The sequence below is a fragment of the Mycetohabitans endofungorum genome (genome assembly GCF_002927045.1).
Taxonomy (GTDB): Bacteria; Pseudomonadota; Gammaproteobacteria; order Burkholderiales; family Burkholderiaceae; genus Mycetohabitans; species Mycetohabitans endofungorum.
In genome coordinates, this window is the sequence record NZ_PRDW01000003.1 from 230687 (window position 1) to 288357 (window position 57671).

At 63.8% G+C, this 57671-nt stretch carries 52 protein-coding genes, 1 other RNA gene and 2 pseudogenes (2 of these 55 running past the window's edge); 17 read left to right on the forward strand and 38 right to left on the reverse strand.

Annotated elements, in window-relative coordinates:
- The 4 genes from rsmA to B0O95_RS04445 all read right to left on the reverse strand — a co-directional run.
- Positions 1-112: the start of a 16S rRNA (adenine(1518)-N(6)/adenine(1519)-N(6))-dimethyltransferase RsmA gene (gene rsmA, locus B0O95_RS04430; RefSeq protein WP_104076801.1), read on the reverse strand. 749 nt of this gene lie to the left of the window's left edge; only the first 112 of its 861 coding nucleotides appear in the window; its start codon is at positions 110-112; its stop codon lies beyond the left edge, outside the window.
- Between the two features lie 83 nt (positions 113-195).
- Complete coding sequence (gene pdxA, locus B0O95_RS04435; RefSeq protein ID WP_370641790.1) at positions 196-1203, reverse strand: 4-hydroxythreonine-4-phosphate dehydrogenase PdxA; 1008 nt, start codon at positions 1201-1203, stop codon at positions 196-198.
- A 17-nt stretch (positions 1204-1220) separates the two neighbouring features.
- Positions 1221-2579: a peptidylprolyl isomerase gene (locus B0O95_RS04440; protein WP_104076803.1), complete on the reverse strand. Its 1359-nt coding sequence runs from the start codon at positions 2577-2579 to the stop codon at positions 1221-1223.
- Between the two features lie 70 nt (positions 2580-2649).
- Entirely contained in the window at positions 2650-5025 is a 2376-nt protein-coding gene (locus tag B0O95_RS04445; RefSeq protein ID WP_104076804.1) for an LPS-assembly protein LptD, read from the reverse strand.
- Between the two features lie 170 nt (positions 5026-5195).
- Between B0O95_RS04445 and B0O95_RS04450 the strand changes: the two genes are divergently transcribed.
- The 9 genes and pseudogenes from B0O95_RS04450 to B0O95_RS16370 all read left to right on the forward strand — a co-directional run.
- Positions 5196-6776: an aminopeptidase P N-terminal domain-containing protein gene (locus tag B0O95_RS04450; protein ID WP_233203109.1), complete on the forward strand. Its 1581-nt coding sequence runs from the start codon at positions 5196-5198 to the stop codon at positions 6774-6776.
- A 39-nt stretch (positions 6777-6815) separates the two neighbouring features.
- The gene (locus B0O95_RS04460) at positions 6816-8096 is read left to right on the forward strand and encodes a UbiH/UbiF/VisC/COQ6 family ubiquinone biosynthesis hydroxylase (protein WP_104076805.1); all 1281 of its coding nucleotides are present in this window, start codon (positions 6816-6818) and stop codon (positions 8094-8096) included.
- Positions 8097-8243: 147 nt separating this feature from the next.
- Positions 8244-9308: a tRNA dihydrouridine synthase DusB gene (gene dusB, locus B0O95_RS04465; protein WP_104076806.1), complete on the forward strand. Its 1065-nt coding sequence runs from the start codon at positions 8244-8246 to the stop codon at positions 9306-9308.
- Positions 9305-9538, forward strand: a complete 234-nt coding sequence (locus tag B0O95_RS04470; RefSeq protein WP_013436270.1) for a Fis family transcriptional regulator — start codon at positions 9305-9307, stop codon at positions 9536-9538. Before dusB ends, B0O95_RS04470 begins: the two co-directional genes overlap by 4 nt.
- Before the next feature lie 68 nt (positions 9539-9606).
- Entirely contained in the window at positions 9607-11172 is a 1566-nt protein-coding gene (gene purH, locus B0O95_RS04475; RefSeq protein WP_104076807.1) for a bifunctional phosphoribosylaminoimidazolecarboxamide formyltransferase/IMP cyclohydrolase, read from the forward strand.
- A 60-nt stretch (positions 11173-11232) separates the two neighbouring features.
- A complete protein-coding gene (ruvC, locus tag B0O95_RS04480; protein WP_104076808.1) occupies positions 11233-11775 on the forward strand; it encodes a crossover junction endodeoxyribonuclease RuvC in 543 nt (180 codons plus the stop codon).
- Between the two features lie 62 nt (positions 11776-11837).
- Positions 11838-12419, forward strand: a complete 582-nt coding sequence (gene ruvA / locus B0O95_RS04485) for a Holliday junction branch migration protein RuvA (RefSeq protein WP_104076809.1) — start codon at positions 11838-11840, stop codon at positions 12417-12419.
- A gap of 64 nt (positions 12420-12483) precedes the next feature.
- Positions 12484-13545, forward strand: coding sequence for a Holliday junction branch migration DNA helicase RuvB (ruvB, locus tag B0O95_RS04490; protein WP_104076810.1), 1062 nt, complete (start codon positions 12484-12486; stop codon positions 13543-13545).
- A 51-nt stretch (positions 13546-13596) separates the two neighbouring features.
- A pseudogene (locus B0O95_RS16370) lies at positions 13597-13710 on the forward strand (oxygenase MpaB family protein); the annotation flags it as partial.
- On the opposite strand, the gene dtd reads toward B0O95_RS16370, so the two are convergent.
- Both dtd and tyrS read right to left on the reverse strand, forming a co-directional pair.
- The gene (gene dtd / locus B0O95_RS04500; protein WP_104076811.1) at positions 13659-14171 is read right to left on the reverse strand and encodes a D-aminoacyl-tRNA deacylase; all 513 of its coding nucleotides are present in this window, start codon (positions 14169-14171) and stop codon (positions 13659-13661) included. The pseudogene B0O95_RS16370 and the gene dtd sit on opposite strands and share 52 nt — an antisense overlap.
- Positions 14172-14221: 50 nt before the next feature.
- A complete protein-coding gene (gene tyrS, locus B0O95_RS04505) occupies positions 14222-15466 on the reverse strand; it encodes a tyrosine--tRNA ligase (protein ID WP_104076812.1) in 1245 nt (414 codons plus the stop codon).
- A 138-nt stretch (positions 15467-15604) separates the two neighbouring features.
- Here tyrS and B0O95_RS04510 point away from each other — a divergent pair, with 138 nt between their 5' ends.
- Both B0O95_RS04510 and B0O95_RS04515 read left to right on the forward strand, forming a co-directional pair.
- Positions 15605-16858 carry a M23 family metallopeptidase gene (locus B0O95_RS04510; protein WP_104076813.1) on the forward strand — a complete coding sequence of 418 codons (1254 nt, stop codon included), beginning with the start codon at positions 15605-15607 and terminating at the stop codon, positions 16856-16858.
- Positions 16859-17043: 185 nt separating this feature from the next.
- Positions 17044-17338, forward strand: a pseudogene (locus B0O95_RS04515) (anhydro-N-acetylmuramic acid kinase); the annotation flags it as partial.
- Positions 17339-17348: 10 nt separating this feature from the next.
- On the opposite strand, the gene erpA reads toward B0O95_RS04515, so the two are convergent.
- From erpA to rplM, 3 genes are all read right to left on the reverse strand, one after another.
- Positions 17349-17714, reverse strand: a complete 366-nt coding sequence (gene erpA / locus B0O95_RS04520) for an iron-sulfur cluster insertion protein ErpA (RefSeq protein ID WP_104076814.1) — start codon at positions 17712-17714, stop codon at positions 17349-17351.
- Between the two features lie 239 nt (positions 17715-17953).
- On the reverse strand, positions 17954-18346 hold the full coding sequence (gene rpsI, locus B0O95_RS04525; RefSeq protein ID WP_076786090.1) for a 30S ribosomal protein S9: 393 nt from the start codon (positions 18344-18346) through the stop codon (positions 17954-17956).
- Positions 18347-18358: 12 nt separating this feature from the next.
- Entirely contained in the window at positions 18359-18787 is a 429-nt protein-coding gene (gene rplM / locus B0O95_RS04530; protein ID WP_013436283.1) for a 50S ribosomal protein L13, read from the reverse strand.
- Positions 18788-19394: 607 nt separating this feature from the next.
- Here rplM and B0O95_RS04535 point away from each other — a divergent pair.
- Positions 19395-19817, forward strand: coding sequence for an OsmC family protein (locus B0O95_RS04535; protein ID WP_104076815.1), 423 nt, complete (start codon positions 19395-19397; stop codon positions 19815-19817).
- A gap of 19 nt (positions 19818-19836) precedes the next feature.
- On the opposite strand, the gene rnpB is transcribed toward B0O95_RS04535, so the two are convergent.
- The 3 genes from rnpB to pyrC all read right to left on the reverse strand — a co-directional run bounded on the left by rnpB (position 19837) and on the right by pyrC (position 22269).
- Positions 19837-20244, reverse strand: an RNA gene (rnpB, locus tag B0O95_RS04540) — RNase P RNA component class A.
- A 13-nt stretch (positions 20245-20257) separates the two neighbouring features.
- The gene (locus B0O95_RS04545; RefSeq protein WP_104076816.1) at positions 20258-21154 is read right to left on the reverse strand and encodes a DUF3025 domain-containing protein; all 897 of its coding nucleotides are present in this window, start codon (positions 21152-21154) and stop codon (positions 20258-20260) included.
- Between the two features lie 14 nt (positions 21155-21168).
- Positions 21169-22269: a dihydroorotase gene (pyrC, locus tag B0O95_RS04550; RefSeq protein ID WP_104076817.1), complete on the reverse strand. Its 1101-nt coding sequence runs from the start codon at positions 22267-22269 to the stop codon at positions 21169-21171.
- A 185-nt stretch (positions 22270-22454) separates the two neighbouring features.
- Here pyrC and B0O95_RS04555 point away from each other — a divergent pair, with 185 nt between their 5' ends.
- Together B0O95_RS04555 and B0O95_RS04560 are read left to right on the forward strand one after the other, a co-directional pair.
- Positions 22455-23366, forward strand: a complete 912-nt coding sequence (locus B0O95_RS04555) for a class II glutamine amidotransferase (RefSeq protein WP_104076818.1) — start codon at positions 22455-22457, stop codon at positions 23364-23366.
- 455 nt (positions 23367-23821) lie between these two features.
- Positions 23822-24796: a hypothetical protein gene (locus B0O95_RS04560; RefSeq protein ID WP_146063982.1), complete on the forward strand. Its 975-nt coding sequence runs from the start codon at positions 23822-23824 to the stop codon at positions 24794-24796.
- Between the two features lie 64 nt (positions 24797-24860).
- Here the strand turns inward: B0O95_RS04560 and B0O95_RS04565 are convergent, their stop codons facing one another.
- The 6 genes from B0O95_RS04565 to B0O95_RS04590 all read right to left on the reverse strand — a co-directional run bounded on the left by B0O95_RS04565 (position 24861) and on the right by B0O95_RS04590 (position 30740).
- Positions 24861-25586: an amino acid ABC transporter ATP-binding protein gene (locus B0O95_RS04565; RefSeq protein ID WP_104076820.1), complete on the reverse strand. Its 726-nt coding sequence runs from the start codon at positions 25584-25586 to the stop codon at positions 24861-24863.
- On the reverse strand, positions 25583-26260 hold the full coding sequence (gene gltK / locus B0O95_RS04570) for a glutamate/aspartate ABC transporter permease GltK (protein ID WP_104076877.1): 678 nt from the start codon (positions 26258-26260) through the stop codon (positions 25583-25585). Before gltK ends, B0O95_RS04565 begins: the two co-directional genes overlap by 4 nt.
- The gene (locus B0O95_RS04575; RefSeq protein ID WP_104076821.1) at positions 26260-27000 is read right to left on the reverse strand and encodes an amino acid ABC transporter permease; all 741 of its coding nucleotides are present in this window, start codon (positions 26998-27000) and stop codon (positions 26260-26262) included. Before B0O95_RS04575 ends, gltK begins: the two co-directional genes overlap by 1 nt.
- A gap of 88 nt (positions 27001-27088) precedes the next feature.
- Positions 27089-27982: a glutamate/aspartate ABC transporter substrate-binding protein gene (locus B0O95_RS04580; protein ID WP_104076822.1), complete on the reverse strand. Its 894-nt coding sequence runs from the start codon at positions 27980-27982 to the stop codon at positions 27089-27091.
- A gap of 250 nt (positions 27983-28232) precedes the next feature.
- Positions 28233-29552 (reverse strand): Glu/Leu/Phe/Val family dehydrogenase, encoded by a 1320-nt coding sequence (locus B0O95_RS04585; RefSeq protein ID WP_416171939.1) that lies wholly within the window; start codon positions 29550-29552, stop codon positions 28233-28235.
- A 237-nt stretch (positions 29553-29789) separates the two neighbouring features.
- Positions 29790-30740, reverse strand: a complete 951-nt coding sequence (locus B0O95_RS04590) for a LysR family transcriptional regulator (RefSeq protein ID WP_104076879.1) — start codon at positions 30738-30740, stop codon at positions 29790-29792.
- Between the two features lie 452 nt (positions 30741-31192).
- Here B0O95_RS04590 and B0O95_RS04595 point away from each other — a divergent pair, with 452 nt between their 5' ends.
- A complete protein-coding gene (locus B0O95_RS04595) occupies positions 31193-32518 on the forward strand; it encodes an MFS transporter (RefSeq protein WP_104076880.1) in 1326 nt (441 codons plus the stop codon).
- 120 nt (positions 32519-32638) lie between these two features.
- Here the strand turns inward: B0O95_RS04595 and B0O95_RS04600 are convergent, their stop codons facing one another.
- Complete coding sequence (locus tag B0O95_RS04600; RefSeq protein WP_104076823.1) at positions 32639-32833, reverse strand: hypothetical protein; 195 nt, start codon at positions 32831-32833, stop codon at positions 32639-32641.
- Between the two features lie 139 nt (positions 32834-32972).
- Between B0O95_RS04600 and B0O95_RS04605 the strand changes: the two genes are divergently transcribed.
- Positions 32973-33374, forward strand: a complete 402-nt coding sequence (locus B0O95_RS04605; protein ID WP_104076881.1) for an acyl-CoA thioesterase — start codon at positions 32973-32975, stop codon at positions 33372-33374.
- Positions 33375-33423: 49 nt separating this feature from the next.
- On the opposite strand, the gene B0O95_RS04610 is transcribed toward B0O95_RS04605, so the two are convergent.
- Positions 33424-33897, reverse strand: a complete 474-nt coding sequence (locus B0O95_RS04610) for a nitrate reductase associated protein (protein WP_104076824.1) — start codon at positions 33895-33897, stop codon at positions 33424-33426.
- Between the two features lie 133 nt (positions 33898-34030).
- On the opposite strand from B0O95_RS04610, the gene fdhD reads away from it, so the two are divergent.
- A complete protein-coding gene (gene fdhD, locus B0O95_RS04615; RefSeq protein WP_233203112.1) occupies positions 34031-35017 on the forward strand; it encodes a formate dehydrogenase accessory sulfurtransferase FdhD in 987 nt (328 codons plus the stop codon).
- 75 nt (positions 35018-35092) lie between these two features.
- Here the strand turns inward: fdhD and B0O95_RS04620 are convergent, their stop codons facing one another.
- The 18 genes from B0O95_RS04620 to B0O95_RS04705 form a co-directional block, all read right to left on the reverse strand.
- Positions 35093-35857, reverse strand: coding sequence for an enoyl-CoA hydratase (locus tag B0O95_RS04620; protein ID WP_104076825.1), 765 nt, complete (start codon positions 35855-35857; stop codon positions 35093-35095).
- A gap of 165 nt (positions 35858-36022) precedes the next feature.
- A complete protein-coding gene (locus tag B0O95_RS04625; protein WP_104076826.1) occupies positions 36023-37222 on the reverse strand; it encodes an acetyl-CoA C-acyltransferase in 1200 nt (399 codons plus the stop codon).
- A 24-nt stretch (positions 37223-37246) separates the two neighbouring features.
- Positions 37247-39682, reverse strand: a complete 2436-nt coding sequence (locus B0O95_RS04630) for a 3-hydroxyacyl-CoA dehydrogenase/enoyl-CoA hydratase family protein (protein ID WP_104076827.1) — start codon at positions 39680-39682, stop codon at positions 37247-37249.
- Between the two features lie 32 nt (positions 39683-39714).
- Entirely contained in the window at positions 39715-41436 is a 1722-nt protein-coding gene (locus B0O95_RS04635; RefSeq protein ID WP_104076828.1) for an acyl-CoA dehydrogenase C-terminal domain-containing protein, read from the reverse strand.
- A 54-nt stretch (positions 41437-41490) separates the two neighbouring features.
- A complete protein-coding gene (locus B0O95_RS04640) occupies positions 41491-42093 on the reverse strand; it encodes a TetR/AcrR family transcriptional regulator (protein WP_104076829.1) in 603 nt (200 codons plus the stop codon).
- 278 nt (positions 42094-42371) lie between these two features.
- The gene (locus tag B0O95_RS04645; protein ID WP_104076830.1) at positions 42372-43706 is read right to left on the reverse strand and encodes a phospholipase D-like domain-containing protein; all 1335 of its coding nucleotides are present in this window, start codon (positions 43704-43706) and stop codon (positions 42372-42374) included.
- 13 nt (positions 43707-43719) lie between these two features.
- Positions 43720-44190 carry a dihydroneopterin triphosphate diphosphatase gene (gene nudB, locus B0O95_RS04650; RefSeq protein WP_104076831.1) on the reverse strand — a complete coding sequence of 157 codons (471 nt, stop codon included), beginning with the start codon at positions 44188-44190 and terminating at the stop codon, positions 43720-43722.
- Between the two features lie 25 nt (positions 44191-44215).
- On the reverse strand, positions 44216-46018 hold the full coding sequence (gene aspS, locus B0O95_RS04655) for an aspartate--tRNA ligase (RefSeq protein ID WP_104076883.1): 1803 nt from the start codon (positions 46016-46018) through the stop codon (positions 44216-44218).
- Positions 46019-46099: 81 nt separating this feature from the next.
- Positions 46100-46768, reverse strand: a complete 669-nt coding sequence (locus B0O95_RS04660; protein ID WP_104076832.1) for a DUF502 domain-containing protein — start codon at positions 46766-46768, stop codon at positions 46100-46102.
- Positions 46769-46778: 10 nt separating this feature from the next.
- Positions 46779-47135 carry an FmdB family zinc ribbon protein gene (locus B0O95_RS04665; RefSeq protein ID WP_104076833.1) on the reverse strand — a complete coding sequence of 119 codons (357 nt, stop codon included), beginning with the start codon at positions 47133-47135 and terminating at the stop codon, positions 46779-46781.
- Positions 47136-47222: 87 nt separating this feature from the next.
- Positions 47223-48824: a ubiquinone biosynthesis regulatory protein kinase UbiB gene (ubiB, locus tag B0O95_RS04670; protein ID WP_104076834.1), complete on the reverse strand. Its 1602-nt coding sequence runs from the start codon at positions 48822-48824 to the stop codon at positions 47223-47225.
- 11 nt (positions 48825-48835) lie between these two features.
- Complete coding sequence (locus tag B0O95_RS04675; protein ID WP_104076835.1) at positions 48836-49600, reverse strand: ubiquinone biosynthesis accessory factor UbiJ; 765 nt, start codon at positions 49598-49600, stop codon at positions 48836-48838.
- Between the two features lie 103 nt (positions 49601-49703).
- Complete coding sequence (locus B0O95_RS04680) at positions 49704-50672, reverse strand: Tim44 domain-containing protein (RefSeq protein ID WP_199180431.1); 969 nt, start codon at positions 50670-50672, stop codon at positions 49704-49706.
- Between the two features lie 94 nt (positions 50673-50766).
- Complete coding sequence (gene ubiE, locus B0O95_RS04685; RefSeq protein ID WP_104076884.1) at positions 50767-51498, reverse strand: bifunctional demethylmenaquinone methyltransferase/2-methoxy-6-polyprenyl-1,4-benzoquinol methylase UbiE; 732 nt, start codon at positions 51496-51498, stop codon at positions 50767-50769.
- A 59-nt stretch (positions 51499-51557) separates the two neighbouring features.
- On the reverse strand, positions 51558-51974 hold the full coding sequence (locus B0O95_RS04690; RefSeq protein ID WP_104076885.1) for a gamma-butyrobetaine hydroxylase family protein: 417 nt from the start codon (positions 51972-51974) through the stop codon (positions 51558-51560).
- Positions 51975-51992: 18 nt separating this feature from the next.
- The gene (locus B0O95_RS04695) at positions 51993-52469 is read right to left on the reverse strand and encodes an HIT family protein (RefSeq protein WP_104076837.1); all 477 of its coding nucleotides are present in this window, start codon (positions 52467-52469) and stop codon (positions 51993-51995) included.
- On the reverse strand, positions 52466-56539 hold the full coding sequence (locus B0O95_RS04700; RefSeq protein ID WP_104076838.1) for a DUF3683 domain-containing protein: 4074 nt from the start codon (positions 56537-56539) through the stop codon (positions 52466-52468). Before B0O95_RS04700 ends, B0O95_RS04695 begins: the two co-directional genes overlap by 4 nt.
- Positions 56540-56910: 371 nt before the next feature.
- Positions 56911-57671, reverse strand: partial view of a beta-1,3-glucanase family protein gene (locus tag B0O95_RS04705; RefSeq protein ID WP_104076839.1) — the end only. Its footprint extends 802 nt past the window's final position; the window shows 761 of its 1563 coding nt (coding positions 803-1563); the start codon falls outside the window, past its right edge — the gene reads right to left on this strand; it ends in the stop codon at positions 56911-56913.

The window sequence follows — 57671 nt, forward strand, 5'->3', positions numbered from 1 at the left end:
CGGGTTGCGGACGGATCGCCTCCACGATTGCGTCGATCACGCCCGTGTCGACAAGGAAATTCTGGCCAAAGCGCTTGCGCGCAAAGTGGCCTTGGTGCTGACGATGACTCATGAAGCAGCTCGTTTCGAATCAGATGCATGGCGACGGCCAGCGCGATGCCTGGCGCGCCGCCGCGTTCAGCGGGTTACGCGGCGTTAGCGGCCTGCCGCCGCGTGCCGTCGATGGCAAGCCATCGACACAGCGGTATCGATCGCCGCAATCAAACTGCCGCAATCGGCGCGGCCGGTGCCCGCCAGGTCGAGCGCCGTGCCATGATCGACGGAGGTGCGCACGATCGGCAGTCCCAGCGTGACGTTGATGCCCTCACCGAACGTGGCAAACTTGAGCACCGGCAAGCCCTGGTCGTGGTACATCGCCAACACGCAATCGGCATCGCGCAGGTAGCGCGGCTGGAACAGCGTATCGGCCGGATACGGCCCGCGTGCGTCGATGCCAGATGCGCGCGCGCGCTGCAATGCCGGTGCGATCACGTCAATTTCCTCGCGGCCCAAATAGCCGTTCTCGCCCGCATGCGGATTGAGGCCCGTGACAAGGATACGCGGCGACGCGATGCCGAAACGCGCGCGCAAGTCACGATCGACGATTGCCAACGTGTCGACCAGCCCGTCGATGTTCAACGCGTCGGGCACGTCGCGAAGCGCCAGATGCGTGGTGGCAAGAGCCACGCGCAGCGGCTGCTCGCCGGTGCCGGACAGCATCATCACGACGCGTGGCGTACCGGTACGCTCAGCCAGGTATTCTGTATGGCCGGTGAACGGCACGCCGGCATCGTTGATCGTGCTTTTTTGCAGTGGCGCGGTGACAATGGCATCGAACGTGCCGTCCAGTGCGCCGTCAATCGCCGCATCCAGCAGCGCGAGCACATAGCGACCGTTTGCCGCATCCAGCACGCCGGCCACACTCGGCGCGCCGAGCGGCACATCGCGCAGCATGACAGGGGCGCCCGCCCCGGTCGACCACACGGCAAAATCCACGCCCGCCTGCTTCGCGCGCTCGGCCAGCAGCTGGCGATCGCCGAGCACCGTGAAATGCGCGTCCCCGCGCCAGCGCCCGACCTCGCGCGCAAATGCCTGCGCGGTCAACTCCGGACCGACGCCGGCCGGCTCGCCGGTGGTGATCGCAATGCGAACGGGTGTCGTCACGTTCTGCTCCGCGGGGCTCAGGCCGGTCCGTCCAACTTGTACTGCACATACGAGCTGTCACGCAGCTGCCGCAGCCAGTCTGCGTAGGCCTGCTCGGCTTTGCGCTGGCCGATCGCCTGCCGCGCGATCTCCTGTTGCTGTGCAACAGAGCCTTGCGCTTCGCGGCGGCCGATCACCTGGACCAGGTGATAACCGTACTCGGTCCGGATCGGCTGGCTGATTTCGCCATCCTTCAGGTTGTTCATCGCCCGCTCGAATTCCGGCACGGTCTCGCCCGGGCTGATCCATCCCAGGTCTCCTCCCTGCGATGCGGAACCGTCCTGCGAGTAGGTGCGGGCGAAATTCGCGAAGTCGCCACCTGCGTCGATCTGCGCGCGCAGTTCGACCAGCTTCTGCCGTGCCGCCGGCTCCGACTGCCCTTCGCCGACCCGGATCAGGATGTGTCGCGCATGCGTTTGCACGAGCTTCGGCGCTTCGCTGCCCGTGCCGCTGGACACCCGGCGATCGACGAGCCGCACGATCTCGAAGCCTTCCGGCGTGCGCAGCACCTCTGGATTAACCTGCCCCGGACGCAGCTGCGAGGCCGCCTGCGTCATCGCTTCGGGCAACGCCGACATCGAACGGAATCCAAGGTCGCCGCCGTTGGACGCATCGGGCGCCTGTGAGTTGTCTTTCGCGAGCCGCGCGAATTCCTCGTTCGTCAGGGCGCGCTTGAGCAAATCCGATGCCTTTCGCCGCGCGGCCTCGATTTCAGTCTGCGGCGCGTTCAGCGCGGCCTTGATCAGGATATGTTCAAAGCGCAGGTCCTGCTGCACGCGCTGCGTCGGCCCGCGCTGGCTGGCAATATAGTTGGCCACTTCCGCATCCGACACGGTGATCCGGCTGTCCACTTCCTTCTCGCGCAGCTTCGAGAGCAGCAGCTCGTTGCGCGCATCGGCGCTGAACACCGACCAGGGCACGCCCTCGGCCTCCAGTCGTGCGCGGTACATGTCGAGCGACATGTTGTTCGCCTGCGCGAGCCGGGTCAGCGTGCGTTGCAGCGTCGCATCGTCGATCACGATGCCGTCGTCCTTGGCCCGCTGCAGCTGGATGCGCTCAAGAACCATTTGATTCAGCACCTGCAGCTGCAACTGGTCCGGCGACGGCAACGGCGCGTTCTGCTGCTGCAGGCGGCGTGTGATCAGCTCCATGCGCAAGTCAAGCTCGCGGCGCGTGATCACGTCGTTGTTCACGACCGCGACAATGCGATCCACCTCCTGTCCGGTCTGATGCGACGGCAACGCTTGCGCGTGCGCACCGTTGAGCGGCGCCAGCGCGCCGAGCGCGGATAGCGCAAGCACGTACTGCAAAAGTGCCGAGCGTATCGTCTTCATCATTCCCACAATTACTCCGTTCAGGTAAAAACCGGCGCGGGCCGGACACCGTCCGCCACCCACCGACATTGTCTCATTGATAGTGAGTGAACCGGGCCTGTGGCGCAGGCAGCGGCGGCACCGGCTGGTAACCTGGCACGCTCGCTCGGAATTGCGGCCCCAACCCGTTGTCGATCGTCGCAAAGCCCTTGAGTTGCAGTTGCGCGAGCATCCGTGTCCCGGTGGACGGCTGGTTCGAACTGTTGACGCCGTTTGCGTATTTCTGCAACCCGATGCCGAATGACCAGCATTGCGCATCGTACTCGAAGCCCGCCAACGCGTCGACCAGGCGGTGCCGGACGAGGTCGTAATTCACCCGGCCCACGCCGTACAGGCGTCGCGCAAGCGGCCACTGCGCGGAGATCACCAACTGGTTGATCGGCTCGTAGGACAGCGTCGTGTTCGAGCGCGTATACCGGTACGCCGCGTTCAGCACGCGACGCTCGGCCGGGCTCCATGAAAACCCGAGGTTCGTGCGCACCAGCTGATTGTTGTTCTGGTTGTACTGGAACGCCTGCTCGGTCGCAAAGCCGTCGCCGAGCTTGAACGACGAACCGATGATCACGTCCGAGTGTGCGGCCTGCGACACCGGTTGCGATGGCGTGAATGTCACGCGCTGGTTGCGGAAATAATACTGCTGCGCGATCACGAAGCGCGCCCGCTCGTCGCCGGACGCCGCGTCGATGAAGCGCGACGTGAGCGCCGCAGTCAGCCGGTTTGCATCGGCGACGCGGTCATTGCCGACGAAGCTGTTCGCCGTGAAGATCTCGGCCAGGCCAAAGTCCGCCTCGGCGGTATCGAACAATGGCGCAAACTGCTGGTTCCGGTACGGCGTATACACATAGTACAGGCGCGGTTCCAGCGTCTGGATGTAGTCCTGGCCAAACAGGCGAAGGCTGCGGTCAAACACTAGGCCGGAGTCGAGGCTCAGCGTCGGCACGCTGACGTTGAAACGCTTGGGCTGGCTGCCGGGTGCGTCCGCGCCGATCGTGGATAGGTCGTACGACGTGAAATGCCACTGCACCTTCGGCGTGAAGAAGTAGCCAGGGCGCAGGATCGGATAAGAGACGTACGGGTTGAACACGAAGCGCGTGCCCTCGGTCGCATCGGCCGTGGTGATCGAAAAGCGGGTCGCGTCAACCTCGGCGCCAAAGTCCAGGCCGCCGACGTTATAGCGGCTGTATTTCACGTTCAACTGGGGTTCGCGGCCATACGGCGCCGTCGATGGGGGCAGCGTCTGCCAATGCTGCTCGCGCAGCAGTGCGGCCCACGGACCACTGTTGTAAGTCAAGCCGATTTCCTGCTGGTACAGCATCTGCATGCCGAGCAGGAACGAGTTGCCCGACGCGAGATCCTCCGGATAGGTCTTGTCCGACACTCGGTTGTAGTAGATATATCCGCCGAAGCCGTTGCCGAAGTTCTGGCTGTGGTTGAAAAACACCGCATAGCGCTTGGTGTGCGTGATGCGGTCATACGGCAAGTACTCGACGGTGAGGTTGCCCGAGTACGTCGGCGACAGGTAGCGAAAGCTGGGCGCAATTAGCACGCCACGCCGCGACATAATCCGGGGCGTAAGCGTCAGATCGTAGTTCGGCGCGAGATTGAAATAATACGGCAGCGACATCTCGAAGCCGGTGGTCGAGCTCATCGTGCCGGTCGGCGGCAGCAAGCCGCTCTGGCGCCCGCCCGAGAGAGGAAACGACAGCCACGGGCTGGCAAAGATCGGCACGCGCTGGAAGAACAGCACGCCATTGTGCGCCACGCCCAAGTTGGCGTCGGTATCTATGTCGAACTGCGTGGCACGCACGTACCACGCCGGATCGCTGTCGCATGGGCATCCGGTATACGTGCCGCGGTGCACGACCGAGCGCGCATCGTCGATTATGTCGATCCGCTCGGCGGCACCAGAGCCACCGGTTAGGTTGAAGTGGTACTTCGGCCGCGTGATGTAGCCCTCAGACGCGCCGACCTTCAAGTGCGCGTCCGGTCCCGCAAACGCATTGCCGTTGTTAACAATATGCACATTGCCGAACGCATCGACCAGATCGGTGTCCACGTCGTAGTGAATCGAATCGGCCTTGATCACGGACGTGTAGCGGCGCAACTCGGCACTGCCCTCGAGCGACGCGTCGCGATCCGCAGTGCCGCTGGCCACCTCGCCCAACCCGAACACTGCCGGCGACGCGCCTGATGGCAGCGCATGCTCCTCGAGCTGCGGCGCGACGCGTAGTCCCCACGGCGCATCCAGCCGGGTCGGCTGCGCGGCTACACCGGTCAATTGCGCGTGCGCAAGCGCTGGCAGGAATCCCGGTACCGCAAGCAATGCGGCGGCGACGTGCGTCAGGCGAAGCACGCGTCGCGAATTGGGCACGGGTGGCAAATTCGTTCGATCGAGCTGTGTTGGCGGCATGAATGCAGTAGACGAAGCGACGCCGCCCCGGCATGAGCGGCCGCCCGGGTAACGTCGCGGCAAAGCTGCCCGCCCCGGCCTCGGGGCCTGCGCCGCGCGCCGGTGCGGGTCGCATCAAAAAAGTCGTGGGGTATTATATGGCAAGACGTTTTCGTATCCCCGCAACTTTCATGACGCAGACCTGCGCAAGCCCCTCTTTCGCCGTTGCCGATCCCCGGCTGGACTTGCTGCGCGACCGGCTCGGCTCGCTGTCCGGGCCACCCGCCGGCCCGGCGCTGTATCGCGCCCGCCGCGAACGGGTGATCGATGCGCTGCGCGCCTATGGCGGCGGCGTGGCGATCGTGCGCACTGCACCGATCGCGGTTCGCAACCGCGACACCGAATATCCGTATCGGCATGACAGCGCATTCTTCTACCTAAGCGGGTTCACCGAGCCGCACGCGTGGCTGGTCATCTGTGCCGACGCATCGCAGTCGCATACGACACTGTTCTGTCTGCCGCGCGATGTCGAGCGCGAAAACTGGGACGGGGCGCGGTACGGACCGCAACACGCGCAGCAGGCATTCGGCGTGGACGCCTCCTACCCGGTTGATGAGCTCGACGCCCGGATGCCGGCGCTGCTGGCCAATGCGCATACGCTGCATTACGCACGCAACACATCGCCGGGGTTGGACGAGGCCGTGCAGCGATGGCTGGAGGCGAGCAGACACGGCGGCGGCCGCACTTCGCCGGCGCATCAGGTCGATCTGTCGATTCTGCTCGACGAGATGCGTCTGATCAAGGACGCGCACGAGCTGTGCACGATGCGCCGGGCCGCCTCGATCTCGGCGCGCGCGCATCTGCAGGCCATGCAGGCGTGCAAGCCGGGCGTGCGCGAATACGAACTTGAAGCGCAACTGCTGTACGCTTTCCGCCGCCACGGTGCACAGGCGCCGGCATACGGTTCGATCGTCGCGGCGGGCGCTAACGCTTGCGTGCTGCACTACCCGGCCGGCAACGCACTCGTGCGGGACGGCGACCTGGTCCTGATCGACGCGGGTTGTGAGCTGGACGGCTACGCGTCCGATATTACCCGCACGTTTCCGGCCAACGGTCGCTTCACGGCGGCGCAGCGTGATCTATACGACGTCGTGCTGGCGGCACAACAGGCCGCGATCGACGCGACACGTGCTGGCGTGCCGTTCGACGTGCCACACGAGGCGGCGGTGCGCGTGCTGGCGCAGGGCATGCTCGACTTGAAGTTGCTCGACGCGGCCGTGCATGGCACGCTCGACGATGTGATCGCCAGCCGCGCCTATACGCGCTTCTACATGCATCGCACCGGTCACTGGATCGGCATGGACGTGCACGACTGCGGTGACTATCGCGAGCCGGATCCCGACCCGGCCGGCCGGAACTCGATTACCGCCTGCCCGAATACCGCGCGCCCGGACGCCTCCTGCACGGACGCTACCTGCCCGGATGCCCCATCCCTGGCTATCCAGCACGCTGGAAACTTGGTGCGGGACACGGCCGAGCGCGACGTACCGCGTCCGTGGCGCCGCTTGCGCGCGAACATGACGCTGACCATCGAACCCGGCCTATACGTGCGCGCCGCGCCGGATGTGCCGCGCGCGTACTGGAACACCGGGATCCGCATCGAAGATGACGCAATTGTCACAGCCCACGGCTGCGAGCCGATGACCCGTGAAGTGCCGGTGCACGCCGACGATATCGAAGCCTGGATGCGCGACGCGCCGACGCGCGCGTGACACGCCGCCGCGCGACAGAATCTCACAGACATCTGCACCATGACCGAATCGAATCCTGCCAGACCCGCGCACCATGCGGCACCGGATGCGCGCGTCGACACAGCGCGATACGACTATGACGTGGCCATCGTCGGCGCCGGGCCGACTGGGCTCGCGCTCGCCGGCTGGCTCGCACGCCGCGGCGGCACCCGTGCATTGCGTGTCGCGTTGATCGACTCGCGCGAACCGGATGCATCGCTGGGCGACCCGCGGGCGCTTGCATTGTCGCACGGCAGCCGCATGCTGCTCGAGCCGCTTGGCTGGCCGGTCGAGGCGACACCAATCGAGCGCATCCACGTGTCGCAACGCGGTTACTTCGGCCGCACCGTGATCGAGCGCAACGAGCACGGCGTGCCAGCGCTCGGCTACGTGGTGCGCTATGGCATGCTGGTGCATGCGCTGGCCACGGCGGTACGTGCCACCGGCTGCGACTGGATCGGCTCGAGCGTGGCTCGCGCGCCGCAGCAGGACGAACACGGCGTCTCGCTGCCGATCGAGCCAGTCGGCACACCCTCCGTTCCCGATGGCGACGCGGGCGCTGCGGCACCGCAACGCATCGTGCGCGCGCGTCTGGTCGTCAACGCGGAGGGCGGGGTATACCACGAAGCCGCATCGACGCGGCTGGCCGCCGGCCAGCACGCCCGGCGCGACTATCGCCAGACGGCGCTGGTGGCCGTGGTCAGTGTGAGTACGCCACAACCGCGCGTCGCATGGGAGCGCTTCACGCGCGAAGGGCCCCTTGCGCTGCTGCCGCTCGGCGGCCCACGGCAGGCGGACTATGCACTGGTCTGGTGCTGCGATCCGGCGCAAGCCGCGCGGCGCATGCCACTGTCCGACGCACGGTGGTTGGACGAGTTGCAATGGGCATTCGGCGACAGAATGGGCCGCTTCGAGAAGGTTGGCGCGCGCGCAGCCTTCCCACTTGGGCTCAATGCGCTGACCGCGTTAACCGATCGCCGCATTGCATCGATCGGCAACGCGGCGCAAACGTTGCATCCGGTCGCCGGACAAGGGTTGAACCTAGGCCTGCGCGACGTGCACGCGCTGGTCGATGCACTCGCGCACCACGGACCCGAGCCGGCTGCGCTGCGTGCCTTCGCCGCACGCCGCGCGCTGGACCGGCGCGTGACCATCACCGCGACTGACGTGCTGGCACGCGCCTTCACCGTCGACTTCGCGCCGCTGGCGGCGCTGCGCGGCCTGGCACTCGGTGCGCTGGACCTGGTGCCGCCGGTCAAGACAACGCTCGCGCGGCAGATGATGTTCGGGCAACGGCGCTAAGCGGGGCCAAGCCTATGACAGCCGTGACACTCATTAAACTTTCAAAGCGCTCGGGGTTCGCCGCCGGTTAACGCTAAAATACGCCCCTTTCCAACGTCTTTCGGATCGCGCCGCGCCCGGCCGGGTAGCGGCGCGTCGCCCTTTCCGATGCCTGTAATCGGCAAACATGTACTGCGCAACAATCTGTTCGTCGCCCCGATGGCTGGCGTGACGGACCGCCCGTTCCGCCAATTGTGCAAGCGAATGGGGGCCGGTTACGCGGTGTCGGAGATGGTCGCGTCCAACGCGCAGCTGTGGAAAAGCGAAAAGACGATGCGTCGCGCCAATCACGACGGCGAGGTCGAGCCGATCGCCGTGCAGATCGCTGGCGCCGACCCGGCGATGCTGGCGCAGGCCGCGCAATACAACGTCGCGCATGGCGCGCAAATCATCGACATCAACATGGGCTGCCCGGCCAAGAAGGTCTGCAACGTCGCGGCAGGCTCCGCACTGCTGCAGAACGAGGCGCTAGTGGCACGCATTCTCGAGGCAGTCGTGCGTGCGGTCGGCACCGGGCCGGATGCCGTTCCCGTCACACTGAAAATGCGCACCGGCTGGGATCGCGAACACCGCAATGCGCTGACGATCGCGCGGCTCGCCGAGCAGGCCGGCATTTCGATGCTCACCGTGCACGGGCGCACGCGCGCAGACTTGTATCGTGGTCAGGCCGAGTACGACACGATCGCCGCGGTCAAGGCATCGGTGCGCATCCCGGTAGTCGCCAACGGCGATATCACGACGCCGCACAAGGCGCGCGAAGTGCTGTCGATCACCGGCGCGGACGCAATCATGATCGGACGCGCGGCGCAAGGCCGGCCGTGGCTGTTTCGGGAAATCGGGCACTTCCTGGTGACCGGTGAGGTGTTGCCACCGCCACGGATCGATGAAATCCAGCAGTGGATGAACGAGCACCTGCAAGACCATTACGCATTTTATGGCGAATTTACCGGTGTGCGCACCGCACGCAAGCACATCGGCTGGTACACTCGCGGCCTTTCCGGCGCCAACGCATTCCGGCATCGAATGAATACGCTGGATTCCACCCGGGAACAACTGGCGGCGGTCAACGCATTCTTCGACGCCCAAAAGGCGCAATCGGAGCGCCTCGTCTACGTCGACGACGAATCCAGCACGCACGACACGCCACCCGACACCGACCGATTAGCAGCATGAGCAAGCACAACATCGAACAATGCGTCCGCGACAGTCTCGGCATGTATTTCCGCGATCTGGACGGATCCCGCCCACACGACGTCTATGAAATGGTGATGTCCTGCGTCGAGAAACCGATGCTGGAAATCGTCCTCGAACAGGCGCGGGGCAACCAGTCTCTGGCAGCCGAATATCTCGGCATCAACCGCAACACGCTGCGCAAGAAACTGCAGGAGCATGGTCTGCTGTAGCGCGGCGCCCGTGCCTGGCGCACATTTGTCATTCGCGCGCAAGCGCAGCTTCGGGTTCTTTTTTCATCATGATCAAGCAAGCGCTCATTTCTGTTTCCGACAAGGCAGGCATTGTCGATTTCGCCAAAAGCCTGCATGAGCTTGGCATCACCCTGCTGTCCACGGGCGGCACTGCAAAGCTGCTCGCCGACGCGGGCCTGCCGGTCACCGAGGTAGCCGACTACACCGGCTTTCCGGAAATGCTCGACGGCCGCGTAAAGACGCTGCACCCGAAGGTCCATGGCGGCATTCTCGCGCGGCGCGACATGCCCGCGCACATGGCGGCACTCGAGCAGCATGGGATCCCGACGATCGACATGCTCGTCGTCAATCTGTATCCGTTCGTGCAAACTGTCGCGAAGGAGAAATGCCCGCTCGACGAAGCCATTGAGAACATCGACATCGGCGGCCCAACGATGCTGCGCTCGGCCGCGAAGAACCACCGCGACGTGACGGTGGTCGTCGATCCGGCCGACTATGCGGCGGTGCTCGACGAAATGCGCGCGAACGGCAACACGGTCAGCTACGCGACCAACTTCCGGCTCGCGACCAAGGTGTTTGCGCACACCGCGCAATATGACGGCGCGATCACGAACTACCTGACTAGCCTCGGCGAGGACCTGCAGCATGCGACACGCAGCGCGTACCCGGCCACGCTGAACCTGGCCTTCACGAAGGTGCAGGACCTGCGCTACGGCGAGAATCCGCACCAGGGCGCAGCGTTCTATCGCGACCTGCAATCTGCCGAAGGCTCGCTAGCCAACTACCGGCAACTGCAGGGCAAGGAGCTGTCGTACAACAACATCGCTGATGCCGACGCGGCATGGGAATGCGTGAAGACATTCGATGCGCCGGCATGTGTGATCATCAAGCATGCGAACCCATGCGGCGTCGCCGTGGCGACAACGCCGGCCGACGCGTACGCCAAGGCGTTGCAGACCGACCCGACTTCCGCATTCGGCGGCATCATCGCGTTCAATCGCGAAGTCGACGAAGCGGCGGCGCAAGCGGTCGCCAAGCAGTTCGTCGAAGTGCTGCTCGCGCCGTCGTTGACCGACGCGGCGCGACAAATCTTCGCCGCGAAGCAGAACGTGCGCGTGCTGCAGGTGCCGCTGGGCAACGCAGCCAACGCGTACGACCTGAAGCGCGTCGGCGGCGGCTTGCTGGTGCAGTCGCCGGACACGAAGAACGTGCAGCCGCACGAGTTGCGCGTGGTCACGAAACGGCATCCGACGCCCAAAGAAATGGACGACCTGTTGTTCGCGTGGCGCGTCGCGAAGTTCGTCAAGTCCAATGCGATCGTGTTTTGCGCGAACGGCATGACGCTGGGTGTCGGGGCGGGTCAGATGAGCCGCGTCGATTCGGCTCGCATCGCCGGCATCAAGGCGCAAAACGCAAAGCTGTCGTTGACCGGCTCGGCGGTCGCCTCCGACGCATTCTTCCCGTTCCGCGACGGGCTCGACGTGGTCGTCGCGGCCGGTGCGACCTGCGTGATTCAGCCCGGCGGCTCGATGCGCGACGACGAAGTAATCGCGGCGGCCGATGAGCACAATGTCGCGATGGTCGTTACCGGCACGCGGCATTTCCGTCACTGACGCTGTGAGCGCCGCCGCGCCGGCCGCGTCGGGACAACGCCAGTCGGTTATAGTGGCGCGATGAGAATACTTGGCATCGATCCGGGCTTGCGCGTCACCGGCTTTGGCGTCATCGACAAGCACGGACACGCGCTCACCTACGTGACCAGCGGGGTAATCCGTACCGCGAACGCCGATTTGCCGAGCCGCCTGGGCACGATCTTCGACGGCGTGGCGACGCTGATCCGCGAGCACCGCCCGGATCAGGCCGCGATTGAGAAAGTATTCGTCAACGTCAATCCGCAATCGACGCTGCTGCTGGGGCAGGCGCGCGGCGCGGCGATTTGCGGACTCGTATCGGGCCGTGTACCGGTGGCCGAATACACCGCGCTGCAACTCAAGCAAGCGGTGGTCGGCTACGGGCGCGCGACCAAGGACCAGATGCAGCAGATGGTGGTCCGGTTGTTGAACTTGAGCGGCTTGCCCGGCACCGACGCCGCCGACGCGCTCGGCATGGCGATCTGCCACGCGAACAGCGGCGCGGCGATCAACGCGCTCGGCACGCTCGCGCCGGCATTGACGAAGAAAGGCTATCGTGTGCGACGCGGCCGGCTGATCGGCTAACCCGGCGCAGTGTCCACGCCGCGATACGCTACACTCGCGCATCCACTCTCTATTGATTCGCCATGATCGGTCGCATTGCGGGCATCCTGCTCGAGAAAAACCCGCCTCATCTGCTGGTCGACTGCAACGGCGTCGGCTACGAGGTCGACGTGCCGATGAGCACGCTCTACAACCTGCCGAACACTGGCGACAAAGTTACGTTGCTAACCCAACTGATCGTGCGCGAGGACGCGCATCTGCTGTATGGTTTTCTCACGCAGCAGGAGCGACAGACGTTTCGCGAACTGCTGAAGATCAGCGGCATCGGGGCGCGCATGGCGCTCGCGGTGCTCTCCGGGATGAGCGTGAGCGATCTTGCGCAGACAGTGACGTTGCAGGATGCCGCCCGCCTGACGCGGGTGCCGGGCATCGGCAAGAAAACCGCCGAGCGACTGTTACTCGAGTTGAAAGGCAAATTGGGCGCCGACATCGGCGCGGCCGCCTCGGCCGCCTCATCGTCCGACCACGCGCCGGACATCCTGCACGCCCTGCTCTCGCTCGGCTATTCCGAGAAGGAAGCGCTTGCCGCGATCAAGAACGTGCCGGCCGGCACTGGTGTGTCGGACGGCATCAAGCTCGCTCTGAAGGCATTATCGAAGGCATGAGCCCCACGCGGCGCAGCACCGCGTGGCAACTGGCATGCCGGCTACATCGCGGTACAATCAGCACATGATCGAAACGGACAAACTCGGCTCGGAGCGCGTTATTGCAGCGACCCACGCATCGCCCAATGAGGAGGTGTTCGAGCGGGCGCTGCGCCCGCGGCTGCTGGACGAATATGTCGGGCAGGAAAAGGTTCGCGGGCAGCTCGAGATCTTTATTGAAGCGGCAAAGCGCCGCTCGGAAGCGCTCGACCATGTGCTGCTATTCGGCCCCCCGGGGCTGGGCAAGACCACGCTTGCGCACATCGTCGCGCGGGAAATGGGCGTCAACCTGCGCCAGACGTCCGGGCCAGTGCTCGAACGGGCCGGCGACCTGGCTGCGCTGCTGACCCATCTCGAGGCGAACGACGTGCTGTTCATCGACGAGATCCACCGGTTGTCGCCGGTCGTCGAGGAAATCTTGTACCCAGCGCTCGAAGACTATCAGATCGACATCATGATCGGCGAGGGACCGGCCGCACGCAGCGTTAAGCTGGATCTGCACCCGTTCACGCTGGTGGGGGCCACGACGCGCGCTGGCATGCTGACCAATCCGTTGCGGGACCGCTTCGGCATCGTCGCCCGGCTCGAATTCTATACCGCAAGCGAACTGGCGCGGATCGTCGAGCGCTCGGCCCACCTGCTCGGCGCGCAGATCCAGCCCGAAGGCGCGCTGGAGATCGCGCGGCGTTCGCGCGGCACGCCACGGATCGCGAACCGGCTGCTGCGTCGCGTGCGAGACTATGCCGAGGTCAAGTCCGACGGCCGCATCACGGCGACGACGGCCGATGCGGCGCTGGCGATGCTCGATGTCGACCCGGTCGGCTTCGACTTGATGGATCGCAAGCTGCTGGAGGCGATCCTGCACAAGTTCGATGGCGGCCCGGTGGGCCTGGACAACTTGGCCGCCGCGATCGGCGAGGAACGCGACACGATCGAAGACGTGATCGAGCCTTATTTGATCCAGCAAGGCTATCTGCAGCGCACGCCGCGCGGACGCGTCGCGACGCTGCTCGCCTATCGCCACTTCGGCCTTGCGGCGCCGGATGCGGGCCCGATCCGCGACCTGTGGAACACCAGCGGCGAATAGCCGATCTGCGTGATGCGCATTGGTGGGCTGGCCAACGGCGTACTGAACTGACTGCGCCGGCGCGTGGCGGCCGGCGTCACTGAACTCACGAGCGGCAAAGGCTCCGCGATCGACTATTCGTCGCCGCCGGGCAATCCGAGGCTGTTCGGCCCGCAGGCAGTGTGCTGTACGGCCGGCACGCGCAGCCAGAAGGTTACCGGGCCATCGTTGACCGACGATACCTGCATCGCGGCGCCAAATTCACCGGTCTGGACGATGGGATGCTGCTGCCGCGCACGGGCGACGAAATAGTCGTACAACCGCCTGCCTTCGTCCGGTGGTGCGGCGGGGGTGAAGCTGGGGCGCAAGCCGCTATTCGTATCAGCCGCCAGCGTGAACTGCGACACGATTAACAGCTCGCCGGCACCGCCGGCACCGTCGATGTTCCGCACGGACAGGTTCATCCGGCCCTGTGTATCGCTGAATACGCGATAGCCAAGCAGCTTGTTGAGCAGCTTATCCGCCGTGGTCTCGCAGTCGCCGCGTTCCGCACAGACCAGCGCGAGCAGCCCGGGGCCGATCGCGCCGATCACCTGCGCATCGACCTGCACGCTGGCTCGCGCAACCCGCTGGATCAATGCGATCAATGCAAGTCCTCGCTATGGTTCGGCTGTCGTCGGGTTGCCCGTCCGTTGCCCTAAGCGCGCAGTGTCACGCGCGCAAAGCGCCGTTTGCCGACCTGCACGACATACACGCCTGCCTCGAGCTTCAGCCCTTTGTCGGTGATCGTCGTGCCGTCGATCTTCACGCCGGACTGTTCGATGTTGCGCAATGCCTCGCTGGTGGACGGCACCAGGCCAGCTTGCTTTAGCAATTGCCCGATCGGCAGCGGCGCGCCACTCAACGCAATTTCCGCAATATCGTCAGGCACCCCGCCCTTCGCACGATGATTGAAATCCTCCAGCGCGCGCTGCGCATCGGCCTGCGAGTGAAAACGAGCGACGATTTCCTGCGCGAGCAGCACTTTCAGCTCGCGTGGGTTGCGGCCGGCCTGCACCTGCCGCTTGAAGTCTGCAATCTCCTCGAGGCTGCGGAACGAAAGCAGCTCAAAGTAACGCCACATCAGCGTGTCCGAGATGCTCATTAGCTTGCCGAACATGTCGGACGGCTTCTCGCTGATACCGACGTAGTTGTTCTTGGACTTGGACATCTTGTCGACGCCGTCCAGCCCTTCGAGCAGCGGCATCGTCAGGATGCACTGCGGCTCCTGACCATACTGCTTCTGCAACTCGCGGCCCACCAGCAGATTGAACTTCTGATCGGTACCACCCAACTCGAGATCCGATTGCAGCGCGACCGAGTCATACCCCTGCATTAGGGGATACAGGAATTCATGGATCGAGATCGGCACGCCGCTCTGGAACCGCTTGGTGAAGTCGTCACGCTCAAGCATCCGCGCCACGGTGTAGCGCGACGCAAGCTTGATCATGCCGTCGGCGCCCAGCGGCATTGACCATTCGCTGTTGTAGCGGATCTCGGTCTTTTCACGATCGAGCACCAGCGCGGCCTGTTCGAAATAAGTCTTCGCATTGGCCTCGATTTGCTCGCGAGTGAGCGGCGGGCGTGTCTGGTTGCGTCCGGACGGATCGCCGATCAACGACGTGAAGTCGCCAATCAGGAAAATAACGGTATGACCTAGGTCCTGCAACTGGCGCATCTTGTTGAGCACCACGGTGTGTCCGATGTGGATGTCCGGCGCGGTCGGGTCGAGCCCGAGCTTGATGCGCAATGGCTTGCCAGTTTGCGCGCTCCTTGCCAGTTTCTGCGCAAACTCGTCCTCGATCAGCAACTCGTCGCAACCACGACGTGCTATCGCCAGTGCGGCACGGACTTCATCGGTAATGGGCAGGGACGGCACGGCAACGCTGGACTCGGTACTCATCAGGCGGGAACTTTTCACGAAACTGTCATCGAATCACGAGCGGCACGGCGGCGCTCGTCACGCGCCGCACCTCGCAACCCTACCTCGAACAACCGTCAAGGCCGTCGCTTTTCTCGTGCAAGAACTGGATTTTACGTGATGTGGTACTGCTTCCGGCAGGTTTTTGCACTCGCGCGCAGCGGCACCGTATCGCTGCGTCACTTCGCCGCGCGGCGCCATCAAGCGATCATTCACCCGATCGCCGCCGCGTCCGTGAGCTTGAGCGTAACGATCGCACGCACGATCCCGTACGCTCCCGCTGTGGTATCCGCGCTCGCGATACCGGCGCATTCGGCATACACGTCGGCGCGTTCAGCGGCCACGCAAGCCCAGGTCAACAGTAGCATGCTGCGCGCCATCAGTTGGCGCAGCACGGCGCTGGGCCCGTATGGCGATTACGTGGCCGCCGCGCTGGCCGCTTCTGCGCCCCCAGCCAGCGCCGCTACCGAGACATTTGCCGCGGCACATCCGCCACAAGCAGCCGGCGCGCTGTCAAGTGCCAGCCCACTACGGCTGGACGAGCCACACCGCGCTGCCACCCCATCCGAGCGCGTGTTCTCGGGCGCGCTCGACAGCCGGTTCGCCAGCGCGATGCGGCAGGCCGGCGTACTGAGCAGCTCGATCGATGCAGCGCTCGATGCGCTGCCGACCATGCGCGCGCTGGCCGGCCCGTTGCGCGGACAGCGCTACCGCGTGCTACTGGGCGCAGCGGCCGGCGAGTCATCCCGCACTCGACGCATCCTCGTCCTCGAGGTCCATGCCGTCGGCGCCGCGCCCGTTCGCGCCATCTGGTACCGTCCGCCGGGCAAGCGCGGCGGCGACTTCTATGCCGCCAACGGGCACTCGCTGCAGCGCGGGCTCGATCCGCGTCCCGTTGCCAGCGCCCGACTATCGTCGCGCTTCGGCGACCGCGTGCATCCGATTTCCAAACGCCGCGCGTTCCACAGCGGCGTGGATTGGGCCGCGCCACGCGGCACACCGGTGCGGGCAAGCGGGGCCGGAACGGTCGCATTCGCGGGGTGGCGGCACGGATATGGCAAGACGATCGTGGTACGCCATGCTCAGCACTATGAGACCGTGTATGCCCACCTGTCGCGAATCCCACCGAAACTGAGAACCGGTGCGAAAATCGCACGCGGCGACGTGATCGGCTACGTCGGCAGCACCGGCTGGGCGACCGGCCCCCATCTGCACTATGAGGTGCGGCACCAGGGCCGCCATGTGAATCCGCTCGCGGCATCGGTCGGTAAACCCGCGTCATTGCGTGGCGCCACGCTACACGCGTTCGAGCGATACTCGGCTAATCTGTCGATCGACAGCGACGTCCTGCCGCCGCGCGTCGCATCACAATGACAGCAATGCAGCCTGACAGCAATGCCGCCGCGGCGTGCCACGTCGATCGTGCGCGCTGGCCATCGGGCCGACGCACCGCTCAATGCCGCTGGGGGCTTTAGGTGATACAACCCAGCGCCGAATACGACGACAGCCACCGTCCTTCACGACAGACGCACGATGCCGACGGGCTGTATATCGGCCTAATGTCAGGCACGAGCATGGATGGCGTCGACGGCGTGATCGTCGACTTTACGCAAGGACGGCCCCAGGTCCGTGCCGAGGCCTTCATTAGCTTGCCGCCCGTTGCGCGACGCCTTGTTTGCGTTGCAAGCCCCAGCGGATGACGAAGTGCACCGCGAGGCCCATGCCGCCAACGCGCTGGCGACGCGCTATGCGGCGTGCTGCCACGCGCTGCAGACCAGCGCACGGGTATCGGCCGAGTACGTCCGCGCCATCGGCGTGCGCGGACAGACGATCAGGCACCGCCCCGAACTCGGCAAGTGAACGCTTACACCGAGAACGACGAGCCACAGCCACAGGTGGTGGTCGCGTTCGGGTTCTTGATCACGAATTGCGCGCCGTTCAAATCGTCTTTGTAGTCGATTTCCGCGCCCAGCAGGTACTGGTAGCTCATCGAGTCGATCAACAGCCGGACGCCGTTCTTGTCCATCACGGTGTCATCCTCGTTGACTTCCTCGTCGAACGTAAAACCGTATTGAAATCCCGAGCAGCCGCCGCCTTGCACGAATACGCGCAGCTTCAGTTCTGGGTTGCCTTCTTCATCGATCAGCTGTTTGACCTTGTCGGCGGCGGCGTCCGTGAAGACGAGCGGGGCCGGCATCTCGGTCACAGGGGTATCGGTCACAGCATTCATCGAGTTCTCCAAAAATGCCTTCAACGCTATTCTAGGACTGTTCTGAACATCGTGCCGAAGGCCCTGAAATCAACAGGGACTTGCACCCGCAGAACAGGGACTTGCATCCACAGAAGTGCGCCCATGCTGGGCACACCAAGAAAAAAACCGCGGATCGACTGATCCGCGGTTTTTTGCACAATGCCGGCACCTGCAGGTGAACCTGCGTGCCGGTCCATCGCGGCGCACGCGCTCGCTGCTTAGCGCTTGGAGAACTGCTTGCGACGACGTGCCTTGTGCAAACCTACCTTCTTACGCTCGACTTCACGTGCATCGCGCGTCACGAAGCCAGCGTTCGACAACGTCGGCTTCAGCGTCGCATCGTAGTCGATCAGCGCACGGGTGATACCGTGACGCACGGCGCCAGCCTGGCCGGTTTCGCCGCCACCGACCACGTTGACCTTGATGTCGAACGTGTTCGCGTGGTTCACTAGATCCAGCGGCTGACGCACGATCATCAGCGACGTCTCGCGCGAGAAGTAGTCGGCGATGGGCTTGCCGTTGACGACGATGTCGCCCTTGCCAGCCTTGATAAACACGCGAGCCACTGCACTCTTGCGGCGGCCGGTACCGTAGTTCCAATTTCCGATCATCTGACTGGCTCCTTAGATCTCGAGCGCCTTCGGTTGTTGCGCGGTGTGCGGGTGCGTCGCGTCCGCGTAGACCTTCAGCTTCTTGATCATCGCGTAGCCGAGCGGGCCCTTCGGCAGCATGCCCTTGACAGCCTTCTCAAGTGCACGGCCCGGGAAACGCTCCTGCATCTTGCCAAAAGTCGTTTCGTAAATGCCGCCCGGATAGCCCGAGTGACGGTAATACTTCTTATCGGTCGTCTTGTTGCCAGTGACCTTCAGCTTGCCGGCATTGACGACGATGATGAAATCGCCGGTATCGACGTGCGGCGTGAACTCCGGCTTGTGCTTGCCGCGAAGGCGGCGTGCCACTTCGCTGGCGACACGGCCGAGGACCTTGTCCGTCGCGTCAATCACGTACCATTCGCGCTTCACCTCATGGGCTTTGGCGGAAAACGTCTTCATGATCGATCCAAATGAGATGCTCTGCCCTTCTGTGGTCCTGCTTGTGGATGCGCATCATGGCGCGGCGCAGGCTCTCCCTGATTCTTCTTCCGCGGGCATTTTCGGAAAAGCTCTGAATTATAAAGGGTTTTTAGACCGGGCGCTACCCCGACCCTAGCCTAGTCCACATAATGGCAAAAAAAACCCGAACCAATGTTCGGGTTCAATCCACCAAAGGAGGAGGTGGAGGAGACAAGCAGAGGTCGAGCAAGTGTGCGTCGACCAATAGACGACATTATGTGGCTTACGCTGATAAGCCGCAAGGAAAACTACATGGCGAAACTCTCCGCCATCATACGAATATTGGAATCACACCATAAATAGCCAATATTTCCTTTCAATCAATAGGTTAACGATCTCTCACCAACACTGCGACCTAAACGAGCGCTTCGCCTAACGACGCCGGACAACCAGGACGATTTCGCCGCCGTCCACGACCGGCCCGCTCCACAGCGGCGGATTCCCGTTGCTTGGCGTCGTCCGATGCGACGCTCACGCGGCAGCGACGCGCGACAGCGCTCGTGCGCGTTCGTTACAATGTACAAAAACTCAGGTCTGGAAACGCGCGATGGAATGCAAGGTCAGCTGGTTGGGCAAGGACGGAATGGCTTTCGTGGCCGAGACGGGCAGTGGCCACATGGTGGCAATGGATGGCGCCCCGGAAGGTGGTGGCCGTAACCTGGCCCCGCGACCGATGGAAATGGTGCTGCTGGGCGCCGGGGGCTGCACGGCGTACGACGTCGTGATGATTCTGAAAAAAAGCCGTCAGGACATTATCGACTGCAACGTCACGCTAAAGGCCGAGCGGGCAAGCCAGGATCCGAAGGTATTCACGAAGATCCATTTCCATTTCACGGTGAGCGGCCGGAACTTGAACCCGGCGACCGTGGAGCGCGCGATCAACCTGTCACACGACAAGTATTGCTCCGCCTCGATCATGTTGGCCAAGAGCGCGGAACTCACGCACTCGTTCGAGATCGTCGACGCATAGCGCGTGTCGCGAAAGGAGGGGACAAAGCAGGCCGGTAAGCCGGATTCTGTGCGTGCGCCGGTTACCCGGCACGCGTGACAGCCATTCCTCTAGGCGCGCCATTGCTGACGCGCTCAAGCTTCCTACCCGCAGGTCAGGACGGGGCCCGTCCTTGCGCCTTGCTGCCGGCGCGCGCCTGCCTACTTGGAATTGCTCCGGGTGGAGGTTACCGTGCCGGACTGCGTCGCCGCAGCCGCGGTGCGCTCTTACCGCACCGTTTCACCCTTACCTGATCCCGGCTTGCGCCGGGCCATCGGCGGTTTGCTTTCTGTTGCCCTGTTCCGCGTGTCGCCACGGATGGCCGTTAGCCATCACCCTGCCCTATGGAGTCCGGACTTTCCTCGCCCCCCGCGCGATGCGCGGCAGCCGCGGCTGTCTGGCCTACTTTGCAAGCCGTCATCTTAGCATGGGTGGCGCGGCCCGCGCCGGCCGCCGCGAAATACCGACGTGTCCGCGTAGAACCGCGGATCGGCGTTGGCCGCCCACCAGCCCGGCACGCCAAGCACAGGCAACGGCGAAAACCGCGCGATCGTCAGCGCCCCGCCCTTTTGGGCACGCTCGCGCGGCGCCTGCCGTGGCGGGCACTCGCCGACGTTATCATCGAGTGCCGCGGCGACACGGACGTCCACGTCGGCCTGACGCTGCGCCGCGGGCGCATCGAACCAGTCCGGCTCGACTTGGCAGACCCATGCATGCGCAGTGCATGCGCGATACGGCGCGAGCAGCTTCTCCAGCAGCGCATGGCCGTACACGTACACAGCGCAACGCGCAGGCCACGCCTGGCGATGCTCGACAAACAGACGGCGCCAGTCAAAAGCGCGCAGCGCTTCGGCTAGCGAACCATCGGAAGTCACAAAGATCGCGCCGTTTTCGTCAAAGTGGGTTAGTGCATCGCGTACCGGCCCCCTGCCGTTGCCGGGCGCGGGCGCACCTGCCTGCCGCCACGCCTCGGCCATGCCGCAGGCGGTCGTGGCGAGCTTGGTCCGCGGAAAGGCAAACCAACTCGCCGCGTTGAAGAAATCGTGCAGATTTTCGCGCGTGGGCACGCAACCTGTCGCAGCAATGTGCGCTTCGTAACGCGTGCCGGGCGGCAACAGAGACTGCGCCACGAAGGTCAGCGGCAAGCCAGCGCCGATGCATAGCGACGCCGCTTGGGCATCCTGCGTCATCGTGCTGAGCCACGCGCCGGCCCCATGAGTATCGAGCACCCGTTGCCAGCGCATCCCATGGGCTCGGAACGGCTCGAACCACGGTCGCGACCAGTCGATCCGCGCCACGGCCTCGCGCAGCGTTAGCATGGCCGCCGTGCGTGTCAACGCAGCTTCCAGCCGAGCGCTTCGCCGGCCTTGAGCGGTACCACGCTGATGCCGCCTGCGTCGATGGCCTCGGGCAACGTCCAACTCGCGCGCTCGAGCGTCACCGTGTCGGTGGCGCGCGGCAATCCATAGAAGTCGGCACCATGAAAGCTCGCAAAGCCTTCCAACCGGCCCAGGGCGCCGGCCTCGTCAAAGGCCTGCGCGTATAGCTCCAGCGCATGCAGCGCCGTGTAGCAACCGGCACAGCCGCACGCGTGCTCCTTCAGGCCCTTCGGATGCGGCGCGCTGTCGGTGCCGAGGAAAAAGCGCGGATGACCCGAGGTAGCCGCCTCGACGAGTGCCACGCGGTGCGCCTCGCGCTTGAGCACCGGCAGGCAGTAATAATGTGGACGGATGCCGCCGACCAGCATCGCGTTGCGATTCAGCAGCAAGTGGTGAGCAGTGATCGTTGCGCCCAGCGTGCCCGGCGCTGCATCCGCGTCGCGCACATACTGCGCGGCGTCGCGCGTCGTGATGTGCTCGAACACCACCTTGAGCGCAGGGAAATCGCGCCGCAACGGCTCGAGCACCCGGTCGATGAACATTTTTTCGCGATCGAACACGTCGATCGACGGGTCTGTCACTTCGCCGTGCACCAGCAGCGGCAGGCCGGTCTGCTGCATCGCCTCCAGCGTAGCCGTGCAGTGGCGCAGATCCGTGACACCGGCGTCCGAATTGGTCGTCGCGCCGGCCGGATACAGCTTCACGCCATGCACGAAGCCGCTTTCGCGAGCCCGCCGGACTTCGTCCGGCGGCGTGTTGTCGGTCAGGTACAGCGTCATCAGCGGCTCGAACGCGGCGCCAGGGCCATGCGCGGGACGCGCGGCAAGAATTCGCTGCCGATAAGCACCGGCCTGCGCGGTCGTGGTGACCGGCGGCTTCAGATTCGGCATGATGATCGCGCGGCCGAACTGCCGGGCAGTATGCGGCAGCACCGCTTCGAGCAGTGCGCCGTCACGCACGTGCAAATGCCAATCATCGGGACGGGTGAGAGTCAGCGCAGCGGCGCCCGACGAACCGGCGCCGGCTGCGGTGGAATGGGACTGGGACGGGTTCATGTCGATCGGCAGTTAAGCATGCGTATCACGCATGCGAAGGCTCGCCTGGGGCCACGCATTGGATGCGAAGCAGCGACGCATACGTCGCTGTTTCGGCTCGGGTGGCCCAGGACTCGGTGATATTCTTCAAAAACATCATTGTAGCGGGCGCTAAGCGCGCTCGCGAAGCATTGCGTGTTCGCATCATGTGCCAACTGCTCGGAATGAATTGCGCGGCGCCCACGGACGTGACCTTTTCGTTCACGGGTTTCGCGGCGCGCGGCGGCGTCACTGACCATCATGCCGATGGCTTCGGCATCGCGTTCTTCGAGGACAAAGCCTGCCGGCTGTTCATCGACCACCAGGCGTCGGCGACCTCGCCGATCGCCGAGCTGGTCAAGAAATACCCGATCAAGTCGAAAAACACGATCGCACACATTCGCAAGGCCACGCAAGGTCGCATCGTGCTGGAAAACTGTCATCCGTTCCAGCGCGAGCTATGGGGCCGGCATTGGATCTTCGCGCACAACGGCGATCTGCGCGACTATGCGCCAGCACTCGGCGGCGTGTACCTGCCGGTCGGCACGACGGACAGCGAGCTTGCGTTCTGCGCGATCATGCAGCACCTGCGCGCGTGCTTCCCTAGCACCCACCCACCGCTAAACGAGCTGTTCGACGCATTGGCACAGGCCACACGCGAGATCACTCGGCACGGTGTGTTCAACTTTTTGCTGTCCAACGGGCAGGCATTGTTCGTCCACTGCTCGACCCATTTGTATTACCTCGTGCGCAGCTGGCCGTTCTCGACCGCGCACTTGATCGACACGGACGTCACGATCGACTTTGCGCAATACACGACGCCAGAGGATCGCGTTGCGGTGATTGCGACGCAGCCGCTCACCGACAATGAAACATGGACGCGCTTTGCCCCGGGGGATCTGGCAATGTTCCAGGCGGGCCAATTGTTGTGCAGTGTCAACGTGCCGGTGCCTGCCGACGTGGCGGCCAAGGCGCGAGAGCCGCTGTGCAAGGCCGCTGTCGAGTCAGTGTTGAGCACCAACGAGGACGGCGAGTTCACCATCGAATCCACGGACGACGCCGCAGCAGTGCAATCGTAAAGTTGCCCGTTCCGCCCGCCGCCGGTAACCCCATTTGAACTGAATTAACCGGTTCGGTACGACATTGCCCGTTTCGCGCTTAGCGGTGCCGCGCCTCACCTGCGAGATACCCTTCATCGGATATCGACGTCGCCGGTACTATCGCGCCGGCAGAGCCGGCTTTGCGTCTATGCTTTCCATGTACGCCACGAAGGATATCCCGCACCATGCTGAAATGCTTCCCTGTCCTCGGACGCGGTTCGGCGTCGTCTACTTCATCGACGAGCGACCCCACCCAAGCCGATGGTTTCAAACCGAACTGCATCGGCGGTCGCACAGCAACAGATCAGCGATCGACGGGCTTACCGGTGCCTGCCGATTCGCCACTTGCAAAGTTCCGCGAAGCGGTCCGTAAGGTGAGTCGAGACAATCGGCCGGTCAGTGTGCGCGCCATACCGGGCACGGGCATCGTCCACGTGAAGATCCAGGGCGACTCCAAAGTATTCGACAGTGTCGGCATGAAAAGGATCGATACATCGAACGGCCCCAAACGGCTTGAGTACCTCTCAATCCCCGCAGTCAGATATGTGCCACATCTGGCGGGCGGCGGTAAACAACCGTACGTCGTCAGCGCCATGTCAGATAAAGAAACGCGGCAATTGATGTCCCCAAATCAGTCTTTGAAAAGCAAGCTGCTGTCTCGCGACCCGCCCGGCCCTATCGCGTACATCAATGGGGGATTCTACGGACACACTGGCATCCGGGAAGACGAGATCGGCATCAAATCATACGCAGCGAACGCCCCGATCGGCGGCGCCAAAGTCAAAGGAATCAAGCAAATTGAAGGTGTGCGGCCCCAAGACGCCTATGAGGATGACTATCATAGGGTAACTTTTCCGAACGGATCCTACGTGACCCTCGCGCCATTGCTGGCGCAGGTCAACGAAACCACGGGTCAATACGAAAACAAGTTTCCCGCGGAAAAGGCGGCCAATCCGAAATATGCGTTCGAGCATACGCCACTGAACCGCCCTGGAGAACTCGGCCACGCGTCGCACCCGAATGCACGCAGCGCAATCGATTTTCCATCGTCGTCTCGGCCCGCGGCCTCGCCCACCGCGCTGAAAACGAATCGGTACAGGATGGTCATCGCCGGAGATGATAGCGGCGTACGCGGCGTCAGGTCGACAGGCATGCGGATGGCCGAGATAGCCATCACGGTCGCTCGGATTGGGGCATTCAACCGCGATCCGGGTTATGCCATCGCATGCGATGGTGGATCGTCAACGACAATGGGCATCATCGACGGCCAGGGCAAATCGCTGCTTAGCGTCCAGGGGCTGCTCAACGAATCGTCGGCCGTCAATTTCGTCGCGCTTGCATCATCGAACCCGCCAAAACAGACTGAAGACGCAACGGTCAAGCTGACCCCATACGTGCCGAAACCGTAGCGTGCGAACCGCCGGTGGCAGCAGGCCGCTCCCCGGACAGCAGATACCGCCGGGGATGCAACGGTTAATGCAGGATCTTGGCCAGAAAATCCTTCGCGCGATCCGATTTCGGATTTGCGAAGAAGTCTTCCTTGCGATCATCCTCAACGATCGCCCCCCGGTCCATAAAGATGACCCGATGCGCAACCTTCTTTGCAAAGCCCATTTCGTGCGTCACGCACATCATCGTCATGCCTTCCTGCGCTAGCTCGACCATCACGTCCAGCACTTCATTGATCATCTCCGGATCGAGCGCCGAGGTCGGCTCGTCGAACAGCATCGCGATCGGGTCCATCGACAGGGCGCGTGCAATCGCCACGCGCTGCTGCTGACCGCCGGACAACTGCCCAGGATACTTGTCGGCGTGCGCCTTCAGACCGACACGATCGAGCAACTTCAGTCCCTTGGCGCTCGCCTCGTCCTTTGAGCGCCCGAGCACCTTGATTTGCGCAAGCGTCAGGTTCTCGGTGATCGACAGATGCGGAAACAGCTCGAAATGCTGGAACACCATCCCAACTTTCGCGCGCAGCTTTGACAAGTTTGTCTTAGGATCACTGACCGATTGCCCATTGATCATGATCTCGCCTTTCTGAAACGGCTCCAGTCCGTTGACCGTCTTGATCAACGTCGACTTGCCCGAGCCCGACGGGCCGCACACGACGACCACCTCGCCTTTCTTGACCTCGGTCGAGCAATCTGTCAGCACCTGGAAGGACCCATACCATTTTGAAACATTCTTGATCGAAATCATCTTGCGACCTTTTTCTGAAGACCCTTGACGAGGCTTGACGCCACCACGCAAATCACGAAATACACGGCGCCCGCGAACAGCACCATCTCGACAATCGTGCCGTCCCGGTCACCGACGTTTGCCGCGGTCCGGAAGAAATCCGCGACGCTGATCACATAGACCAGCGACGTGTCCTGGAACAGCACGATGGCCTGCGTCAGCAACAGCGGCACCATCGCGCGCAGCGCCTGCGGTAGCACGATCAGCCGCATGCCCTGGCCGTAGGTCATGCCGAGCGCGGAGGCAGCGCTGAGCTGCCCGCGCGGCACGGCCTGGATGCCGGCCCGGATGATCTCGGAGTAATACGCGGCCTCGAACAACGAGAACGCGACCATCGCCGACACGAGCCGGATATCAACATCGGGCGACACGTCCAGCAACCGCTGTAGCAGCTGGGGCACCAGCAGGAAGAACCATAACAGCACCATCACCAGCGGAATCGAGCGGAACAGGGTCACATAGCCGCGCGCGAACCATTCGAGTGGCTTGAACCCCGACAGCCGCATGAGCGCGAGCAGCGTGCCCCACACGATGCCCACGACGATCGCCAGCACGGTGATTTGCAATGTGATCACCGCGCCGGTCCACAACGTCGGCAGCGCGTCTGGGATGCCGGACCAGTTGAACTGACGCATCATTTGCCTCCAATGTAGCCCGGCAGCCGGGTCTTTTTCTCGACCCAGCGCATGCAACCCATCACGACCAGGTTGATCAATACGTAAGCGAGCGTCACCGCAATGAACGACTCATACGCCTGCGCAGTGTAGTCAACCAGTTGCCGTGCTTGCGCGGACAGGTCCAGCAGACCGATGGTTGACGCCACAGCGGAGTTCTTAAAAATATTGAGAAATTCGGAGGTCAGCGGCGGCACGATGATTCGGAACGCGACCGGCAGCATCACATAGCGATAGGTCTGCGGCATCGTGAAGCCCAATGCCAAGCCCGCGGCGCGCTGCCCGCGCGGCAACGCATTGATGCCCGAGCGCACCTGCTCGCAGACTCGAGCCGCCGTGAACAGCCCCAGACACAGAATCGATGCCGAGAAGAATTGCGCATCCGGCGGCAACTGCTTGAACCACGTGCCGATCGACGGCGGCAGGATCTCCGGCAGCACGAAGTACCAGATAAAGAACTGTACGATCAACGGGATGTTGCGGAACACCGCGACGTAGACCGTGCCAATGCCGGACAGCCATTTGTTCGGCACGGTGCGCAACACGCCCATCAGCGCGCCGACGAGCAGCGCGATCACCCACGCGCATAACGACACCGCGACCGTATTCCACAGCCCCGAGATCAGCCAGCCCAGATAGGTCGTCGGCTCGCCGGTCGAAACCGGGGTCATGAAAATGCCCCAATTCCAGTGATAACCCATGACTCAACTCCAAAAAAAACGGAAGGCGCGCCCGCAGGCATCCCTTCCGTTTCAGTCACGCCTGTCAATGAACGATGGACCGAGCGGATCAGTCCATCGCCTTGTCGTTCGGGTTCTTGAACAGCGCCTTCATGCCGTCGGACAGCGGGAAGCTCAGGTCCAGCCCCTTCGGCGGAATCGGGGACTCGAACCACTTCTTGTAGATCCGCGCCGCTTCACCAGATGTCTCGACCTTCGCGATCGCCGCATCGACGACCTTCTTGAACGCCGGGTCGTCCTTACGCATCATGCAGCCGTACGCTTCGTGCGATTGCGGGGTGCCGACGATCACGAAGTCGCCCGGATTGCTCGACTTCGCACGTTCGCCGGCGAGCAGCGCATCATCCATCATGAACGCGGCGGCACGGCCGGTCGACAACGTCAAGAATGACTCGCCATGGTCCTTCGCGCTGATGATGTTCATGCCCATGCTCTGGTCCTGGTTCATCTTGCGCAGCAACCGTTCTGACGTTGTGCCGGCCGTGGTCACCACTGTCTTGCCCTTCAAATCGGCGAAGTCCTTGATACCCGAATCCTTCTTGGTCATCAGCCGCGTGCCGACCACGAAAATCGTGTTCGAGAACACCGCCTGCTTCTGCCGCTCCAGGTTGTGGGTGGTCGAGCCGCACTCGATATCGATCGTACCGTTCTGTACAAGCGGGATGCGGTTTTGCGACGTGATCGGAATCAGCTTGACCCTCAGATCGGGCGTCTTCAGTTCATGCTTGACTGCCTCGACGATCTTCAGCGCAAACTCCTGCGAATAACCCACGACGTTCTGCTTCTCGTCATAGTACGAGAACGGAATCGACGACTCGCGGTGCCCCAGCACAATGACGCCCGAATCCTTGATTTTCTTCAGCGTCCCCGTCTCCTGCGCCTGGGCGACCCCGGTAAGGGCGGCTAGTGCAGCCAGTGTGAATGCGGCTTTCTTGATGTTCATTCACGATCTCCTTCGCTAAAAGTCGTGCCAGTTTAGCAAAGTAATTATTATGAAAGTAATGGGTTGAAGTACTAATCTAAGCGCTCTTACGTTCGTTGTTCCGCGAATCACTTCGCGCCGGCTCACGTAGACGCCGCCACCGCGTCGCCGGTGATCGCGCCGCGCGCGGCCAATGCGAAGGCAGACCGCGGGCTCGCGCCACGCGGTCTGCCTTAGTTGCAGCAATAGGAGTCAGAGACTCAGTAATGGATTACGGATACAGGCCGCGCATCTCGCGCGCCATCAGGATGCGCTTGCACGCAATGATATAGGCCGCGGTGCGCACGGACACGTCATTCTCCTGCGCGACCTGCCAGACGCTGGCAAACGCTTCGCGCATCACGCGCTCCAGCCGATGATTGATCTCGTCCTCGGTCCAGAAGAAGCTGGAGAAGTCCTGCACCCATTCAAAGTAGGACACCGTGACGCCGCCGGCGTTGGCGACCACATCGGGGATCACCAGCACGTTGTTCTCGCGCAGGATATCGTCCGCGATCGGCGTAGTCGGACCATTTGCTCCCTCGACCACGATCTTCGTGCGGATCCGCGATGCGTTCTTCTCGTTGATCTGGCCTTCGAGCGCGGCGGGGATCAGGATGTCGCTCTCGATACCCCAGAAATCATCGTCGCCGAGCGGCTCCGCGCCGGCGAAGCCGGCTACGCCGCCTTGCGCCGCAACATGCTCGAGCAACGCATGCGCGTCGATGCCGGACGGCTTGTAGATCGTGCCGGTGTGGTCTTGGACCGCGACCACTTTCGCGCCCGCCTCGACGAACAGCTTCGCGGCAATCCCGCCGACGTTGCCAAACCCCTGCACCGCGACGCGCGCCGATGCGATATCCAATCCGATGCGACGTGCTGCCTCGCAACCGACGGTGAACACCCCGCGCCCGGTCGCTTCACGCCGGCCCAGCGATCCACCCAGCGAGATCGGCTTGCCCGTCACCACGCCCGTCGCCGTTTGGCCGACGTTCATCGAGTACGTGTCCATCATCCACGCCATCACCTGCTCATTGGTGTTGACGTCGGGCGCCGGAATGTCGGTGTTCGGCCCGATGATAATGCCGATTTCGCTCGTATACCGGCGCGTGACTCGCTCGAGTTCGCCGCGCGAGAGCTTGCGCGGGTCAACGCGGATACCGCCCTTCGCGCCGCCATACGGCACGTTGACCGCCGCATTCTTGATCGACATCCACGCGGACAGCGCCATCACCTCGGACAGCGTCACGTCCTGGTGATACCGCACGCCGCCCTTGCCGGGCCCGCGCGACGTGTTGTGCTGAACCCGGTAGCCTTCAAAATGCGCGATCGTGCCGTCGTCCATCTCGATCGGCACATCGACGACCAGGATGCGCTTGGGGCGCTTGAGCGTCTCGATCCAGCGTGAAAGCGAGCCCAGGTGCGGCGCAACACGATCGATTTGCTGCAGGTAGGAACCCCACGGACCCAGCGAATCGGCATGTAAGTAGGAAGGCAAAGCGTGCTTGGAAGGCATCGGGGAATCGTTCGAAACAGTTTGCTGCGCGGACATGAATGGTCCTCTTCGGTCAAGATGGCCGCCATTGTGAGAAAGCGGCACGACTAAATCCAATGCCGAATTATCATGCTCTATGCTTTCCTTGCATAACGTGCGGCGGCGCACGCAGCGCACCAAGTAACTCGCCGTGGCGTCGCTGTCTTCGGATCGGCCGCTGTCGCCGGCGACGCTCGGCGGCCGGCGACAGCGGCCGAAGCCAGAGCCAGAGCCAGTGCCAGTGCCCGCGGCTGGCTACGCGCCGACAGCCAGCCCAGCCGCCAGGCGCCACACCGTGTCCACCAGCTCGCCGCGCGCCTCATCCCTGTGCGACGCTAGCTTGTCGCGATACAACCGGATCTCCATCGCGAGCGTAAACCGGTCAGCTATCACGCCTCGCGCCGGCCGGTCGAGCCGCACAAGGCGCTCGGCTGCCACCGCGTCCTCTACCGCGCTGTGCGGCAGGAACGCAACGCCGTGACCAGCCAGCGTCATCGCCTTGAGCCCCTCTGCCATGTCGGTCTCGTACACTTTGTCCAGGTACAACGGAACCGGCGCAGTGCCGATAATCGTCTCCGTCATCCGTCCCAGATAGGCACTCGGCGTATACGACAGGTAGGGGACCGGCGCATCCTTCGTGCCTGGCAGCGTGAAACGCGCACGGCCGCTGCGCGTGGTCGCGGCGAACGGGCTAATCGGCTCAATTCCCAGCACGAGCATGTCGTAGCGCGCGGGGTCCAGCGCAACGGGATGACTTGGATGGTGATAGCCCATCACCAGGTCGCAGCCGCCCTCCACCAGCGACAGCACCGCATCGTGCACGTTCAGCGCGCGCAGCCGCGCATGAACCCGCCCGGTATGCTTCCCGATCTTGTCCAACCAGCGCGGAAAGAAGGTCAACGACAGCGTGTGCGGCACAGCAAACTCGATCGTCGCAGCCGGCGCCCGCCCGTGGCCGCGCAACACGGTACGGGCTTCGTGAAACTGGGACAGCATCGTCAGCGCCTGCTCGTAGAACACCTGTCCGGCCTGCGTGAGCCGCGTCGGGTACACTGAGCGATCGATCAGCTCAGTGCCAAGCCAGGCCTCCAACGCCTGGATGCGCCGCGAAAACGCGGGTTGAGTCACATGCCGCAGTTCGGCTGAGCGGCTGAAGCTTCGCGTTTCGGCCAGCGACACGAAGTCTTCCAGCCATTTCAGTTCCATGCAACGACTCCATTGGCCATCCTCGCGCCGCGATGCGCCCACGCGTCGGGCCATGCGGCATCGCGCTGCGCCGCTCCAGATGACAGCCACGGCGTAACGTGCAGCCTCCATTGTAGCGTTCAGCGCCCGCCACGCCGCCAGCGACCACGCACCAACCGGCGACGTGCCGTACAGTGTCGGTGCGAAGATACCCCACTTAATGCACTTTAAGCACATATTGATCAATGGCTGCTGTCATGTCCAGCAACACACATCGCCGCCGCAGCGGCGCTGCGATAAGGCTCGCCGGCCAGCACGCGATGCCGGCATGCCGCACCGCAACGCAATGGCACGGTCGTTGCGTCACTGCGTCAGTCCGGGAAAACCGGGGTACATCGCACGTTGCGCCGCTCAGCGAACAACACAACGCGATGCCGTTACTCCCCGCCATCTGCTCAGTGAGGCATATCTCGATGAAGAACCTGCTCGGCTCGCTCCAAAGCGGCGACTGGCGCGCACTGGTAGCCTGCTTTCTCTATTTCGATACTGGCTTCACCGTCTGGGTGCTGTTCGGCCCGCTTGCACCGTTCATCAACAAGAGCCTGGCCATGACACCCGCGGAGCAGGGCTTCCTGGTCGCCGTACCGGTGTTGTCGGCCGCCATCCTGCGCGTGACATTGGGTAACCTGTACCAGTGCGCAAATGGCCGAGTAATCGCGCTGGCCGGGGTGGCCTTATCGGCGATCCCGACCATCGTGCTGCCGGCCTATCCGGGCGTGCCTTCGTATACGTTGCTGCTGGTGCTGGGCGTATTTCTGGGCGTAGGCGGGGCGAGTTTCGCGGTCGCGCTGCCGATGGCCGGCAGCAACTATCCGCCGCGCGTGCAGGGGCTCGTGCTTGGGCTGGCTGCCGCCGGCAACATCGGTGCAGTGCTCGACGGGTTCCTGCTCCCGCGATTGGCCACGCACGCGGGCTGGCAGGCTGCCACGCTCGGCGCGTTGCCGCTGCTGGCGCTGGCCGGCCTGGCACTGTTCTTCTGGGCCAAGGACAACAACATCAAGTCAGGCAGCACAGCTCGCGCAGCGAGCAGCTTCGCCATCACGCTGGTGGGACTCATCGCGCTGGTGCAACTGGTGCATGCTGGTGTGCTCGGCTCCGGCAAGACCGGCGTATTGCTGTTGCCGCTGGCCGGCGCACTGCTTGCGATCGCGGTGCTGCCGCGACGCTACCGCGCCGTGCTGGCTGAGCGCGACACCTGGGTGATCATGCTGGTCTACAGCATCACCTTTGGTGGCTTTGTCGGCATGTCGTCCTACGTGACGCTGCTGCTCACGGACCTGTACGCACTGCCCAAGCCCGAGGCCGGCTTATTCATGTCGCTGCTGGCGGCGGTCGGCGCCATCATGCGTCCGATCGGCGGTTTGGTTGCCGACCGCGTGAGCGGCGTGCGGGCATTGCTCATCCTGCTCGCGGTCATCGGCTGCACCGACCTGCTGTTTGCCGCGGCGATGCCGCCGTTGGCTAGCGGCATCGCGCTGCTGCTATGTCTGTATGCCGCATTCGGGTTAGGCAACGGCGCAACCTTCCAATTGGTGCCGCATCGCTGGGCCGGACGCACTGGGCTGCTGTCAGGCATTGTCGGCGCGGCCGGGGGCATCGGCGGGTTCTACCTGCCGGTGGTCATGGGCATGGCCAAGGAAAGCACCGGCAGCTATCAGATGGGGTTCGCCGCCTTCGGTATGCTGGCGGCATGCGCCTTCACGCTGGTGCTCGCGCTGCGCGGCGAGTGGATGGCTTAGGCGATGCCGGGCGATCGTGCGCACACGGGCCCGCAACGCGGCGAGGTGCTGCACGCGACGCAATAGCAGGTCGCATGCGGCCATGCGTGTTCGGTCGCAAGCTGGACTTAGCGCTAGGGCTCAGCATGCCGAACTAGTGCACTGGGCTTGGCACGCCGAACCCAGCACGCCAGGCTCAGTGCGCCTGCGAAGCCAGAGGTAGAACGCCTCATACTTGACGATGAAAAACCCCAGCATCAGACCGACCTCGACCAGCGTCGGCGGGATGCTGTACAGCAAATACGGGATCGACCGGCAGCGGCTCAACGGCGGCATGGCAGCGCATCGCGGATCGATTGCCAGTAAAATAGTGGACTCCTATTTTCGCAGAAGGCCGCACGATGCGCCGGCCTGGCATCGACATCCACCACTTGACCGGCTCGTCGGCCGGCCCACCGATACGCAGGAACCGCTCATGACCACTTCCCTGACTGAATTGCCTCATGACAAACCGGTGGCGTTGCGCGTCGTGCCGCAGCCTCACGATGCAAACGTGCATGGCGACGTATTCGGCGGCTGGATCATGGCTCAGGTTGACATCGCCGGTGCGATCCCGGCATCGCGGCGGGCGAACGGCCGTGTCGTCACGGTTGCGGTCAATTCGTTTGTCTTCAAGCAGCCGGTGTTCGTCGGCGACCTGCTCAGCTTCTATGCAGATATCATCCGCACCGGCCGCACATCGATCACCGTTGACGTGTCGGTCTATGCGCAACGTATGGGCCTGGTCGGCGAGACCGTCAAGGTTACCGAAGCGACGCTCACTTATGTCGCAACCGATTCGCAGCGCCGTCCGCGCGAACTGCCGCCGCTCGGCTGATGCCCCAGCTTGCGTTAAACGACATTGCCCAAGCGTGCGCAATGGCCTCTCAGATCAGGCCGAACGACTTCATCGCAGGAATGAAATCGTGGTTCGCCACCGGCTTTCGCGACAGCTTGGCCAGCACATACCGGTGAAACGGCGGCAGCGTGGCCCAACGGGCGACGCTGACCGGGGCCATACCGGCCAGTGGGCATTGCCTGAGCAACTCGTCGGGCACCGCATCGGTACGCTGCCATGCGGGTGACATGTCCGGCGCCTGCACGGGTACCTCGGCGTTGAGATGGGTCCGCAGCATTTCGGCAAGCGCCTGGTCGAAGCGACGCTCGATCTGCGGATCGTCGTCCAGCGGAAAGCGCGCCAATAGCTCGCGATCCGCGTACGGCAACCTCTGCCATTGCGTCAGCGAGATACGCACGCCAAAGCGGTCCAGATTGTAGCGGACCGCCAGCGGGATGTACGTGAGGTTTTCACAAGATGAAACCTCGAAGTCGAGCAACAGCGGAGTATCGAGCAACGGCATAGTCGTGAACGTCCGGAAAAGGCGGTGAGTGGCACGGAACATCGGCAGCCGACCGCGAATGCATCGCGTGCAGCCAGCATCGCGCGTTTCAGGTATTGTAGGACGATCGAATCGTCATCCCTTCATTGTTCCCATGCACCTGTATACCGAGTCGCATGTTGCCAGCGCGCCCGGCACAGACGCCGGCCCTGGTACCAGTGTCAATATTATCGGCACTGGCACTGGCTCTGGCCTCGACAGTACCCACCCTGACGCCAACACCGATGCAGGCTCGACTCCCCGCACCCGGGTCGACATCGACACCGATACCGGAAAATCCGGCTTGCTGGAGCGATCCGTACTGCGCACGGCAGCCGGCGAGCGGCGGGTAGAGCACGATGTCGTCGCCGACGAAGTACCGGTGGCGCTGGTATTTAACGGGATCTCGCACGCTGTGATGATGTGCACGCCGCGGGACCTGGATTTGTTCGCGGTCGGCTTTGCGCTGACTGAGGGAATCGTAGCGTCAGGCAGCGAAATCCATGACATTGAGGTGCTGATGCACGACGAGGGCTATGCGCAGGTGCAGCTCACGCTGGTGCAGCATGCGTTCGCGTCGCTGAAGGACAGGCGCCGCGCCCTGGCCGGACGGACCGGTTGCGGCGTGTGCGGCATCGAGAGCGTGCAATTGCTCGATCTGGAGCCGGAGCGTGTCGAGCATACCGGTTTCCTGCAGCGTCTGGCCGCGGATGCGCTCGCGCGAGCGGTGCGGGAATTGCCGACGCACCAGCCGCTAATGCAGGCATGCGGCGGCGTGCACGCAGCCGCATGGTGTAATGCCCACGGCAAGATCCGCTATGCGTTCGAGGACGTCGGTAGGCACAATGCGCTGGACAAGCTGATCGGACAACTCATGCTCGCGCGCGAGGACATGCGCGACGGCTTTGTGTTCCTGTCGAGTCGAGCCAGCTATGAACTGGTGCGCAAATGCGCGCGCATAAGCGTGCCGATGATGGCGACGATCTCCGCACCGACCTCGCTCGCCGTGTCGATCGCGGCCAAAGCCGGCATCCGACTAGTCAGTTTTTGTCGCGAATCCGGCTACGTCGAGTACAGCGCGCCGGCACTGCTCGCAAAATGAGCACAGCCGGCGGCGAGCCGTGGCAGCGCCGTGCGACATCGCAGCCCGTCGTCCAGTATTCGTCCCGCGTGGCAGTCACTCGAATGGCGCGAAGTCTGGCTTGCGCTTCTGCAGGAACGCGCTCATCGCTTCACGCGCCTGCGGTGAGCGTAGCATCCGGGCAAATTGCGCCGCCTCCTCGGCAATGCGTTGCGCGACCTGCACCTGCGCGTCCTGCTTGAGCAACATCTTGGTTACGCGCAGCGACGACGCGGGCAGCGCCACGAGCTTCGCCGCCTGCGCCAGCGCGAATTCGTGCAACTGCGCGAGCGGCAACACCCGGCTCACGATGCCGATCGCTTGAGCTTCATGCGCATCGAACGGCTCGCCGAGCAGCAGCGTCTGCGCGGCGCGCTGGTAGCCGGCCAGCCGCGGCAGCAACAGGCTCGACGCCGCCTCGGGGCACAGTCCGAGTTGCGTGAACGGCAGCGAGAAGCGCGCATCGTCGGCCGCATAGACTAGGTCGCAATGCAGCAGCAGCGTTGTGCCGATGCCGACCGCCGGGCCCGACACCGCGGCGACGATCGGCTTGGCCGCCGTACTGATCTGCTGCAGGAACTGGAGCACCGGGGCATCCGGCTCGGACGGCGGCCGCTGCATGAAGTCCTCTAGGTCATTGCCTGCGCAAAACACCCCGTCATGGCCGCGAATCAGGATCGCGCGCACCGACGCATCGTCGCGAGCCTGCGCGAGCGCGTCGGCCATCGACTGGTACATCGCGGCAGTCATCGCATTTTTCTTGTCCGGCCGATTCAACTGGAGGGTCAGCACGCCGCGCGCGCGTTCAATTACGAGATCCATCGTTCGATGTCTCCTCGGTTGACTGATCGCACGTGGCACGCGGGTAGGGCGACCCGGCATGAGCCGTCGCGTGAGCGGCGAATAAAAACGGCTCGCACAACGCTGCCCGCAAGCCATCGAGCCTCGAGCCGTCGAGCCAAGTATGCGCCCCGACGCATCGGCGCGTTATACCCGTTCGAGGATACCGGCGGCACCCATGCCGGTACCGACGCACATCGTCACCATGCCGTACTTCTGCTTGCGACGACGCAGCCCGTGCACGACCGTGGCGGCGCGAATCGCTCCCGTGGCGCCCAGCGGGTGGCCCAACGCGATCGCGCCGCCCAGCGGGTTCACCTTGGTCTGGTCAAGCCCCAGATCACCGATCACCGCCAGCGCCTGTGCGGCAAACGCCTCGTTTAATTCAATCCAGTCGATGTCCTGCAGCGCCAGGCCAGCGGCCTTCAGCGCGGCCGGAATGGCTTCCTTCGGGCCGATGCCCATGATCTCCGGCGGCACGCCGCGCACCGCAAAGCTCACGAAGCGCGCCAGCGGTGTGAGGTTGAACTGCTTGAGGATCTTCTCCGACACCACGATCAGCGCACCGGCGCCATCCGAGGTCTGCGAGCTGTTGCCGGCCGTCACCGTACCTTTGTTCGCGAACATGGTCTTGAGCTTACCGAGCCCTTCCAGCGTCGTGTCGGCACGGGGCCCCTCGTCCAGCGCGATCTCACGCGAATTCACAACGACCTGGCCGCTCGCCAGATCCGGCACGCGGTCCGTCACCGTGTACGGCGCGATCTCGTCGGCGAATTCGCCCGCCTGCTGAGCGGCCAACGCCTTGTGGTGCGAACGCAGCGAAAACTCGTCCTGCGCCTCGCGCGACACGTTCCAGCGCTGCGCCACGCGCTCGGCGGTCAGCCCCATCCCATAGGCAATGCCGATATTCTCTTCGGCGTCGAAGATATGCGGCGACAACGAAGGCTTGTTGCCCATCATCGGCACCATGCTCATCGACTCGCAGCCGCCGGCGAGCATCACATCCGCTTCGCCGACACGGATGCGGTCGGCCGCCATCGCCAACGCGGTCACGCCGGACGCGCAAAAGCGGTTCACCGTGACACCGCCGACGCTGGGCGGCAGGCCTGCCAGCAGCGCGCCGATACGCGCAACGTTCAGGCCCTGCTCCGCCTCCGGGATCGCACAGCCAACGATGGCATCCTCAATCAGCTTCGTATCGAGCGCCGGCGCCTGCGCGAGGGCCGAGCGGATCGCGTGAGTCAGCAACTCGTCAGGGCGCGTATTGCGCAAAGCACCGCGCGGCGCCTTGCCGATCGGCGTGCGGCTGGCCGCGACGATGTAGGCATCTTGCACTTGTTTGCTCATCTTCAGACTCCTTGTCGGGCCGCGTTAATTGCGCACCGGCTTGCCGGTCTGCAGCATGCCCATGATCCGTTCCTGCGTCTTCTGCGTGCCGAGCAGCGCAACGAACGCCCGGCGCTCGAGCGCGAGCAGCCACGCCTCATCAACGGTACTGCCCGCTTCGACGTCCCCACCGCAGATCGTCTCGGCGATGCGGCTGGCAATCAGGAAATCGTGTTCGCTGATAAAGCGCCCGTCGCGCATGTTGACCAACGACGCCTTGATGGTTGAAATCGCTGAACGTCCCGCCACCGGGATCGCGTTGGCCGGCAACGGCGGGCGATAGCCGGCCGCCGCCAGCGCGCGCGCTTCGTTCTTTGCGGTGTCGAGCAATTCGTGCACGTTAAAGACAATCGTGTCCGACGGCTTCAGATAACCGAGCGAGCGCGCCTCGTGCGCGGACGATGACACCTTCGCCATCGCCGCCGCCTCGAAGGGCTTTTGCAGAAACTGCAGCAGATTGCCCGTCGCACCCGCGTCGGCCGCGGCCTGAGCCGCGCGCAACGCCGCCTCCTTGAGCCCGCCGCCGGCCGGCACCAGCCCCACGCCGACCTCGACCAGCCCGATATAGGTCTCCACGTGAGCGACGCGCTTGGCGCTATGCAGCAGCAGTTCACAGCCGCCACCCAGCGCAATGCCCGACGCGGCCGATACCACCGGCACGTTCGCGTACTTCACGCGCAGCATGCCCTGCTGGAATTTCTGCACGAATGGCTCGATGCCCTCGGCGCCGCCCATCATGAACGCGGGCATCGCTTCCTCGAGATTGGCGCCGGCGGAGAACGGGCCGCCCGGCGCGCCGAGTTTGAGCGACGTCGGCTGCCAGATCACCAGCGCCTTGTATTGCTGTTCAGCAACGTCGATTGCCTGCGTGATTCCGTCGATCACGCTCGGCCCAATCGTATTCATCTTCGACTTGAACGATAGGATCAGCACGTCGTCCTCGCCGACCCGCTCGTCGACCCATGCACGCACCGCATCGGTCTCGAACACCGTCTTGCCATACGCGCGCGGATCGTTGCTGGCCTCGCCAACCAACGGCGCAAGGAACACCTGCTTGCGGTAGACCGGCAGCGTGCTGCGCGGCACGAACGTGCGCCGCGCCGGCGACCACGAACCCTGTGCCGTATGCACGCCGCCCTGCTCCCCGACAGGGCTCTCCAGCACCCATGCCGGCAGCGCCACGTCGGCCAATGCCTTGCCGGCACGGATGTCTTCCTGGACCCATTCGGCAACCTGCTTCCAGCCGGCGGCCTGCCACCCTTCGAACGGCCCCTCGGTCCAACCGAAGCCCCAGCGGATCGCCAGGTCGACGTCGCGCGCGTTATCGGCGATCGATTCGAGATGCACGGCAATGTAGTGGTACACATCACGAAAAATCGACCACAGAAATTGCGCCTGCGGATGCGTGGACTCGCGCAACAGCTTCAGCCGCTCGGCGGGCGCACGCTTGAGGATGCGGGCGACAAGCTCGTCGGCCTTGGCGCCACTGTCCACGTACTCGCCGGTCTTCGCGTCCAGCACCTTGATGGCCTTGCCTTCCTTCTTATAGAACCCCGCGCCACTCTTTTGTCCGAGCGCTCCTTTGGCCACCAGCGCGGCGAGCATTGGCGGCGTTTGGTAGACCGGGAAGAACGGATCACCGGCCAGGTTGTCCTGCATCGTCTTGATGACGTGCATCATCGTATCCAGGCCGACCACGTCAGCGGTGCGGAACGTGGCCGACTTTGCGCGGCCCAGCCGTGAGCCGGTCAGGTCGTCAACCTCGTCCAAACGCAGTCCGAACTTGGCTGCCTCGGTGATCACCGCGAGGATCGAGAAGATGCCGACGCGGTTCGCAATGAAGTTCGGTGTGTCCTTGGCGCGCACCACGCCCTTGCCGACTACGCTGGTGAGCACGGTCTCGAGTTGATCGAGTATCTCCGCGCGCGTATGCTCGGTCGGAATCAGCTCGACCAGATGCATGTACCGCGGTGGATTGAAAAAGTGCACGCCGCAAAAGCGCGCTTTCAGGTCATCGGAGAAGCCTTCCGAGAGCCGGGTAATCGACAGCCCCGACGTATTGGTCGCAAAGATCGCCTTCTCGCCGATATACGGGGACACCTTCTTGTACAGATCGTGCTTCCAGTCCATGCGCTCGGCGATCGCCTCGATCACCACGTCGCACTCGCGCAGCTTGTCCAGATCGTCTTCGTAGTTGGCGGCGACGATATGCGCGGCATCATCCTTCACGCCGAACGGCGCCGGCGACAGCTTTTTCAGTTGCTCAATCGCGTTGAGCGCGATGCCGTTCTTGGGCCCCTCCTTCGCGGGCAGGTCGAACAGCAACACCGGCACCTTCGCGTTGATCAGATGCGCCGCGATTTGCGCGCCCATCACGCCGGCACCTAGCACCGCTACCTTGCGAATGATCAGATTGCTCACGTGTCTCTCCAATTAGAGCCTGCTCCCATCCATTAGAACAGCGCTTCGTCGATCTCGGTCAGCGGCTTGGCTCCGGCACGCGCGGCACGGATCGTGAAGGCCGTCTCGGGCAACAGCTTCGCGAAGTAGAACCGCGCGGTCGCGAGCTTGGACCGGTAAAACGGGTCGCCGCTATCCTGCTTGTCCAGCGCCAGACGAGCCATACGTGCCCAGAAGTACGAGAACACCAAATGCCCGACCGTGCGCAGGTACGGTACCGCCGCGGCGCCGACCTCGTCCGGGTTCTGCATCGCCTTCATGCCGATTTCCATCGTCAGCTTCTGTACCTTCTCGCCGATGTCCGCCAGCGGATTGACGAACTCCTGCATATCAGGGTTGATGCCCTCGGCCTCGACAAAATCCTGCACAAGCTTGCCAAACTTCTTCAACTTCGCGCCTATGTCACCAAGCACCTTGCGCCCCAGCAGGTCCAGCGCCTGAATCGTGTTGGTGCCTTCGTAGATCATGTTGATGCGCGCATCGCGCACATATTGCTCCATGCCCCATTCAGCGATATAGCCATGGCCGCCCAACACCTGCATGGCGTTGTTGGTCGCCTCGAACGCGTTGTCGGTCAGAAACGCCTTGATGACCGGCGTGAGCAACGCAACGAGGTCGGCCGCGTCCCGGCGCACCGCCTCGACGTAGGCCTTCTGCGTCAACAACATGCGTCGCACATCCGGGTGCACGATGATCGGGTCAGCCGCCTTGTCCGGCGCCTTAGGACCGCTGAGCGAGCGCATCTGCTGCCGCTGCCTCGCGTAGGCGAGCGAGTTCTGGTACGCGACCTCGGTCAGCCCCAGGCCTTGCATGCCCACGCCAAGCCGCGCCGCATTCATCATCACGAACATCGCATTCAAGCCTTTGTTCGGCTCGCCAACCATCCAGCCCTTGGCGCCATCCAGGTTGATCACGCAGGTCGCATTGCCATGGATGCCCATCTTGTGCTCGATCGAGCCACACTTGACGCCGTTGCGCTGCCCAGGCTCGTCGTTGTCGTCGGGGATGAACTTGGGCACGATGAACAATGAAATGCCCTTGGTCCCCGCCGGGGCCTGCGGCAACCGCGCGAGCACCAGGTGGACGATGTTGTCGGCGAGGTCGTGCTCGCCGCTCGAAATGAAGATTTTCGTGCCGGTGATCGAGTATGAACCGTCGCCGTTGGGCTCGGCCCGCGTGCGCAGGATCCCAAGGTCAGTGCCGCAATGCGGCTCGGTCAGGCACATCGTGCCGGTCCACTGGCCGGATATCAGCTTCGGCAAGTACCGCTGCTGAAGCTCAGGCGTGCCGTGCGCGTGCAGGCATTCGTACGCGCCGTGCGACAGACCAGGATACATAGTCCATGCCTGGTTCGCCGAATTGAGCATCTCGTACAGCGCGTTGTTCACGAACACAGGCAAGCCCTGGCCGCCATAGGCCGGATCGCAGCCCAGCGCTGGCCAGCCGGCCTCGACATACTGTTGATACGCTTGCTTGAAGCCCTCGGGCGTGGTCACCACGCCGTCGCCGACGTACGTGCAACCCTGCTGGTCGCCAACCTGGTTCAACGGAAACAGCACCTCGGAGCAGAACTTGCCCGCCTCTTGCAGCACCGCATTGATCGTATCGGCATCCAGCTCCGCGTGCTTAGGCAGTTGCTTCAGTTCGGCTTCGACGTTCAGCAATTCGTGCAAGACGAATTGCATGTCGCGCAACGGTGCAGCGTACTGTCCCATGACTCTCTCCGTTTTGACTAAGATGCCGGCGATACGCGGGGTGATCTGCCCACGTCAGCGACCAGCGTCGCTTTGATACGACACAAAAACCTTGTCGAGCACCCGCCACGCGACCTCGACCGCATCCGGCAAGCGCAGGAAACGCGCATCGTGGTGCAGCCCGAGCGTCACGCTGTACAACTCGAACAGCATCAGCCGCGGGTCGGTGTCCGCACGCAGGTGCCCTTCATTCTTGGCTTGCGAGATGGCGCGGATCAGCGTGCCGCGCCAGGTACGGACGCTGCGCGCGAGTTCCTCGCGCACGGCGCTGGCGGCTCGATCATCGTACTCGACGGCGCCACTAATGTAGATGCAACCCGTGGTGACCTCTTGAATCCGCTTCTCCATCCATCGGCCGACCAGCGCCTTGAGGCGCGGCAACCCACGCGGCTCCCGGATCGCCGGGAAGAACACCTCCTGTTCGAAGCGCTGGTGGTATTCCCGGATCACCTCAACTTGCAAATCTTCGCGCGAACCAAAGTGCGCGAACACACCGCTCTTGCTCATCTGCATGCGCTCGGCCAGTAGACCGATCGTCAACCCCTCAAGCCCGTCCCGGCTCGCCAGATCCAACGCAGCATCCAAGATCGCCGCACGGGTTTGTTCGCCTTTTCGCATAGCCATTTTTACTGTCCGTTCATTGCCCCACAAAATAGAACGGCCGTACTATTATTATGGGCGGCCGCTCGCGGAAACAAGCTATTTATTAGAAACGAGTTTCTAACAAGCACGACCGTGCTGTACAGCACGATGACCGGTCACCAACGTAATGATGTCATCCGATGCCCGTGCTCCGGTCCCGCGCGTTTGGGATGCTGCGTGGTGGCGCACCGTCGAACCTGCATGTGCGCCATTTCAAGTGATTTTGCGAACCGGATCAAGAATGGATTGCGTCGTCAATCGTAGCTGCCGATGGTGAGCAGCTTCATGGCGAGCCAATATCCGTTGTACGCGATCCAGTTCGCCACCCGCACCAGCCACGGCCGCGATGCGTAACGCTGCGGGTCGATGGAGCGCGATTGCTCCACAGCCTCGAGGATTGCCGCGCGTATGCCGGCCACCTCGGGATGCCGGAACAACACTAGGTTTGCTTCATGGTTGAGCACCAGCGACAGCGCATCAAGGTTGGATGATCCGATCGTGCCCCAAACACCGTCGACCACTGCGACCTTGCCATGCAGCATCGTACGGTCATATTCGGCAATCCGGATACCCACGCGCAGCAACGACTGATAGAGAAACGGCACCGCGTAGTCGAGCGCGACAAATTCGTTGCGTCCAATCACCAGTGACACCCGCACGCCACGGCGTGCTGCGCGGATCAACTCGCGGCGCATCCGGCGGTCGGGCACGAAGTACGGGTTGGCCACCAGGATCTCATCACGCGCCTGCCGAATCGCCAGCCGATAGGCGCGTTCGATCGCGCGCCGATTATTGACGTTATCGCGCGCGACGAACGCGACCTGCGGTACGTCCGCCGGCGTGCCGAGCGCCCCGAGCGCGCGGCGGCGCGCCCGGGCGGTACGCGGCGTTGCATCGCCGGGATGGTCGCGGCCGGCGGCGGCTGGGCGGCGGGCCACCGTGGCATCGGTTGCCGGGGTGCTGTCCGGCCCGTGCGCCGGACGTTCGCCCGGCACCGCCGGCGGCGGGGGGATCCGGGCTTGGTAGATACGTCGCCATTGCAGGTCGAACGCTTCGACCAAATCCACGACGGCGGGACCGATCACCTCGGCCGAATAGTCCCATCGGGCAGACGGCAACGGGCGGCCCGCCTCCAGCCGGTCGTCTACGACGTTGTGTCCGCCGCAAAAACCATAGCGCCGATCGACGGCAGCCAGCTTGCGATGAGTGCGTGAAAATCCGAAGCGGACACTGAAGATGCCCGGATTGTAGATACGGTGTTCGATGCCGGCATCGCGCCATGCACGTAACAATTCGCTGCGCGGGGTGCCGATGCCGTCGGTGATCACCCGCACGCGCACGCCTCTCGCGGCGGCACGCGCCAGCGCCGCGCTGACGCGCGCGCCGCATGGATCGTCGCGGAAAATATACGTCTCGAGCGCGACCTCGTGTTCGGCCGCGTCAATTCGCTCAATCAACGCATCGAACAGCGCGGTGCCAGATCCAAAGATCCGCACGTCATTGCCGGCGGTAAAGCGCAACCGAGGCTTACGATGGCCGCCCAACATCGTCTGTCGAAGCTGAACCAGACGCTCGAGAGTGGCCACCATTGCCGCGCTCCGTTCAACTGGCAGCGAGTCGCCCTGGCAACTGCAGGATTGCATCGCGATTCGATGCTGAAAAACAGCGCGCCGCGGCGTCCCGATAGGGCAGCCACGCGTACGCGACGTGCTCGCGCGGCGCCAGCGTGATATCGATGGATTGTGGCACGCAGAGGCTAAACCAGTGCTCAATATTGCGCTTCACGCCGGGCGCATAGCGATGGCGCCATTGCGGGTAGATCTCGTACTCGATCGCATGGCGCCAATCGCGCAGCGCGTCGGCCGGCACCTGCGCCGTGCCGACCGTGATGCCAGTCTCCTCGAACACTTCGCGTGCCGCGGTCAGCGCCAGCGGCTCGTCGGGCGTGTCCTTCGAGCCGGTCACCGATTGCCAGAAACCGGGGTGATCGGCGCGTTCGATGACCAGCACGTCCAGCGTGGCGGTGTGAATCACCACCAACACCGACTCCGGGATCTTGAACGGCCGGGACATCCGGCAACCTGCGCCGCGCGCCGTACTACGCGTTGGCCGGTTCGGCGTTGCGCAACCGGATATGCAGGTCACGCAACTGACGCTCATCCACCTCGCTTGGCGCTTGCGTGAGCAGGCACTGCGCACGCTGGGTCTTCGGGAACGCGATCACGTCGCGAATCGAATCCGCGCCGGCCATCATCGTGACGATCCGGTCCAGGCCGAAAGCAATACCACCGTGTGGCGGCGCGCCATATTGCAACGCGTCGAGCAAGAAACCAAACTTCGCACGCGCTTCCTCCGGACCGATCTTCAGCGCGCGGAACACCTGGCTTTGCACGTCTTCTCGATGGATCCGCACCGAACCGCCGCCAATTTCCCAGCCGTTGAGCACCATGTCGTACGCCTTTGCCAGGCAACGGCCCGGATCGACCTCCAAATATTCGAGGTGTTCGTCCTTCGGGCTGGTGAACGGGTGATGCGCGGCAACCCATCGATCGTCCTCGTCATCGTACTCGAACATCGGGAAATCGATGATCCACAGCGGCTTCCAACCTTCCTCGAACAGCCCGCCACTGCGACCGAACTCTGAGTAGCCGATTTTCAACCGCAGCGCGCCGAGGCTGTCGTTGACCACCTTGGCACGGTCCGCACCGAAGAAAATGATGTCGCCGTCCTGCGCGCCGGTGCGCTCGAGGATCGCCGCAATGCACGCATCGTGCAGGTTCTTGACGATTGGGCTTTGCAAGCCGTCGCGCCCCTTGGCCACCTCGTTGACCTTGATCCACGCGAGACCCTTCGCGCCATAGATACGCACGAAGTCCGTATAGCCGTCGATATCGCCACGCGTCAACTCCGCTCCGTTGGGCACGCGCAGCGCGGCCACGCGGCCGTCCTTCGTGTTCGCCGGCGTGCTGAACACCTTGAAGTCGACATCCTTCATCACGTCGGTCAACTCGGTAAATTCTAGCGTCACGCGCAAATCGGGCTTGTCCGAGCCGAAGCGGCGCATCGCTTCCGCGTACTGCATGACCGGGAATGGATCGGCAAGCTGGACGTCGATCGTCGTCTTGAACACATGACGAATCATCGCCTCGAACAGGTCGCGGATCTCTTGCTCGTTCAGGAACGACGTTTCACAGTCGATCTGCGTGAACTCCGGCTGTCGGTCCGCACGCAGGTCTTCGTCGCGGAAGCACTTGGTGATTTGATAATAGCGGTCGAAGTTGGCCACCATCAGCAGCTGCTTGAACAACTGCGGCGACTGCGGCAATGCGAAGAACATCCCTGCGTTCACGCGCGACGGCACCAGGTAGTCGCGTGCGCCTTCCGGCGTACTCTTCGTGAGCATCGGCGTCTCGATGTCGATGAACCCCTGCTCGTCCAGGTACTTGCGCGACTCCATCGCGACACGATAGCGCAGGCGCAGGTTGTGCTGCATCTGCGGCCGGCGCAGGTCCAGCACGCGATGCGTCAGACGCGTGGTCTCCGACAGGTTCTCATCGTCTAGTTGGAACGGCGGCGTCACCGATGCGTTGAGCACCGTTAGCTCGTGGCACAACACCTCGATCCGGCCACTGGTCAGGTTCGCGTTGAGGGTACCTTCCGGGCGCGCCCGCACGATGCCGACCACACGCACACAGAACTCATGCCGCACCCCTTCGGCGGTCTTGAACATGTCCGGCCGGTCCGGGTCGCACACCACTTGCACCAATCCCTCGCAGTCGCGCAGGTCGATGAAGATGACGCCGCCATGGTCGCGGCGCCGATGCACCCAGCCACACAGCGACACCGATTGGCCCAGTAGTTTTTCAGTCACCAGACCACAATATTCAGATCTCATCGACATGATGTTCGTCTTTCGTTCGTAAAGATGGGCGCCGGCGGCGCGACCGGCATCATGCCGGCGCGCGGGCTGCGCCCGCAATAATCAGAGCAGCGGCTCGACGGGACGGCGCGGCGGCGCGACGGCCGGCACCGGCGACGCGACCGGGGCCACCACGCCCATTGACACGATGTACTTCAGCGCGGCGTCCACCGTCATGTCCAGCTCCACCACTTCGTTTCTCGGCACCATGAGGAAAAAGCCCGACGTGGGGTTTGGCGTGGTCGGCACATAGACGCTGACATGATCGCCGTTCAAGTGGTTGGCGACGTCGCCGCCCGGGACCCCGGTCAGAAAACCAATCGTGTACGAGCCCTTGCGCGGATATTCGATCAGCAACGCCTTGCGGAACGCATTGCCACTGGACGACAACAGCGTGTCGGATACCTGCTTGACACTCGTGTACAACGGACCAACGACGGGAATATGGGCCAGCAGCTTTTCCCACCAGTTGACGAGCGTCTGCCCGATCAGGTTCTGAGTCAAGAGGCCGACCACGAAAACGAACGCAAGCGTCAGCACCGCGCCCAGGCCGGGCAGGCGAAAGCCGAACACGCGCTCCGGCTGCCACGCCTCGGGCAGCAATAGCAGCGTCTGGTCCATTGTGCCGATGATCAGCCCCAGCACCCACAGGGTGATCGCCAGCGGCACGAGCACCAACAGCCCGGTCAGGAATACGTTCTTCAGCGTCTTCTTGGTCGTCTTGATTTTCATAGATCGATGCTCAGGCAGACGTGCCCGCGTTGGACGACGGCGCCGCGCTGCCTGCCGCAGCCGGCGCGGTAGACGCACCGGCGCTGGCCGCGCCGTCCGCGCTACCGCTGCCCGCCTCCTTCGCGACGGGCGCTGCCTTCGCGTCGCCTTCCCCGCCACCGGACTTGTTATTGCCGCCCGGGTTACCGCCACGGAAATCGGTCACGTACCAGCCGGAGCCCTTCAACTGGAATCCCGCCGCAGTGACCTGCTTGCGGAACGTGTCGCGGCCGCACTCGAGACACTGGCTCAGCGGTGCATCGCTGAGTTTTTGCAACACGTCTTTCTCAAAGCCGCAGGACTCGCAACGATATGCATAGATCGGCATCGCCCCATCACCCCTAAAGAATCTCGCAAAGCCTTGAATTATAGCCGGAAAGCCCGCCATCGCGGCACGAGCCGCCGTTCGATGAGTTCATCGGGGACCTCCGATACACGACTCGATACCGCCCAGGGACACCAGCCCGAAGTGGGCCAGCAACGCGCCGGCGCCGACCGCCACCCCGAATACCAGCAGCCCTTGTAGCAAACGGTTGGTCCGTTGCTGCTCAGTCAGTATCCACCGCATCAAATCCTCGGTCGCACGCGGCGGCTGATCGTGATGCCGGGACAACACATGATGGATCAGGCGCGGCACTTGTGGCAGCGTCTTGCTCCATTGCGGCGATTCGATTTTCAGCCGTTCCACCCAACCGCGCCAGCCGATCTGATCGTTCATCCAACGCTCAAGATACGGCTTGGCCGTCTTCCACAGATCGAGTTCCGGGTCAAGCGCGCGGCCCAGGCCCTCGACGTTGAGCATCGTCTTTTGCAGCAGGACCAATTGCGGCTGGATCTCGACGTTGAAGCGCCGCGACGTCGAGAACAGTCGCATCAGCACCTGGCCGAGCGAAATGTCCTTTAACGCGCGGTCGAAGTACGGCTCGCACACCGCGCGGATCGCGCTCTCCAGTTCCTCGACCCGCGTGTGCGGAGGCACCCACCCGGATTCCAGGTGCAACGTCGCGACCCGATGGTAGTCGCGTTTGAAAAACGCAAGGAAATTCTGCGCCAGATAGTTCTTGTCGAAATCCGACAGCGCGCCGATGATCCCGAAGTCCAGCGCAATATAACGGCCGAAATGGTCCGGGTCCAAGCTCACCTGGATGTTGCCGGGGTGCATGTCCGCATGGAAGAACCCGTCGCGAAACACCTGTGTGAAGAAGATCTCCACGCCTTGCCGCGCAAGCTTCGGGATGTCGACGCCGGCCGAGCGCAGCGTGTCTACCTGGCTGATCGGCACACCAATCATCCGCTCCATCACGATCACCGTTGACGTGCAATACTCCCAGTACATCTCCGGCACCAGCAGCAGATCCAGTGCAGCAAAGTTGCGGCGCAGCTGGCTCGCGTTCGCCGCCTCGCGCATCAGATCCAACTCGTCGTGCAGGTACTTGTCGAACTCCGCCACCACCTCGCGGGGCCGCAGCCGCTTGCCGTCGGCCCACAGCCGCTCGGTCCAGCGCGCGATGTCGCGCAATAGCGCAAGATCGGAGTCGATTACCGGTAGCATGCCGGGGCGCAGCACCTTGATTGCCACGGGCTTGCCAGCGTGCGTGCCGCTCTTTAGGCGCGCGAAGTGCACCTGCGCGATCGAAGCGCTGGCCACCGGCACCCGTTCGAACTCGTCGAACAGCACATCGACCGGCTTGCCCAGCGACTTCTCGATCAACGCGATCGCCACCGCAGAATTGAATGGCGGGACCTGATCCTGCAGCTTCGCCAGCTCGGTTGCGATATCCACCGGCAACAGGTCGCGCCGGGTGGACAGGACCTGACCGAACTTCACGAAGATCGGCCCGAGACTTTCCAACGCCAGGCGCAACCGCTGCGCGCGCGGAATCCGGATCGGACGGCCGAACGTCATCACGCGCACCAGCAGCTTCACGCGCCAGTCGGCAATGTGCCCCAGCATCACCTCGTCGAGTCCGAAGCGATAGACCGTAAATAGTATTTTGAAAAAGCGCAGGATTCTCATGGGCGGCCGGATCAGTGCAGGTCGTCGGCCGAACGGGAGCGTGCTCCCGTGGATAACGCGGCGCCGCCCGGGCGTGTCGCAACGCCGCGTTCGGCGCGCTCGATGCGCTTCTCGATCCGAGCAAGCGTGTCGCGCGCGCGCGCGAGTTCATCGCCGAATTGCTCGAATTGTGCGCGGCGGACCAGTTGCGGATTCTCGTCCAGCAGGTATTCGGTCAGCGAACCGACTAAGCCCCCTGCGGCACGGCGCGCGTAGGCCGAGACGGCCCGCGCCACCGACGCAATGCGGTGCGCAGGCACGTCGCCGACCAGACGTGCGAGATCCTCCTCGGCATCCCAGCGCAAATGCTCCGCGAGCTTCGCGATCGTCGCCGCGAATTCCGCGTCACCCTCGATCCGCACGTGCTTGAGGATCGCCGCCTGCCCACCGGCAGCGAACGCAGACAACGCCGACGGCGGCACCGTAATCGTTACGTCGACCGTCGGGGACATGGGCGCGTGCGACGCCGACGCGTCGTCCTGCGCCGCGTGCGGCGCCTCGGCCCGCACGTCGCGCGACCCGCCGGACGCGGCCGGTGCCGGCGCAGTGGCGCCGGCGGGCGGGCGCTGCAGCACAGCGACCGTGCCATCGCCCTGCACGGCCAACTCGAGCATGGCCGGAGACAACACCAGCCGTGCGGTTTTCCCCGCGTACGGCAGCATGCGCTCGCGCGCCCACGCTTCGCGGATCAGTAAATGGTTGACGACGGCAACGAAAGACTTGGCGGCAGTGGTCATCGGGGCAGAAAGAAAGCCCGCGCAAGCGGCGCTCGCGCGGGCTGTTATTGTAACGTCCGTTGCGGCGCTTGCCTGCGCCGCCCGATTCCGTGCAGCCGGATCGTCAGGACAGTTGCTGGATGCCAGCCAGCACCCAGCCTTCACCGCTGCGCGCGTTGCGGCTCAAGTTCCACATTTCGGCGAATGGCTCGGCCGCGGCACCCTGGGCCTCGCGCAGCAGACCATGGAAGCGCACCGACGCCACGTACTCGTTACCACCCCGGTCCTCGACGCCAACCAGATCGGCGTTCAACTGCACCACGTCGGTGCGGTTTTCACCGTGGCGCGAATCGAGATCCAGCTTAATCTCGGCAAACATTTCGGGCGTCGTGAACTCGCGGATGTCGTCGAGATTGCCGGCGTCCCAGGCCGCCTGCAGCCGCACGAACGCCACCTTTGCCTGGCGCATGAATGCGTCGACGTCGAAGCCAGCTGGCACCGCGGGGACGTCAAGCACACTGGGATCCGCGGCAACGCGGGCCTGGCCATCGGGCACGCCGCCCGCTTGGCCAATACCACCCGCTGCGGGCACCTGCGCCGGCGCGTCATATTGCCGCAGTGACCCACTGGAAGGCGGCTCGAAGCCACCGTGCGCATAAGCGGCAGCAGGCCGCGCGTTGCGATTTGCGAACTTGCGGAACAGCCACAACCCAGCGAGCGCAACCAGGGCAATCAGGATCACGTTGCTCAGTACGCTGGCCAACGCGCCGCCGAGTCCAAAATGCGACAACAACGCCGCCAGCCCAAAGCCGGCGGCCAATCCCGCGAGTGGCCCCATCCAATTACGCTTGGGCTGGGCCGCCGCAGGCGGCGGGGTTTGCCCGCGGGCCGCCTGCGCGCCCTGTGCGGGCTGGGACGGCGTGCCCTGCCGCGGCGCGTTCGGTTGTGCGGGCGGCGTCGCCTGCCGCGTAATCTGTGATTGCTTGCCGAACGAGCGGCCGCCGCCCATGCGCTTTGCGTCGGCATCGAATGCGCTGAATGAGCCGATGGCCAACAAGCCGGCTGCCGCAATCGCGCCGAACCGGCGGCTGATGCGTGCGCTCAGGCGCGGTGCGCCGGTAGCCGGCAAATGGGATGAATGACTGGAAAAACGGGACTGGGCCGACATCTGATCTCCTGGACGGTCGCTAGTATTTGGTGGCGACATGCAGTGCAACAACGCCACCTGACAGATTGTAATATTTGACGGCGTCCAGTCCAGCTTGTTCCATCATTGTTTTTAGTGTGTCCTGATCCGGGTGCAGCCGAATCGACTCGGCCAGGTACCGATAACTGTCGGGATCGCGCGCCACTTTCTCGCCGAGCCACGGCAGCACCTTAAATGAATACACATCGTAGAACTTCTTCAGCGGTTGCCACACTTTGGAGAACTCCAGCACCAACAGCCGGCCGCCAGGCTTGAGCACGCGGCGCATCTCGGTGAGCGCGGCCTCCTTGCGGGTCATGTTGCGCAGACCGAACGCGACACTCACCACATCGAAGTAATGGTCGGGAAACGGAATTTTTTCCGCGTCGCACAATAGCGTCGGCGTGACGATGCCCTGATCGAGCAGGCGGTCGCGCCCCACGCGCAGCATCGACTCGTTGATGTCGGTATGCCATACCTGTCCGGACGGTCCGGCTTGCCGGGCAAACGCCTTGGCCAAGTCGCCCGTGCCGCCAGCCAGATCCAGCACGCTGTAGCCGGGACGCACCCCGGCCTGGGCGATGGCGAAGGCCTTCCACATGCGGTGCAGTCCGCCCGACATCAGGTCGTTCATCACGTCATAGCGTGAGGCCACGGAATGGAACACTCCGGCGACCTTATGCGCCTTCTCGCTCTCATCGACGGTCTGATAACCGAAATGGGTCTTCGTCATGGCGGCGGTTCCTTGCGTGAAAGAGCGCGGCATGCGCCGCGGTAATACGTGTAGGGATGTCAGTGGCGGTGGCCGTCGCGCGTGCGCGCCGCCTCGCCCATCGGCGCGTCACGGTCCACGCCGACGTCCGCCAGCTTGTCGAGATAGGCTTGCCAGTATTCGGCTTGCCGGGTCGCGAGATCGTACAACAGATCCCATGAATAGATGCCGGAATTGTGTCCGTCGGAAAACGTCGGCTGCAACGCGTAGTGGCCGACTGGCTCGATTGACACGATCGTCACGTCGCGCTTGCCGGTCTGCAGCGTTTCCTGGCCCGGGCCGTGCCCGCGCACCTCAGCCGACGGGGACCACACCCGCAGGTACTCGAAAGGCAGCTTGTAGCATGCACCGTCCGCATAGCGCAGTTCCAGCACGCGCGATGCCGAATGCACGACGATGCCGGTCGGCACCGGCGTATCGGGAGACAAACCTGCCATCGACGACTCCATTTCAGTTCAGCCAAATTCGCGCTGCAACGCGTCGCGCACCGCGGCGCCAACGCCGGCCGCCGCCGCAACACGTGCGGCATGCTGCCGCGCGGACGGCTCGCGGCGCCGGGCGGCCCACACGGGTGCCGGAAAATGCGGATCGTCGGCAAAGCGCGGGATCACGTGCCAGTGCTGGTGAGCGACCAAGTTGCCCAGGCTCGCGATGTTGATCTTGTCCGGATTAAACGTCGCGCGCAATGCGCGCTCGACCGCGGCCAGTGCACGTATCAGGTGCTCGCGCTCGTCATTCGACAGGTCGCTGAACTCGGTGACGTGCGCGTTCCACACGAGCCGGCAAAATCCCGGATAGTCCGGCTCGCCCGCCTCGATCACCCGCAGCCACGCGTCGCGCCACCACACGGTGCCCCCCTCCTGCGCGCAGAACACGCACGATGCCGCATCGCGCGACACGGCGTCGGCTGACCCAGGCGTACCGGCGTTCATACGAGCACCCGTTCAATGCCGCCGCTGTTCGCCCGTTGCACGTAATCGGCCATCCAGTTCTCGCCGAGCATATGGCGAGCCATCTCCACGACAATGTAGTCCGCCTCAATGCCGGCGTCCTCGTTATAGCGCGACAGTCCCTGCAGGCATGACGGGCAGCTGGTCAGGATCTTCACGTCGCCGTCGAACGCGGCGCGCGGTGCACCCATGCCGGTGCCGGTCACGGGCCCGGCGGGCACATCGGCCGGCGCGCCGGCGCCGAGCGGCGCTGCTGCAATCGGTATGCCGCGCAATCTGGCCGCCCCCTTGCGGATTTCCTCCTCCTTGCGAAAGCGCACTTGCGTGGACACGTCAGGACGCGTAACCGCGAGCGTGCCCGATTCGCCGCAGCAGCGATCGTTCTTCTCGATCCGGTAGCCCTGCTTCTGGCTGCCGACCAGCTCGTTGACCAGCTTCACCGGGTCCACGGTCTTAATCGGCGTATGGCACGGGTCGTGATACATGTAGCGCACACCGGACACGCCATCCAGCTTAAGACCCTTCTCCAATAGGAATTCATGGATGTCAATGATGCGGCAACCGGGGAATATCTTGTCGAATTCATAGCCGGCGAGTTGGTCGTAGCAGGTTCCGCACGAGACGACGACCGTCTTGATGTCCAGGTAGTTCAACGTGTTCGCGACCCGGTGGAACAGCACACGGTTGTCCGTGACGATCTTCTCGGCCTTGTCGTACTGCCCAGCGCCGCGTTGCGGGTAGCCGCAGCATAGGTATCCCGGCGGCAGCACGGTCTGCACGCCGGCCTCCCACAGCATCGCCTGCGTGGCCAGCCCGACCTGCGAGAACAAACGTTCCGAACCGCAACCGGGGAAATAGAACACCGCCTCCGTGTCCACGGTCGTGGTCTTCGGATTGCGGATGATCGGCACTACCTTGTTGTCCTCGATGTCGAGCAACGCGCGCGCCGTCTTCTTCGGCAGATTGCCCGGCATCTTTTTGTTCACGAAGTGGATCACCTGCTCAACCGCCCTGGGACGGCCGGTGGTCGCCGGCGGGCGCTGCGTCTGCTTGCGTCCGAGCGTCTTGAGCACGTCGCTGGCCAAGCGCTGCGCCTTGTAGCCGATGTCCATCATCACCACGCGCGCGGCATGGATCGTCTTCGGATTAGTCGCGTTCAGGAAGAACATGCCCGCCGCCTGCCCGGGATTGAATTGTTTCTTGCCCATCTTGCGCAGCAGGTTGCGCATGTTCATCGTCACGTCGCCGAAGTCGATCTTGACCGGGCACGGCGTCACGCACTGATGGCATACGGTGCAGTGATCCGCGACGTCATTGAACTCGTCCCAATGCTTGATCGACACGCCACGCCGCGTCTGCTCCTCATACAGGAACGCCTCGACCAGCAGCGACGTCGCTAGGATCTTGTTGCGCGGGCTATACAACAGGTTCGCACGCGGCACGTGCGTCGCGCACACCGGCTTGCATTTGCCGCAACGCAAGCAATCCTTGACCGAATCGGCGATCGAGCCGATATCGGACTGCTGCATGATCAGCGACTCGTAGCCCATCAACCCGAAACTCGGCGTATACGCATTGCGCAAATCCGCGCCATCCAGCAGTTTGCCCTTGTTGAAGCGGCCCTGCGGGTCGATCTTTTGCTTATACGCGCGGAATTCGGCGATCTCCGCGTCGGTTAGGAACTCCAGCTTCGTAATGCCGATGCCGTGTTCACCAGAGATCACGCCGTCCAGTGATCGGGCCAGCGCCATGATCCGCGCCACGGCCGTGTGCGCGTCCTGCAGCATCTCGTAGTTGTCCGAGTTCACCGGGATATTCGTATGCACGTTGCCATCGCCGGCATGCATGTGCAGTGCGACAAACACGCGGCCGCGCAGCACCCGCTTGTGCACCGCCTGCGCCTCGTCCAGGATCGGCTTGAACGCCCCACCGTTAAAGATCTGCCGCAATTCGGCGCGGATCTCCCGCTTCCACGAGATCCGGATCGTGCGGTCCTGCGCGAGATCGAACACGCTCGCGTCGGGCTGCGCATCGAGCCGGTCCGCAAATTTCTCGGCCAACGCCTCGCAGCCCAGCTCGAGCAGCCGCTGACGCGCCTGCGCGAGCGGCGCGTCGAGATTGTCGCGCACATACTGCCAACGAGCGCGGACCTGGTGCAGCAACGCCAGCGCCTGCGCGACACGGTCCTCCAGCAGCTCCGCGCTGGGAATCTCGTTCGCGTCATCGCTCTTGCCCAGCGGCAGATTGCCAGCGGCGAAGAACGCCTCGAGCGCATCCACCAGTTGCAGCTTGTTCTTCAGCGACAGCTCGATGTTGATCCGCTCGATGCCGTCGGTGTACTCGCCCATCCGGTTCAGCGGAATCACAACGTCTTCGTTGATCTTGAACGCGTTGGTATGCTTGGCAATCGCCGCCGTGCGCGAGCGGTCCAGCCAGAAGCGCTTGCGCGCCTCGGCCGAGACTGCGACAAACCCCTCGCCGCTCTTGCCGTTGGCCATGCGCACAACTTCCGATGCCGCCTCGGCGACCCGGTCCGCATCGTCACCGACGATGTCGCCGATCAGCACCATTTTCGGCAATACGTTGCGCTTGGACTTGGTCGCGTAGCCGACGGCGCGCAGATAGCGCTCGTCCAGGTGCTCCAGCCCGGCCAGGATTGCGCCGCCCGCCTTCGCGGTCGCGAACAGGTACGCCTTGATCTCGACGATGCTCGGGATCGCATCACGCGCCTGCCCGAAAAACTCCAGGCAGACGGTGCGCGTATGGGCCGGCATCTTGTGCAACACCCAACGCGCCGACGTGATCAGTCCGTCGCAGCCTTCTTTCTGCACGCCGGGCAGACCCGCGAGGAACTTGTCGGTCACGTCCTTGCCCAGCCCCTCCTTGCGAAAGCGCCGGCCCTCGATGGTCAGCGTCTCGCTGCGCAACAATTTTTCGCCGGGCGCCGCGCTGCCGTCATACCAGCGCAGCTCGAAAGTGGCGCTCGGCACGTCGTGGATCTTGCCCAGGTTATGGCCGACGCGCGTGACCTCGAGCCAGTTGCCATCCGGGTCGACCATCCGCCACCACGCGAGATTGTCCAGCGCGGTCCCCCACAGCACGGCCTTTTTGCCGCCGGCGTTCATCGCGATATTACCGCCGATGCACGATGCGTCGAGCGAGGTCGGATCCACGGCGAACACATACCCGGCCTGCTCGGCGGCCTGCGTGACGCGCCGCGTCACGACGCCAGCGCCGGAGAAGATCGTCGCGACCTTGCCTAACACACCCGGCAGCTCAGTCAACTCAACCGAGCCGAGTTGCTCGAGCTTCTCGGTGTTGATGACTGCGGAAAACGGTGTCAGCGGCACCGCTCCGCCGGTATAGCCTGTGCCACCGCCGCGCGGGATCACCGTCAGGCCCAACTCGAAGCAGGCTTTCACCAGGCCGGCGATTTCCGCTTCGGTGTCCGGCGTTAGCACGACGAACGGATACTCGACGCGCCAATCGGTCGCATCGGTCACGTGCGACACGCGCGAGAGCCCGTCAAAGCGGATGTTGTCCTTTTCGGTCCAGCGTCGCAGCTCGCGCGTCGCACGGCGTCGCAGCGCGGCAATCTGCTCGAATTGCGCCGCGAACGCGTCCACCGCGCCGCGTGCGGCCGTGACCAGCGAGCCGACGCGGGCCGCGCGTCCGTGACCGGCCTCGTCGCCGTGCTCACGCAGATCGGCATGCCGGCGCTTGTCGATCTCGTTGAGCCGATGGCTCAGCGCGTCGATCAGCATCGCGCGGCGCTTCGGGTTGTCCAACAGATCGTCCTGCAGGTACGGATTGCGGCGCACGACCCAGATGTCGCCGAGTACTTCGTACAGCATCCGTGCCGAACGTCCAGTGCGCCGCTCGGCACGCAACTCGTCCAGCGTGCGCCACGCATCGTCGCCAAGCAGGCGAATGACGATCTCACGGTCGGAAAACGACGTGTAATTGTAGGGAATCTCGCGCAAGCGCGGCTCGGTATCCAGCGCGACGGCGGCAGCCGCGCCATGAGGATCGAAGGCTTGAGGTGCGTTCATGTTTTGCAATTCAGTTGGCCGGCGCGTCCAGGCAGTCGCGGGACTTGAGCGCCGACGGCGCGGTAACGCGCTGTTGTCTGCAAGGTCTGGGGCGGAAAGCCTGACGGGCGCCTGTTCTGTCGCCACGAGGTCTTGTGGACCAACATTGACGGTGTGAGGCTTCGCCGGTGTCACCGGCACCGGCAGCGGCACGATCGCGAGCTACGCGCGAGCCGCTCGATAGCCGACGGCGCAGGCCAGTGGCAGCGCGGCTCAACAGTCGAAAAAGCGGTTCGGGTCTGCCAATGCATCGTTCGATCCTGATTCCAGACCCGGATTGTACTGCAACCGCAGGCAGCGCGTTGTCAGTGCGCGCGGCCACGCCGGATACCTCACATCTGACCGAATTGCACGATCAACTCGGGACGACCGCCAAAATACACGGCCGGATCGGTCCCGTACACGTCGTCATGGGAAAACGCGTACGCCCGTGCGTCGATGCCGAACGCGTGCAGCAACTTCGCGTACCAGAAGATCGGCATGCGCGGCGTATCCACGCCATCGCCCGCGCCGTTGTAGAACCGCGCCGGATCAATCCATGACACGCAGCCGTCGTCCAAGTGCATGACGCCGCGACAAATCGACATCGCGATGGCGATCGCCGCCGGATCGCTGGCCCAATGCGCGCCGTCGCCGGCCTGCGCGCCGGCGTTGCCAGCCAGCAGAAATCCCCAGTCGATCGGGCCAACGGACGAATCCGTATTATGAAACAGCGACGGATCGCCATCGGCTGGGGAATAGTCAGGCTGCCCCCAGCGCGCGCTAGGCCGCGGCAGCGTCGGGACGCGGTACGGCACCGTGTACGCCGCATCGGTGAACAGTGACAGCGTCATGCCGTCGGGCGCGACGCGGCCGTAGAATACCCGCTTATCGGCCAGATCCTTGCCGTAGAAGGAAAAGCGGCGATTCGGCCGCCAACACAACTCGTTCACGTAGCGATCCCAGAAGTGCGTGAAGCGCTGCGCCAAGGCCAGCCGCGTGGCATCGTCTCCCCCCCAGTCGGCGAAACGGGCCTGCTTGGGCGATAGTATCCGCGTGAGCCGGCCATCGCTCGCACTCACCCGTAGCGCCTTGAAGATGCTCGAATTGCCGA

Bases quoted from the DNA above. Each gene is read 5' to 3' on its own strand.
- B0O95_RS04440 (WP_104076803.1), bottom strand. From the start codon at position 2,579: ATGATGAAGACGATACGCTCGGCACTTTTGCAGTACGTGCTTGCGCTA.
- B0O95_RS04445 (WP_104076804.1), bottom strand. From the start codon at position 5,025: ATGCCGCCAACACAGCTCGATCGAACGAATTTGCCACCCGTGCCCAAT.
- B0O95_RS04450 (WP_233203109.1), top strand. From the start codon at position 5,196: ATGACGCAGACCTGCGCAAGCCCCTCTTTCGCCGTTGCCGATCCCCGG.
- B0O95_RS04460 (WP_104076805.1), top strand. From the start codon at position 6,816: ATGACCGAATCGAATCCTGCCAGACCCGCGCACCATGCGGCACCGGAT.
- dusB (WP_104076806.1), top strand. From the start codon at position 8,244: ATGCCTGTAATCGGCAAACATGTACTGCGCAACAATCTGTTCGTCGCC.
- B0O95_RS04470 (WP_013436270.1), top strand. From the start codon at position 9,305: ATGAGCAAGCACAACATCGAACAATGCGTCCGCGACAGTCTCGGCATG.
- purH (WP_104076807.1), top strand. From the start codon at position 9,607: ATGATCAAGCAAGCGCTCATTTCTGTTTCCGACAAGGCAGGCATTGTC.
- ruvC (WP_104076808.1), top strand. From the start codon at position 11,233: ATGAGAATACTTGGCATCGATCCGGGCTTGCGCGTCACCGGCTTTGGC.
- ruvA (WP_104076809.1), top strand. From the start codon at position 11,838: ATGATCGGTCGCATTGCGGGCATCCTGCTCGAGAAAAACCCGCCTCAT.
- ruvB (WP_104076810.1), top strand. From the start codon at position 12,484: ATGATCGAAACGGACAAACTCGGCTCGGAGCGCGTTATTGCAGCGACC.
- tyrS (WP_104076812.1), bottom strand. From the start codon at position 15,466: ATGAGTACCGAGTCCAGCGTTGCCGTGCCGTCCCTGCCCATTACCGAT.
- B0O95_RS04510 (WP_104076813.1), top strand. From the start codon at position 15,605: ATGTGGTACTGCTTCCGGCAGGTTTTTGCACTCGCGCGCAGCGGCACC.
- erpA (WP_104076814.1), bottom strand. From the start codon at position 17,714: ATGAATGCTGTGACCGATACCCCTGTGACCGAGATGCCGGCCCCGCTC.
- rpsI (WP_076786090.1), bottom strand. From the start codon at position 18,346: ATGATCGGAAATTGGAACTACGGTACCGGCCGCCGCAAGAGTGCAGTG.
- rplM (WP_013436283.1), bottom strand. From the start codon at position 18,787: ATGAAGACGTTTTCCGCCAAAGCCCATGAGGTGAAGCGCGAATGGTAC.
- B0O95_RS04535 (WP_104076815.1), top strand. From the start codon at position 19,395: ATGGAATGCAAGGTCAGCTGGTTGGGCAAGGACGGAATGGCTTTCGTG.
- B0O95_RS04545 (WP_104076816.1), bottom strand. From the start codon at position 21,154: ATGCTAACGCTGCGCGAGGCCGTGGCGCGGATCGACTGGTCGCGACCG.
- pyrC (WP_104076817.1), bottom strand. From the start codon at position 22,269: ATGAACCCGTCCCAGTCCCATTCCACCGCAGCCGGCGCCGGTTCGTCG.
- B0O95_RS04555 (WP_104076818.1), top strand. From the start codon at position 22,455: ATGTGCCAACTGCTCGGAATGAATTGCGCGGCGCCCACGGACGTGACC.
- B0O95_RS04565 (WP_104076820.1), bottom strand. From the start codon at position 25,586: ATGATTTCGATCAAGAATGTTTCAAAATGGTATGGGTCCTTCCAGGTG.
- gltK (WP_104076877.1), bottom strand. From the start codon at position 26,260: ATGCGTCAGTTCAACTGGTCCGGCATCCCAGACGCGCTGCCGACGTTG.
- B0O95_RS04575 (WP_104076821.1), bottom strand. From the start codon at position 27,000: ATGGGTTATCACTGGAATTGGGGCATTTTCATGACCCCGGTTTCGACC.
- B0O95_RS04580 (WP_104076822.1), bottom strand. From the start codon at position 27,982: ATGAACATCAAGAAAGCCGCATTCACACTGGCTGCACTAGCCGCCCTT.
- B0O95_RS04585 (WP_416171939.1), bottom strand. From the start codon at position 29,552: ATGTCCGCGCAGCAAACTGTTTCGAACGATTCCCCGATGCCTTCCAAG.
- B0O95_RS04590 (WP_104076879.1), bottom strand. From the start codon at position 30,740: ATGGAACTGAAATGGCTGGAAGACTTCGTGTCGCTGGCCGAAACGCGA.
- B0O95_RS04595 (WP_104076880.1), top strand. From the start codon at position 31,193: ATGAAGAACCTGCTCGGCTCGCTCCAAAGCGGCGACTGGCGCGCACTG.
- B0O95_RS04600 (WP_104076823.1), bottom strand. From the start codon at position 32,833: ATGCCGCCGTTGAGCCGCTGCCGGTCGATCCCGTATTTGCTGTACAGC.
- B0O95_RS04605 (WP_104076881.1), top strand. From the start codon at position 32,973: ATGACCACTTCCCTGACTGAATTGCCTCATGACAAACCGGTGGCGTTG.
- B0O95_RS04610 (WP_104076824.1), bottom strand. From the start codon at position 33,897: ATGCCGTTGCTCGATACTCCGCTGTTGCTCGACTTCGAGGTTTCATCT.
- fdhD (WP_233203112.1), top strand. From the start codon at position 34,031: ATGCACCTGTATACCGAGTCGCATGTTGCCAGCGCGCCCGGCACAGAC.
- B0O95_RS04620 (WP_104076825.1), bottom strand. From the start codon at position 35,857: ATGGATCTCGTAATTGAACGCGCGCGCGGCGTGCTGACCCTCCAGTTG.
- B0O95_RS04625 (WP_104076826.1), bottom strand. From the start codon at position 37,222: ATGAGCAAACAAGTGCAAGATGCCTACATCGTCGCGGCCAGCCGCACG.
- B0O95_RS04635 (WP_104076828.1), bottom strand. From the start codon at position 41,436: ATGGGACAGTACGCTGCACCGTTGCGCGACATGCAATTCGTCTTGCAC.
- B0O95_RS04640 (WP_104076829.1), bottom strand. From the start codon at position 42,093: ATGCGAAAAGGCGAACAAACCCGTGCGGCGATCTTGGATGCTGCGTTG.
- B0O95_RS04645 (WP_104076830.1), bottom strand. From the start codon at position 43,706: ATGGTGGCCACTCTCGAGCGTCTGGTTCAGCTTCGACAGACGATGTTG.
- nudB (WP_104076831.1), bottom strand. From the start codon at position 44,190: ATGTCCCGGCCGTTCAAGATCCCGGAGTCGGTGTTGGTGGTGATTCAC.
- aspS (WP_104076883.1), bottom strand. From the start codon at position 46,018: ATGTCGATGAGATCTGAATATTGTGGTCTGGTGACTGAAAAACTACTG.
- B0O95_RS04660 (WP_104076832.1), bottom strand. From the start codon at position 46,768: ATGAAAATCAAGACGACCAAGAAGACGCTGAAGAACGTATTCCTGACC.
- B0O95_RS04665 (WP_104076833.1), bottom strand. From the start codon at position 47,135: ATGCCGATCTATGCATATCGTTGCGAGTCCTGCGGCTTTGAGAAAGAC.
- ubiB (WP_104076834.1), bottom strand. From the start codon at position 48,824: ATGAGAATCCTGCGCTTTTTCAAAATACTATTTACGGTCTATCGCTTC.
- B0O95_RS04675 (WP_104076835.1), bottom strand. From the start codon at position 49,600: ATGACCACTGCCGCCAAGTCTTTCGTTGCCGTCGTCAACCATTTACTG.
- ubiE (WP_104076884.1), bottom strand. From the start codon at position 51,498: ATGACGAAGACCCATTTCGGTTATCAGACCGTCGATGAGAGCGAGAAG.
- B0O95_RS04690 (WP_104076885.1), bottom strand. From the start codon at position 51,974: ATGGCAGGTTTGTCTCCCGATACGCCGGTGCCGACCGGCATCGTCGTG.
- B0O95_RS04695 (WP_104076837.1), bottom strand. From the start codon at position 52,469: ATGAACGCCGGTACGCCTGGGTCAGCCGACGCCGTGTCGCGCGATGCG.
- B0O95_RS04700 (WP_104076838.1), bottom strand. From the start codon at position 56,539: ATGAACGCACCTCAAGCCTTCGATCCTCATGGCGCGGCTGCCGCCGTC.